Origin of the sequence: Enterobacter sp. E1, assembly GCF_016809815.1 — a bacterium.
Classification (GTDB): domain Bacteria; phylum Pseudomonadota; class Gammaproteobacteria; order Enterobacterales; family Enterobacteriaceae; genus Enterobacter; species Enterobacter adelaidei.
Genome location: NZ_JAFBJM010000005.1, coordinates 111,759 through 169,429, shown reverse-complemented (window position 1 = coordinate 169,429; position 57,671 = coordinate 111,759). Strand labels below are relative to the sequence as shown.

Genomic DNA, 57,671 nt, shown 5'->3' with positions numbered 1-57,671 from the left:
GCGGGCAGAGATTGTCGGGATTGGCGTCGACAGCACCGGTTCTACCCCAGCCCCTGTGGATGCGGAAGGCCGCGTGCTGGCGCTGCGCCCTGAGTTTGCCGACAACCCGAACGCCATGTTCGTGCTGTGGAAAGACCATACCGCCGTGGAAGAGGCCGAAGCCATCACCCGCCTGTGCCATCAAACGGGTAAAACAGACTACTCGCGCTACATCGGCGGCATTTACTCCAGCGAATGGTTCTGGGCCAAGATCCTGCACGTTACCCGTGCAGACGCATCGGTTGCCCAGGCGGCCGTCTCCTGGATTGAACTGTGCGACTGGGTTCCCGCTCTGCTCTCCGGCACCACCCGCCCGCAGGATATCCGTCGTGGTCGCTGCAGCGCCGGGCATAAATCCCTGTGGCACGAAAGCTGGGGCGGCCTGCCTCCGGCTGCGTTCTTCGATGAACTCGACCCGATCATCAACAAGAGCCTGACATATCCGCTGTTTACCGACACCTTCACCGCAGATATTCCCGTCGGCACGCTCTGCGAAGAGTGGGCGAAGCGTCTTGGGCTTCCGCAGAATGTGGCCATCTCCGGCGGCGCGTTTGACTGCCATATGGGCGCAGTCGGCGCAGGTGCACAACCCAATACGCTGGTGAAAGTGATCGGCACCTCGACCTGCGACATTCTGACGGCCGATAAATCCACCGTTGGCAACCGCGCGGTAAAAGGTATCTGCGGCCAGGTTGACGGTAGCGTGGTGCCAGACTTTATCGGCCTTGAAGCCGGTCAGTCTGCGTTTGGTGATATCTACGCCTGGTTTGGCCGCGTGCTGGGCTGGCCGCTGGATCAGCTGGCTGCGGCACATCCTGAACTGAAAACCCAGATAGCCGAGAGCAAAAAACAGCTCCTGCCACAGCTCACCGACGCCTGGGCAAAAAATCCGTCTCTCGATCATCTCCCGGTGGTGCTGGACTGGTTCAACGGCCGCCGTACGCCGTTTGCTAACCAGCGCCTGAAAGGGGTGATTACCGATCTCAACCTGGCAACCGACGCACCTGCGCTGTTTGGCGGTTTGATTGCCGCCACCGCGTTTGGTGCACGCGCCATTATGGAGTGCTTCACCGAACAGGGCATCGACGTGAACAACGTGATGGCGCTGGGCGGTATCGCCCGTAAAAACCCGGTGATCATGCAGGCCTGCTGCGACGTGCTGAACCGTCCGCTGCAGATTGTGGCCTCCGATCAGTGCTGCGCGCTGGGCGCGGCAATTTTCGCCGCCGTCGCCGCGGGTGTTCACGCGGATATTCCGACGGCTCAGCAGCATATGGCGAGCGCCGTCGAAAACACCCTGCAGCCGCGCGCCTCGCAGGCGCAGCGCTTTGAACAGCTTTATCAGCGCTACCAGCAATGGGCAAAAAGCGCCGAACTCCACTATCTCCCTGTCGCCGCCCCGGCCAAAAGCACCGCGGACACTACGGCAACCCTGACCCATTAAGGACACAACGATGACCATTTTTAATAATTATGAAGTGTGGTTTGTGATTGGCAGCCAGCATCTGTACGGACCGGAAGCGCTGCAGCAGGTGACGAAACACGCGGAGCACGTCGTTAACGCGCTGAATGCAGAAGCTAAACTGCCGTGCAAACTGGTGCTGAAACCGCTGGGCACCACGCCGGATGAAATCACTCACATTTGCCGGGACGCCAACTACGACGATAAATGCGCCGGGATGGTGGTGTGGCTGCACACCTTCTCGCCCGCCAAAATGTGGATCAATGGCCTGACGATCCTCAATAAACCTTTACTTCAGTTCCATACCCAGTTCAACGCCTCCCTGCCGTGGGACAGCATCGACATGGACTTTATGAACCTGAACCAGACCGCGCACGGCGGCCGTGAGTTTGGCTTCATCGGCGCGCGTATGCGTCAGCAGCACGCCGTCGTGACTGGCCACTGGCAGGATCAGCACGCGCAAAAACGTATCGGCTCATGGATGCGTCAGGCGGTATCGAAACAGGATACCCGCCACCTGAAAGTGGTGCGTTTTGGCGACAACATGCGTGAAGTCGCTGTGACCGACGGCGACAAAGTGGCCGCGCAGATCAAGTTCGGTTTCTCCGTGAATACCTGGGCCGTGGGCGACCTGGTACAGGTGGTGAATGAAATCAGCGATGGCGACGTGAGCGCGCTGGTGGATGAGTACGAAAGCAGCTATCGCCTGACGCCTGCGGCACAGATCCACGGCGACAAGCGCCAGAACGTGCTGGACGCGGCGCGCATTGAGCTGGGCATGAAGCGTTTCCTGGAACAGGGCGGCTTCCACGCTTTCACCACCACGTTTGAAGATCTCCACGGTCTGAAACAACTGCCAGGCCTGGCAGTACAACGTCTGATGCAGCAGGGCTACGGCTTTGCGGGCGAAGGCGACTGGAAAACTGCCGCTCTGCTTCGCATCATGAAAGTGATGTCGACCGGTCTGCAGGGCGGCACCTCCTTTATGGAGGATTACACCTACCACTTCGAGAACGGCAACGACCTGGTACTCGGCTCGCACATGCTGGAAGTGTGCCCTTCTATCGCCGTCGAAGAGAAACCGATCCTCGACGTGCAATACCTTGGTATCGGCGGCAAAGCCGATCCGGCGCGTCTGATCTTCAACACGCGTACTGGCCCGGCTATCAACGCCAGCCTGATCGATCTGGGCGATCGTTTCCGCCTGCTGGTCAACTGCGTCGACGCGGTTGAAACGCCGCACTCCCTGCCGAAACTGCCGGTCGCCAACGCCCTGTGGAAAGCACAGCCTGACCTGCCAACCGCGTCAGAGGCCTGGATCCTGGCCGGCGGTGCGCACCACACGGTCTTCAGCCACGCACTGGATCTCAATGACATGCGTCAGTTTGCCGAACTGCACGATATCGAGCTGACCGTGATTGATAACGATACCCGCCTGCCAGCCTTCAAAGACGCGCTGCGCTGGAACGAAGTCTATTACGGTTCAAAACGTTAACAGGGGAATCTTTGGCCTGCCGCAGGGCGGGCCTCTTTTCCTGGAGGATTGCATGCTAGAAGAACTCAAACGTCAGGTACTCGAAGCCAACCTGGCGCTGCCGAAACACAATCTCGTCACCCTGACCTGGGGTAACGTTAGCGCCGTTGATCGGGAAAAAGGCGTGTTTGTGATCAAGCCTTCCGGCGTCGATTACAGCGTAATGACGGCGGAAGATATGGTCGTGGTCAGTATCGCCACGGGCGAAGTAGTGGAAGGAACGAAAAAGCCCTCCTCTGATACGCCAACTCACCGTCTGCTGTACCAGTCATTCCCGACGGTCGGCGGCATTGTCCACACCCATTCACGCCATGCGACCATCTGGGCGCAGGCTGGCCAGTCCATCCCGGCCACTGGCACCACGCACGCGGACTACTTTTACGGCACCATTCCCTGTACCCGTTTAATGACCGATGCAGAGATCAACGGTGAATATGAGTGGGAAACCGGCAACGTGATTGTCGAAACCTTTGAAAAGCAGGGAATCGACGCGGCTCAGATGCCGGGGGTTCTGGTGCACTCCCACGGCCCGTTTGCCTGGGGGAAAAACGCGGAAGATGCAGTGCATAACGCGATAGTGCTCGAAGAAATTGCCTATATGGGGATCTTCTGTCGCCAGCTGGCGCCGCAGTTACCGGATATGCAGCAAACCCTGCTGGATAAACATTATCTGCGCAAGCACGGTGCGAAAGCCTATTACGGGCAATAAACTGTATATATACCCAGCATAAACTATTCAACCAGGCTATAATCATGCCTGGTTTTGTTTTATGGGATAACGGCGTGGCGCAGGCGCAAGAAGGCTTTTTACTGACCCGACACTGGCGGGATACCCCTCAAGGTACTGAGGTTGCATTCTGGCTGGCAACGGACAACGGCCCGCTGAATGTTACGCTGCCGCCACAGGAATCCGTGGCCTTTATTCCTGAAGCACACGTCGAAAAAGCGAAGCAGTTGCTGCGCGGCGAAAATAACTGGCGCATCACGCCGCTTGAACTGAAGGATTTTCACCGTCAGCCGGTTTACGGACTTTACTGTCGCGCCCACCGGCAATTAATGCGCTATGAAAAACTGCTGCGTGAAGCAGGTGTCACGCTTTATGAAGCGGATATCCGTCCGCCGGAGCGTTTTCTGATGGAGCGGTTTATTACCGCACCGGTTTGGGTCGATGGCACCGAGCAAAACGGCCGAATTGTCGATGCACGCCTGAAGCCCAACCCGCACTATCGCCCGCCGCTGAAATGGGTGTCGCTGGATATCGAAACCACCCGCCACGGGGAACTGTACTGCATTGGTCTGGAAGGCTGCGGCGATCGGGTTGTCTATATGCTCGGACCGCCGAATGGCGATGCCTCCGCGCTGGATTTCCGGCTGGAGTATGTCAACAGCCGTCCTCATCTGCTGGAAAAACTGAATCAGTGGTTTGCCGAGTACGACCCCGATGTGCTGATTGGCTGGAACGTGGTGCAGTTTGACCTGCGGGTGTTGCAAAAACACGCCGAGCGGTACCGAATTCCGCTGATGCTGGGACGTGGCAACACGGAAATAGAATGGCGCGAACATGGTTTTAAAAACGGCGTATTCTTCGCCCAGGCTAACGGCCGCCTGATTATCGACGGCATTGAGGCACTGAAATCCGCCTTCTGGAACTTCTCTTCGTTCTCTCTGGAAGCCGTCGCGCAGGAGCTGCTTGGCGAAGGCAAATCTATCGACAACCCATGGGACAGAATGGATGAAATAGACCGCCGCTTTAACGAAGATAAACCGGCGCTTGCCACCTATAACCTGAAAGACTGCGAGCTGGTCACGCAGATTTTCCACAAAACCGAGATTATGCCGTTCCTGCTGGAGCGTGCGACGGTAAACGGTCTCGCAGCCGATCGACACGGCGGCTCCGTGGCGGCCTTTAGTCATCTCTACTTCCCCCGTATGCACCGTGCGGGGTATGTCGCCCCGAATCTCGGAGAGGTACCACCGCAGGCCAGCCCCGGCGGTTATGTCATGGATTCCCGGCCAGGGTTGTATGACTCCGTGCTGGTGCTGGACTACAAAAGCCTCTACCCGTCGATAATCCGCACCTTCCTGATCGATCCCGTCGGGCTGGTTGAGGGCATGGCCCAACCGGATGATGAGCACAGCACCGAAGGCTTTCTCGGGGCTCGCTTCTCACGCGAAAAACACTGTCTGCCGGAGATCGTCGGAAGCATCTGGCACGGTCGCGACGAAGCCAAGCGCCACGGCAATAAGCCGCTCTCGCAGGCGCTAAAAATCATCATGAATGCCTTTTATGGCGTGCTGGGTACCAGCGTCTGCCGTTTCTTCGACCCACGGCTGGCCTCCTCGATCACCATGCGCGGTCACGAGATCATGCGACAGACCAAAGCGCTGATTGAATCCAGGGGCTATGACGTCATCTACGGCGACACGGACTCCACCTTTGTGTGGCTTAAGGGTGCACATTCGGAAGACGATGCCGCGCAAATCGGCAAAGCGCTGGTTGCCTACGTAAACGACTGGTGGCGGGTGCATTTGCAAAAAGAGCGGTTAACCAGTGCGTTAGAACTGGAATATGAAACCCATTTTGCCCGCTTTTTAATGCCCACCATTCGCGGTACCGATCAGGGCAGCAAGAAGCGCTACGCCGGGCTGATTCAGGAAGGCGACGCGCAGAGGATGGTCTTTAAAGGGCTGGAAACAGTACGCACCGACTGGACCCCTCTGGCGCAACAGTTCCAGCAAACGCTCTATCTGCGGGTCTTTCGCAATGAGCCTTATCAGGATTACGTGCGCGAAACCATTGCCAGCCTGATGGCCGGTGAGCTGGACGATCAACTGGTATATCGCAAACGCCTGCGCCGCCCGCTGGCTGAATACCAGCGCAACGTACCGCCACACGTGCGCGCCGCCCGTCTGGCGGATGAAGAGAATGTGCGACGGGGTCGCTCGCCGCAGTATCAAAACCGGGGGACAATCAAATATGTCTGGACCACCAGCGGCCCGGAACCTGTTGATTATCAACAGTCGCCACTCGATTACGATCACTACCTGACGCGCCAGCTCCAGCCCGTTGCAGAGGGAATTTTACCCTTCATCGACGATGATTTTGCTACACTAGTGACAGGGCAACTTGGCCTATTTTGACGCGTGACGAAATGGCTGCCATCCAGTACCATAGCGCCCTTTCCATTCCCGGACCCATTTTTCGATGACCGTCTTTTTTGACGGGGTCGAACTATTGCCTGCAATTAAAGATTAGAGCCGAACAACTATGCCTTTTACACTTGGTCAACGCTGGATCAGCGATACAGAAAGCGAACTCGGATTAGGAACTGTCGTTGCCGTCGATGCGCGCATGGTTACCCTCCTCTTCCCTGCCACTGGTGAAAACCGCCTGTACGCTCGCAATGACTCCCCTGTGACCCGCGTGATGTTTAATCCGGGTGACACCGTGACCAGCCATGACGGCTGGCAGCTCAAGGTTGAAGACGTAAAAGAAGAGAATGGACTGCTCGCCTACATTGGCACTCGCCTGGACACTGACGAGACCAATGTCATCCTGCGTGAAGTGCTGCTCGACAGCAAACTGGTTTTCAGTAAGCCGCAGGACCGCCTGTTTGCCGGGCAAATCGACCGCATGGATCGTTTCTCTCTGCGCTATCGCGCCCGTAAGTTCCAGAGTGAACAGTACCGTATGCCGTGGAGCGGCCTGCGTGGTCAACGCACCAGCCTGATCCCTCACCAGTTGAATATCGCCCATGACGTCGGCCGTCGTCATGCACCTCGCGTACTGCTGGCAGACGAAGTGGGTCTGGGTAAGACTATTGAAGCCGGTATGATCCTGCATCAACAGCTGCTTTCTGGCGCAGCCGAGCGCGTGCTGATTGTGGTTCCTGAAACCCTGCAGCACCAGTGGCTGGTCGAAATGCTGCGCCGCTTTAACCTGCGCTTCTCGCTGTTTGACGACGAACGCTACGCAGAAGCCCAGCACGATGCGGACAACCCGTTTGAAACCGAACAGCTGGTGATTTGCTCGCTGGACTTCGTGCGCCGCAGCAAGCAGCGTCTTGAACACCTGTGCGATGCCGAATGGGATCTGATGGTCGTCGATGAAGCGCATCATCTGGTCTGGAGCGAAGATGCGCCGAGCCGCGAATATATGGCGATCGAACAGCTTGCCGAACGTGTACCTGGCGTCCTGCTGCTGACCGCAACGCCGGAACAGCTGGGGCTGGAAAGCCACTTTGCACGTCTTCGCCTGCTCGATCCAAACCGTTTCCATGATTTTGAGCAGTTTGTTGAAGAGCAGAAAAACTACCGCCCGGTTGCCGACGCTGTCGCCCTTTTACTGGCGGGCAAGCGTCTGTCCAATGACGAACTCAATACCCTGAGCGATCTGATTGGCGAGCAGGATATTGAACCGCTGCTGCAGGCAGCCAACAGCGAAGGTGACAACGCGGAATCAGCACGTAAAGAACTGATCGATATGCTGATGGACCGTCACGGCACCAGCCGTGTTCTGTTCCGTAACACCCGTAACGGCGTGAAAGGTTTCCCGAAACGCGAACTGCACACCATCAAACTGCCACTGCCAACGCAGTACCAGACGGCGATTAAAGTGTCCGGCATCATGGGGGCGCGTAAAACCGCCGAAGAACGTGCGCGTGACATGCTCTACCCGGAACAAATTTACCAGGAATTCGAAGGTGATACCGGCACCTGGTGGAACTTTGACCCACGCGTAGAGTGGCTGATGGGCTACCTGACCGCACACCGTTCTCAGAAAGTGCTGGTGATCTGCGCGAAAGCTGCCACTGCACTGCAGCTGGAGCAGGTTCTGCGTGAGCGTGAAGGTATTCGTGCAGCCGTGTTCCACGAAGGCATGTCTATTGTTGAACGTGACCGTGCGGCAGCCTGGTTTGGTGAAGAAGACAGCGGCGCACAAGTTCTGCTGTGTTCTGAGATCGGCTCTGAAGGTCGTAACTTCCAGTTCGCCAGCAATCTCGTGATGTTCGATCTGCCGTTTAACCCGGATCTGCTGGAGCAGCGTATCGGTCGTCTGGATCGTATCGGTCAGGCGCACGATATTCAGATCCACGTTCCGTATCTGGAAAAAACCGCTCAGTCCGTTCTGGTGCGCTGGTTCCATGAAGGTCTGGATGCATTCGAGCATACCTGCCCAACAGGCCGTACCATTTACGATCAGGTTCATAGCGACCTGATCGGTTACCTGGCAGCGCCAGAAACAACCGACGGTTTTGATGAGCTGATCAAATCTTGCCGCGAGAAGCACGACGCGCTGAAAACTCAGCTGGAGCAGGGACGTGACCGTCTGCTGGAGATCCACTCCAACGGTGGCGAAAAGGCACAAGCGCTGGCTGAAAGCATTGAAGAGCAGGATGACGACACCAGCCTGATCAGCTTCTCCATGAACCTGTTCGACATCGTCGGGATCAACCAGGACGATCGCGGTGAGAATATGATCGTTCTGACCCCGTCCGATCACATGCTGGTCCCTGATTTCCCGGGCCTGCCGGAAGATGGCTGCACCATCACCTTCGAGCGCGATGTGGCCCTCTCTCGCGAAGATGCCCAGTTCATTACCTGGGAGCACCCGCTGATCCGCAACGGTCTGGATCTGATCCTCTCTGGTGATACCGGCAGCAGCACCATCTCCCTGTTGAAAAACAAGGCGCTGCCGGTCGGTACCCTGCTGGTCGAGCTGATCTACGTTGTGGAAGCCCAGGCGCCGAAACAGCTGCAGCTCACCCGCTTCCTGCCGCCGACGCCAGTGCGTCTGCTGCTGGACAAAAACGGCACCAACCTGGCCGCACAGGTCGAGTTCGAGAGCTTCAACCGTCAGCTAAGCGCGGTAAACCGTCATACGGGCAGCAAGCTGGTCAACGCAGTTCAGCAGGACGTGCATGCCATTCTGCAACTGGGTGAAACCCAGGTTGAAAAAGCGGCCAGGGCGCTGATTGATGCCGCGCGCAGTGAAGCGGACGAGAAGTTATCTGCTGAACTTTCCCGTCTGGAAGCGCTGAAAGCGGTGAACCCGAACATCCGTGACGACGAGCTGGCGGCGATTGAAAGCAACCGCCAGCAGGTGCTGGAAAGCCTGGACCAGGCGAGCTGGCGTCTGGATGCCCTGCGTCTCATCGTTGTGACGCATCAGTAAACGGAGCGCGAAATGGTAATGGAGCCCTACAATCCACCGACGGATCCCTGGCTGGTCATTCTTTATCAGGATGAGCACATTATGGTCGTTAACAAGCCAAGCGGCTTATTGTCCGTGCCGGGACGTCTGGATGAACACAAAGACAGCGTGATGACGCGCATTCAGCGCGATTATCCGCAGGCCGAGTCCGTCCATCGTCTGGACATGGCAACCAGCGGCGTTATTGTAGTGGCTCTGAATAAAGCGGCGGAGCGGGAGCTTAAACGCCAGTTCCGCGAGCGCGAGCCGAAAAAACAGTACGTGGCGCGCGTATGGGGTCACCCGGCGCAGGAGGAAGGGCTGGTGGATTTACCGCTGATTTGCGACTGGCCGAACCGGCCAAAGCAGAAAGTGTGTTATGAAACCGGCAAGGCGGCGCAAACCGAGTATGAAGTGCTGGAATACGCGCCGGATAACACCGCGCGCGTATTGTTAAAGCCGATTACCGGACGCTCTCACCAGCTGCGCGTACATATGCTCGCTATGGGGCATCCGATTCTGGGCGACCGCTTCTACGCACCGCCTGAAGCGCTGGCCTTAGCGCCACGTCTGCAGCTGCACGCCCAGACGCTAACCATTACCCACCCGGCCTTCGGTAACGCGATGACGTTTAAAGCCCCGGTGGACTTCTAAAAAAAGCCCGACACCGTCGGGCTTTGTTTATTTGAAACCTTTCTTCTCTTTAATGAGCTCATACGCCTTCTGGATTTCCTGCGCTTTTTGCTTCGCCATCTCCATCATTTCTGGTGGCAGGCCTTTCGCGACCAGTTTGTCCGGATGATGCTCGCTCATGAGCTTACGATAGGCACGTTTAATCGTGGTCTGATCGTCAGAGGGCTTTACGCCAAGCACATTGCAGGCATCCTCCAGCGTCGGGCCACGCTGCGCCTGCTGCCAGGCACCGCCAGATGACTGCTGGTGATAGCCGCCGCCAAATTGCGCACCGCCCTGCATCATCCGCAGGAACTGGTCGAACTGCATACGGGAAATCCCCAGTTCCTCCGCAATGACGTATAACACATCACGTTCATTAGGATGAAGCGAGCCGTCGGCGAATGCCGCCTGAATTTGAATCTCCAGAAACATCCGAATTAAATCGAAACGTCCGAAGCAGACGCTGCGGAACTGACGCATTTTGTCGCGCAGTGGATAGTTATCCGATTTACCGATGCGGAACGCATTTTGCGCCTCCAGACGGGAGTCACCATGCAGATTCATACGATCCATAAAGACGCTGGCAATCTGAATATCGGCTTCTGTCACGCGTCCTTTGGATTTGGTTAAGTGCCCCATGACCTCAAAGGTGGTTGAGAAAAAGAGGGACTGGCGCTCGCGCTGGTTGGCAAACCAGGCCATTTTGCGGCTGCGCGCCTTATCAAACATATGGCCGATAATAAGCCCAAGCACAATTCCCCAGAACCCGGCACCCATGATGATGGCGAACGCAACGCCGATTATTTTACCCCAATACTGCATATACTCCCCGGATAGTCATATTCCTGGACGACGCAACGCCATCATCACAGTGTTCAAGCCACGGTCAATTGAAGGACATCGCCTATAATTTGCTTTATCATACTCGTCATTCGATAGCGAGCCTAACACTCTGGCACGCAAACGGCAGGATTAACGCTGGTACTGCGCTGATGAGTAAGATAGTCTCTGAGCGTTTGTAAGCCGTAGCCACTGATGACGGAACAATAAAATACAACGTATGAAAAAACGTATCCCCACCCTCCTGGCCACAATGATTGGCACAGCCCTGTACAGTCAACAGGGGCTGGCGGCCGATCTCGCCTCGCAGTGTATGCTTGGCGTCCCAAGTTATAATCGTCCTCTGGTGAGTGGCGATACAAATAACTTACCGGTAACCATTACTGCCGACAGTTCCAAAGGTACCTATCCTGACAACGCCACGTTTACGGGCAATGTGGATATTAACCAGGGTAACAGCCGCCTGCAGGCAGATGAAGTGCAGTTGCACCAGAAGCAGCCGGAAGGTGCGGCCGAGCCGGTACGAACGGTGGATGCGCTGGGTAATGTGCACTATGACGACAATCAGGTCATCCTGAAAGGTCCGAAAGCCTGGTCAAACCTGAATACTAAAGATACTAACGTCTGGAAAGGTGATTACCAGATGGTGGGTCGCCAGGGGCGCGGTGACGCAGACCTGATGAAACAGCGCGGTGAAAACCGCTATACCATTCTGGAAAATGGTACCTTTACCTCCTGTCTGCCAGGTTCGAATACCTGGAGCGTGGTCGGGAGCGAAGTCATCCATGACCGTGAAGAACAGGTTGCCGAGATCTGGAACGCGCGCTTCAAGCTGGGTCCGGTTCCTGTGTTCTACAGCCCTTACCTGCAACTTCCCGTGGGTGACAAACGTCGCTCCGGCTTCTTGATCCCTAATGCCAAATACAGCACCACGAACTACTTTGAGTTCTACCTGCCGTATTACTGGAACATTGCGCCCAACATGGACGCCACGATCACGCCGCACTATATCCATAAGCGCGGCAACATCATGTGGGAAAACGAGTTCCGTTATCTGACCCAGGCGGGTGCGGGTCTGATGGAGCTGGATTATCTGCCGTCAGATAACGTTTACAAAGACGACGTGAGAAACGTATCTGGTGATAACCGTCACCGTTGGCTGTATTACTGGCAGCATTCCGGGGTCATGGATCAGGTGTGGCGTTTTAATGTTGACTACACCAAAGTTAGCGATTCGTCTTATTTTAATGACTTCTCGTCCAAATACGGCTCGAGTACTGACGGCTATGCCACGCAGAAATTCAGCGTAGGCTATGCGGTGCAGAACTTTGATGCAACCGTCTCGACCAAGCAATTCCAGGTATTTTCTGATCAGTCCACTCCTACCTATGGCGCTGAGCCACAGTTGGACGTCAACTGGTATCAGAATGATGTGGGTCCATTCGACACCCATGTTTACGCTCAGGCGGTGCATTTCGTTAACACAGATTCGAACATGCCTGAAGCCACGCGAGTTCACCTGGAGCCGAAGATCAATTTGCCGTGGTCTAACGACTGGGCAAGCCTGAACACTGAAGCCAAGCTGATGGCGACTCACTATCAGCAAAAAAATGTTGATAATTACAACACAACTAACAATGCGCATCTGGAAGAATCGGTCAACCGAACGCTCCCACAGTTCAAAATGGACGGCAAGCTGATCTTCGAGCGTAATATGGGATTGTTGGCGGATGGTTATACCCAAACGCTTGAGCCTCGTATGCAGTATTTGTACGTGCCGTATCGTGATCAGAGTAACATTCAGAACTACGACTCTGCTTTACTGCAATCTGACTACAGTGGTTTGTTCCGTGACCGTACTTACGGCGGTCTGGACCGTATCGCATCCGCTAACCAGTTAACGACCGGCGTCACATCGCGCGTTTATGATGATGCTGCTGTTGAACGTTTTAACGTTTCTGTTGGTCAAATTTACTATTTCACGGAGTCTCGCACTGGCGATGACAACATTCAGTGGGAGAAAGACAACAAAACGGGATCGATAGTTTGGGCGGGAGATACCTACTGGCGTATGACTGAACGTTGGGGTCTGCGTGGCGGTGTGCAATATGACACTCGTCTCGACAATGTCGCTAACAGCAGTGCGGCCATCGAGTATCGTCGTGATGAAGATCGTATGATTCAGGTAAGTTATCGTTACGCTAGCCCAGAATACATTCAGGCAACGCTACCGAAAAGCAATGACCAGAACAGCATCAACTACTGGAAATTACCGCAATATTCGGATGGTATTTCTCAGGTCGGTGCGGCGGCAAGTTGGCCAATCGCCGATCGTTGGTCAATCGTAGGGGCTTACTACTTTGACACCAACACCAGTAAATCAGCTGACCAGATGGTGGGTCTGCAATATAACTCTTGCTGTTACGCGCTGCGCGTCGGTTACGAACGCAAACTTAACGGCTGGGATACTAAAAACAATCAAAGCGAATACGATAACGTGATTGGCTTTAACTTCGAGTTACGCGGTTTGAGTTCCAATTACGGTCTGGGTACGCAGAAAATGCTTCGTTCGAACATTCTGCCGTACCGTAGCTCCTTGTAATGTGCTTGATTTGCAACGTAATCCGCTTTGCGGTTAATTGAAATGGAAAAAGTATGAAGAACTGGAAAACGCTGCTGCTCGGTGTCGCTATGGTTGCGAATACCAGCTTCGCGGCCCCCCAGGTTGTTGATAAGGTCGCTGCTGTGGTTAACAACGGCGTCGTGCTTGAAAGTGACGTTGACGGTCTGATGAAATCTGTGAAGCTCAATTCGGGCGAAGCAGGCCAGCAACTTCCGGATGATGCAACGTTGCGCCACCAGATCCTGGAGCGTCTGATCATGGATCAGATCGTTCTGCAGATGGGTCAAAAAATGGGTGTGAAGGTCACTGACGAGCAGCTCGATCAGGCGATTGCTAACATCGCGAAACAGAACAATATGTCCATGGATCAGATGCGCAGCCGTCTGGCCTACGACGGTATCAGCTACGCCACCTACCGCAACCAGATCCGTAAAGAGATGCTGATTTCGGAAGTGCGTAACAATGAAGTACGTCGCCGTGTCACGATCCTGCCTCAGGAAGTGGACGCGCTGGCAAAACAGGTCGGTAACCAGAATGATGCCAGCACAGAGCTGAATCTGAGCCACATTCTGATCCCACTGCCAGAGAATCCAACCTCCGATCAGGCTGCTGAAGCAGAAAGCCAGGCACGTTCTATTGTCGAACAAGCGCGTAATGGCGGTGACTTTGGCAAGCTGGCGATCACCTACTCCGCAGACCAACAGGCGCTTAAAGGCGGCCAGATGGGTTGGGGACGTATTCAGGAGCTGCCATCCATCTTTGCCCAGGCTCTGAGCACAGCGAAGAAAGGCGATATCGTCGGACCAATCCGTTCAGGTGTGGGTTTCCACATTCTGAAAGTGAACGATCTCCGTGGGCAGAGCCAGAATATTTCCGTTACGGAAGTCCATGCTCGTCATATCCTGCTGAAAGTCTCTCCGATCATGAATGATGATCAGGCACGTGCGAAACTGGAACAAATTGCTGCTGACATTAAGAGCGGTAAAACATCCTTCGCAAATGCTGCAAAAGAGTTCTCTCAGGATCCAGGCTCTGCTAACCAGGGCGGCGATCTGGGCTGGGCGGCTGCGGATATTTATGATCCTGCATTCCGCGATGCACTGATGAAGCTGAACAAAGGCCAGATCAGTGCTCCGGTTCACTCTTCGTTTGGCTGGCATCTGATCGAGCTGATGGATACCCGTAACGTTGATAAAACGGACGCGGCGCAGAAAGACAGAGCCTACCGGATGCTGTTTAACCGTAAATTCTCTGAAGAAGCGGCAACCTGGATGCAGGAACAACGCGCCAGTGCTTACGTGAAAATTCTGAGTAACTAATGAAACAGCATCGTGTTGTTATCACTCCCGGCGAACCCGCCGGGATTGGGCCTGACCTCGTTGTCCAGCTCGCCCAGCGCAGCTGGCCGGTAGAACTGGTTGTCTGCGCTGATGCAACACTGTTACAAGACCGGGCAACACTGCTCGGTCTGCCTTTAACGCTTATCCCTTACGTTGAAGGTCAACAGCCAGCACCGCAACAAGCCGGTACGCTCACGCTGCTTTCTGTTCCCCTTCGTATGCCTGTTGTCCCAGGCCAGCTCAGCACGGAAAACGGCCACTATGTCGTTGAAACCCTTGCACGCGCCTGCGACGGTTGTCTGAAAGGTGAATTTGCCGCGCTTATCACCGGCCCCGTGCACAAAGGCGTCATCAACGAAGCGGGTATCCCGTTTACCGGCCATACCGAGTTCTTTGAAGAACGCTCGCACAGTCCGAAAGTGGTGATGATGCTGGCGACGGAGGAGATGCGCGTTGCTCTGGTGACAACCCACCTGCCCATTAAGGCCATCCCTGATGCCATCACTCCGGAACTGCTGCGGGAGATCATCGGGATCCTGCATCATGACCTGCAAACCAAATTCGGCATCAAACAGCCACACGTTCTGGTCTGCGGCCTGAATCCACACGCTGGTGAAGGTGGGCACATGGGCACCGAAGAGATCGACACCATTATTCCGGTACTTGAAGAAATGCGTGCAAAAGGGATGAATTTAAGCGGGCCACTGCCTGCTGATACCCTTTTCCAGCCGAAATACCTGGATAATGCCGACGCCGTACTTGCGATGTACCACGATCAGGGCCTGCCCGTGCTAAAATACCAGGGCTTTGGCCGCGGGGTGAATATCACCCTCGGTTTACCTTTTATTCGAACGTCCGTTGACCACGGTACTGCGCTGGATCTGGCAGGCCAGGGGAAAGCGGATGTCGGCAGTTTTATTACGGCGCTTAATCTCGCCATCAAAATGATTGTTAATACTCAATGACTAATCGAGTCCATCAGGGCCACTTAGCCCGAAAACGCTTCGGGCAAAACTTCCTCAACGATCAGTTCGTGATCGACAGCATCGTCTCTGCCATTAATCCGCAGAAAGGTCAGGCTATGGTCGAAATCGGCCCAGGTCTTGCCGCACTGACCGAGCCAGTAGGTGAACGCCTCGACGAACTGACCGTTATCGAACTGGACCGCGATCTGGCCGCACGCCTGCAAACGCACCCGTTCCTGGGGCCAAAGCTGACCATCTATCAGCAGGATGCCATGACCATGAACTTTGGCGAACTGTCAGAAAAAATGGGACAGCCTCTGCGCGTATTCGGCAACCTGCCGTATAACATCTCCACACCGCTAATGTTCCATCTCTTTAGCTATACTGATGCCATTGCTGACATGCACTTCATGTTGCAAAAAGAGGTTGTTAACCGACTGGTTGCAGGGCCGAACAGTAAAGCGTATGGTCGTTTAAGCGTGATGGCGCAATATTTCTGCAACGTGATCCCGGTCCTCGAAGTTCCGCCATCTGCCTTTACGCCGCCACCGAAAGTAGACTCTGCGGTTGTGCGCCTGGTGCCGCATAAAACGATGCCGTACCCGGTCAAGGATCTGCGCGTACTGAGCCGTATCACTACGGAAGCCTTTAACCAGCGCCGTAAAACAATCCGTAATAGCCTGGGTAATCTGTTTACGGTTGACGTGCTGGCTGAGTTGGGTATCGACCCGGCAATGCGTGCAGAGAACATCTCCGTAGAGCAGTACTGCAAGCTGGCTAATTACATCAGTGAAAATGCGCCTCCGAAGGAGAGTTAAGCCATGATTGATTCGCCCCGCGTCTGTGTCCATGTACAAAGCGTCTATGTTGAATCTCAATCCTCACCGGATGAAGAACGCTATGTCTTCGCTTACACCGTGACCATTCGCAATCTGGGGCGGATGCCTGTGCAACTGCGCGGGCGCTACTGGCTTATCACCAACGGTAATGGCCGTGAAATCGAAGTTCAGGGTGAAGGTGTGGTCGGTGAACAACCACATATCGATCCTGGCGAAGAGTATCAGTACACCAGCGGCGCGGTGATTGAAACGCCGCTGGGTACCATGCAAGGCCATTACGAAATGGTCGACGTTGATGGCAATGTGTTCCGCGTTGCTATTCCTGTGTTCCGTCTCGCCGTTACAACACTCATTCATTAATCTAATGTCTACATATCTGATTGGCGACGTTCACGGTTGCTACGATGAACTGATCGCATTATTAAAACAGGTCGACTTTACGCCCGGACAGGACACACTCTGGCTGACGGGAGATTTAGTTGCGCGTGGCCCCGGCTCTCTTGATGTTTTACGTTTCGTCAAATCGCTGGGAGACAACGTGCGCATGGTGCTGGGCAATCACGATCTGCATTTACTGGCTGTCTTCGCCGGGATCAGTCGCAACAAACCCAAAGACCGGCTCACGCCATTACTGGATGCGCCTGACGCGGACGATCTGATCAACTGGCTACGCCGGCAGCCCTTGCTGCAGGTCGACGAAGAGAAAAAGCTGGTCATGGCCCATGCTGGGATCACGCCGCAATGGGATCTTGAAACGGCTAAAACCTGCGCGCGTGATGTTGAAGCGGTTCTGGCAAGCGACTCATATCCTTTCTTCCTCGATGCCATGTACGGCGATATGCCGAACCACTGGAGCGAAGATCTCAGCGGTCTGGCCCGCCTGCGCTTTATCACCAACGCTTTTACCCGAATGCGTTTTTGTTTCCCGAACGGGCAGCTGGACATGTATTCAAAAGAGACACCGGAAAGTGCGCCCGCCCCGCTCAAACCGTGGTTTGCCATTCCGGGGCCTGTGACAAACGAATACAGCGTGGTGTTCGGTCACTGGGCTGCGCTGGAAGGTAAAGGCACGCCTGAAGGGATCTACGGTCTTGATACCGGATGCTGCTGGGGTGGAGAGTTAACCTGCTTGCGCTGGGAAGATAAAGCTTACTTTGTCCAGCCATCCAACCGACAGCTGGACTTAGGTGAAGACGAGGCCGTTGCCTCCTGAGGTTTATTCCCTCTCCCGGACGGGAGAGGGAAAATCACTTAACGACGTTCCAGAATCTCGAAGCAGTAGCTGTGGGAGTTCTGTGCATCCGCATCGTGAAACTCACTGAAGACAGACTCCCACTCATCCGGATCGTAATCCGGGAAATGGGTATCCCCTTCCACTTCTGCATCAATGTGCGTCAGATACAGCTTCTGCGCTTTTGGCAGGAACTGCTCGTACACGCGCCCGCCACCAATCACCATGATCTCTTCGGCGTTACCGCATGCGGCAATCGCCTCGTCCACGGATTTCACCCATTCAACGCGATCGTCAGTGCCAGGCTGGCTACTGATAACGATATTCTTACGGCCCGGCAATGGACGACCAATCGACTCCCAGGTCAGGCGGCCCATCACTACCGGCTTGTTTAACGTCGTACGTTTAAACCATGCGAGATCGGCAGGCAGGTTCCACGGCATGGCATTTTCCATACCGATAACACGGTCCACCGCCAGCGCTGCAATCAGACTGATCATTGAAAATTTCCCGGATGCAAAAAATTGCCGCCACTATACGGAAAGCTTAATCTTTCGTCGACTGGCGGCAGGGTAAAGAAACAGAAATTTTTTATTATTGCTGGCAACACCTCTTCACACTGAGGGTTTACTCTCTGGTTCGTCTTCCGGGTTACCTGTGTGCTTGCCCTCTTCCGTGCCCTGCCAGCCATGACGCTGGATCAGAGACAGATGATTACGATCTTCATTGATGATCTCTGTCAGCATCGCACTGGTACGTTTAAACACTGCAGCACGCTCAGTGGCCGTACTACCCGCCATCGCCGCCATCTCTTCTACCATATCGGTATTGAAGCGGCGGAACAGGTCTGCACGCTCTCGCGCTTCATACGCGCCAAGCCCCAGATTTTCCAGCGCCATACGACCAGATTTCAGCGCACCTTCAAACGTCTCACGCTCAGGTGCGTCGACGCCCGCCTGTCGCAAGCGGATATAATGATCCACATCGCGTGCACGGGAGATAATGGTCAGCTCCGGGAAATGTTCTTTTACCAGTTCCACCATCTGCATGCTGGTCTCTGGATCGTCGATGGCGTTAATCAGCACCTCGGCTTTTGCCGCCCCGGCAGACTCCAGCAGATCAACACGGGTCGCATCCCCGTAAAAGACTTTCATATCAAATTTACGCAGGGTATCGACATGGTCAGGATCGTGATCGAGGATAACCATTTTAACCCCGCTCGACAGCAGTAAACGACCTACAATCTGCCCGTAGCGCCCGAATCCGGCGATGATCACCCGCGGCTGTTCTTCGTCAATTTCATCAGCTTCCCGCTCCTGCTCGCTGCCCGATTTTTCCAGACGCGTCAGCACCACCAGCAGAACAGGCGTCGCCGCCATCGACAGCGCCACGGCAAGCGTCAGCGCTTTCGCCCACTCAGGCTCGAGTACGTTTGCCATCTGCGCCGCGCCAAAGACCACAAACGCAAATTCGCTTCCCTGCCCCAGCAGCACGGCAAACCAGCGACGCTGTTTGCCCGGCACCTTCAGCGGACGGGCAATCAACCACAACATCGCCATTTTAATGACCAGGAAACCGACCAGCAGGATGATGATCCGCAGCGGATGTGTCACCAGCGTGCCGAAGTCGACTGACATCCCCACACCGATGAAAAACAGTCCCAGCAGTAGCCCTTTAAACGGTTCTATATCGCTTTCCAGCGCGTGACGATATTCAGAACTCGCCAGCAGAACGCCTGCGAGGAACGCTCCCATCGCCATCGACAGACCGGCCTCTTCCAGCAGCAGACCAAAACCGAACACCAGGAACAGTGCCACCGCACTGAAGACTTCACGCAGTCCTGAGCGGGCAACAAACCGCAGCAGCGGACGAGTCACGTAACGGCCAAGCAGGACCACCAGAGCCAGCGCCCCTACCACCTTCAATGCCGACAGCGCGAAAGCGCCAAGCGTCGTAGAGGAACCACTTGCCGCCAGCAGCGGGATCATTGCCACCAGCGGAATAGCAGCAATATCCTGGAACAACAGCACCGAAAACGCACTGCGCCCCATCTGAGAGACCGTCAGATTTCGCTCGTTCATGGCCTGCATAGCAATGGCCGTCGAGGAGAGCGCCAGCGTCATGCCGATAAGCTCAGCCACTTTCCAGTCCATTCCCAACAGAATGCAGAACCCAGCCAGCAGCAGGCCGCAGGCCACCATTTGCAGCGCGCCACCGCCAAATACCGAGGCACGAAGTTTCCACAAACGCTGCGGGTCGAGCTCAAGGCCAATCACAAACAACATCAAGACGACGCCAATTTCAGCGAAATGGAGAATCGCCTCTGCATCCGTGACCAGACGAAAGCCCCACGGCCCAATGACGCAACCCGCAATCAGGTAGCCGAGGACAGACCCCAGCCCCAGACGTACTGCCACGGGCACAATCAGCGCCGCCGCGCCGAGGTAAATCAGCGCCTGTATCAGCGTATGGCTATCCATGGTGCGCCTCCTGCCACTCAAGTAAGCGTTGTTTATAATGACGAGCCTGCGCCTGCAACGTTTCATCGTCGCATACAAATGTACAGTGCATCGCAAAAGGCGGAAGCCAGTTCATCCCGCAATAGAGCGCGGTGGCCTGCAGCGGCTGTGCCAGGACGTCAAAACCCGGGAAGGAACCAATATCAAAGTGGCTTTCCCCACCGCCGGTCGTGACCGCCCACATCAGGTTTTTGCCCTTCAGTGCATGGCCGTTATGACCATATGCCCAGCCATGGGAGAAGACTTTATCAATCCACAGTTTCAGAAGCGGAGGGGTGCTGTACCACTGCATAGGGTGCTGCCAGATGATCAGATCAGCGCGCGAAACCGCTTCCTGCTCAGCGGCGATGTCGATATTAAAATCGGGATAAAGTTGATAGAGGGAACGTATCTCTACGTTATCAAGCGTCCTTACCTGCTCAAGCATCCGCTTATTCGCATGCGAGTGGTGCGGATAGGGATGTGCATAAATTATCAGAATCATTGATTAGCCTGTTGTTACTGCTTTCTTTTAACAAAAGAGTGTAGTCAGTAATTCAGCAGGCTAATAGTGAATATTATTGACGGGCTAACGGCAGAATTCTGAATTAGTTATCCAGCTCGCCCATGGATTTTACCTGGTCACGGTTAATCTGCTCGGTTTGACCGGTTTCGGCGTTTTTATACGACACCAGCCCGGTATCGTCATCCACCTGCGGTTTGCCGTCGGTGACAATGGTTTTGCCATCAGTGGTTTTTACGGCCTGATTAGACGAACAGCCCGCAACGGTAAACATTGTCGTGGCAGCCAGAACGGAAGCGATCAGTAATTTATTTTGCATGGTGTTTTCCCCTGCATTCAGTTGGATTTCGTTATCGACCTAACCATTTTAGGCTAACTGACTGAATGTGGATGGAAAACCAGAAGGTTCTGAAGGTGGGGATAATGCCCGGCAACAGAGTGCTGCCGGGCATTTTTACTTACTTGTTAATCTGCGCGTGCATTTCCTGCACCGAAATCACCTTCTCGGTGGCATCCGCGTTCAGCGCCATGGCTGTTGCGAAACCGCCGTTCAGGGTGGTGTCGTAGTGCACTTTGTACTGCAGCGCGCTGCGGCGAATCAGCTTGGAGTCTTCAATCGCCTGACGGCCCGCCGTGGTGTTGATGATGTAGGTGTATTCGCCATTCTTGATACGGTCCTGAATGTGCGGACGGCCTTCATGCACCTTGTTCACCAGACGTGGATTGATACCTGCTTCACCCAGCACAATCGCCGTACCGTGGGTCGCATCCAGCTCGAAGCCCTGTTTCAGCAGCTTGGCAGCCAGGTCAACCACGCGCTCTTTATCGCCTTCGCGAACAGAGAGCAGCGCACGGCCTGATTTTCTCATGGTGGAGCTGCTGCCCAGCTGCGCCTTCGCAAAGGCTTCTGCGAAGGTGCGGCCTACGCCCATCACTTCCCCGGTGGAGCGCATTTCTGGCCCTAACAGTGGGTCAACGCCCGGGAATTTGTTGAACGGCAGTACCACTTCCTTCACCGAGTAGTACGGTGGGATGATCTCTTTAGTTACGCCCTGCTGAGCCAGCGTCTGGCCTGCCATCACGCGCGCCGCCACTTTCGCCAGTGGAACACCGGTCGCTTTGGAGACGAACGGTACGGTACGTGCCGCACGCGGGTTCACTTCAATCAGGTACACTTCGTTGTCTTTAACGGCGAACTGGACGTTCATCAGACCACGAACCTGCAGCTCGAAGGCCAGCTTCTGTACCTGCTGGCGCATCACGTCCTGAATCTCCTGGCTCAGGGTGTACGCAGGCAGAGAACAGGCAGAGTCACCGGAGTGAACGCCCGCCTGCTCGATGTGCTCCATGATGCCGCCAATCAGCACCATTTCGCCGTCGCAGATAGCGTCAACGTCCACTTCTACTGCATCGTCCAGGAAGCGGTCGAGCAGCACTGGCGCATCGTTAGAGACGCTTACCGCAGTCTGGAAGTAGCGACGCAGGTCTGCTTCGTCATAAACGATTTCCATCGCCCGGCCGCCCAGTACGTAAGAAGGACGCACCACCAGTGGGTAGCCAATCTCTTTCGCCTTCTCAACAGCCTGTTCAATCGCAGTTACGGTGGCGTTTGCCGGCTGTTTCAGTTTCAGACGGTCAACCGCCTGCTGGAAACGCTCACGGTCTTCTGCACGGTCAATCGCATCCGGGCTGGTACCGATAACCGGTACGCCAGCCGCTTCCAGCGCGCGCGCCAACTTCAACGGGGTCTGGCCGCCGTACTGCACGATAACGCCTTTTGGCTTCTCGATACGCACGATTTCCAGCACGTCTTCCAGTGTTACCGGCTCAAAGTACAGACGGTCAGAGGTGTCGTAGTCAGTGGATACGGTTTCCGGGTTACAGTTAACCATAATGGTTTCGTAACCGTCTTCACGCAGCGCCAGAGAGGCGTGAACGCAGCAGTAATCGAACTCAATGCCCTGGCCGATACGGTTTGGACCACCGCCCAGTACCATAATTTTGTCGCGGTCGACTGACGGGTTCGCTTCGCACTCATCTTCATACGTGGAGTACATGTACGCGGTATCGGTCGAGAATTCTGCCGCACAGGTGTCCACACGCTTGTAGACAGGGTGCAGGTTGAACTGGTCACGCAGCTTGCGGATTTCCGCTTCGCGCACGCCTGCCAGCTTAGCCAGACGCGCATCGGCGAAGCCTTTACGCTTCAGCACGCGCAGGAAGTCAGCGTCCAGACCGTTGATGCCCAGATCCGCCACTTTCTCTTCCAGACGCACCAGCTCTTCAATCTGCACCAGGAACCAGCGGTCAATGTTGGTCAGGTTGAAGACGCCGTCCACAGACAGGCCTGCGCGGAAGGCATCGGCGATATACCAGATACGCTCTGCGCCCGCGTCTTTCAGCTCGCGGCGAATTTTTGTCAGTGCTTCCGGGTCGTCCAGGCTCACTTTCGGGTCAAAACCGGTCGCGCCTACTTCCAGGCCACGCAGCGCTTTCTGCAGGGATTCCTGCTGGGTGCGGCCAATTGCCATCACTTCGCCGACAGATTTCATCTGGGTAGTCAGACGGTCGTTCGCGCCAGCGAATTTCTCGAAGTTGAAGCGAGGTATTTTCGTCACAACGTAGTCGATAGACGGTTCGAAGGACGCAGGGGTGCGGCCGCCGGTGATGTCGTTCATCAGCTCGTCGAGGGTGTAACCCACCGCCAGTTTCGCTGCTACTTTGGCAATCGGGAAGCCGGTGGCTTTAGAGGCCAGCGCCGAGGAACGGGATACACGCGGGTTCATTTCGATAACAATCAGGCGTCCGGTTTTCGGGTTCACCGAGAACTGTACGTTAGAACCGCCGGTTTCCACGCCGATTTCACGCAGTACCGCCATCGAGGCGTTACGCATGATTTGATACTCTTTGTCGGTCAGGGTCTGGGCAGGTGCCACGGTGATGGAGTCACCGGTGTGGATCCCCATCGCATCGAAGTTTTCGATGGAACAGACGATGATGCAGTTGTCGTTTTTATCACGCACCACTTCCATCTCGTACTCTTTCCAGCCAATCAGCGATTCATCAATCAGCAGCTCTTTGGTTGGGGAGAGATCCAGACCGCGTTCGCAAATCTCTTCGAACTCTTCGCGGTTGTAAGCGATACCGCCACCGGTGCCGCCCATGGTGAAGGAAGGACGGATGATACATGGATAACCCACGTCAGCCGCGACGGCCAGCGCTTCTTCCATGTTGTGTGCAATACCGGAACGCGCGGTGTCGAGGCCGATTTTTTTCATCGCCACGTCGAAGCGACGACGGTCTTCTGCTTTATCAATCGCGTCGGCGGTCGCACCAATCATGGTTACGCCGAATTCGGCAAGCACGCCCTGACGCTCCAGCTCCAGCGCACAGTTCAGCGCCGTCTGGCCGCCCATCGTTGGCAGTACCGCATCCGGGCGCTCTTTTTCGATGATTTTGCGCAATACTTCCCAGTGAATTGGCTCGATGTAGGTTGCATCAGCCATTTCCGGGTCGGTCATGATGGTTGCCGGGTTAGAGTTCACCAGAATGACGCGGTAGCCCTCTTCACGCAGAGCTTTACACGCCTGCGCACCGGAGTAGTCAAATTCACAGGCCTGGCCGATAACAATCGGGCCAGCGCCAAGGATCAGGATGCTTTTTATGTCTGTACGTTTTGGCATTGTCTTCTCAGCTCCTGATTATTTAGCGGTCTTACGGTATTGCTCGATAAGTTCGATGAAGTGATCGAACAGCGGTGCGGCATCGTGCGGGCCCGGGCTGGCTTCAGGGTGACCCTGGAAGCTGAACGCTGGCTTGTCGGTACGGTGGATACCCTGCAGGGTGCCATCGAACAGTGATTTATGCGTCACGCGCAGGTTAGCCGGCATTGAGGCTTCATCGACAGCAAAACCGTGGTTCTGCGCGGTGATCATCACCGTGTTGTTGTCGATATCTTTCACCGGGTGGTTACCACCGTGGTGACCGAATTTCATCTTAACGGTGTTCGCACCGCTCGCCAGTGCCAGCAGCTGATGGCCGAGACAGATGCCGAAGACCGGGATATCGGTTTCCAGGAAAGATTTAATGGCGTTGATAGCGTAATCGCACGGAGCCGGGTCACCCGGACCGTTAGAGAGGAAGATACCGTCCGGGTTCATCTTCAGGACTTCTTCCGCAGAGGTTTGTGCAGGCACAACGGTCAGACGGCAACCGCGGTCAACCAGCATGCGCAGGATATTGCGCTTGGCACCGAAATCGTAGGCCACCACGTGGAATGGCAGTTCGCTCTCTTTTTTCGCTTCTGGCAGGTCGCCTTCCAGCGTCCAGCTACCCTGCGTCCAGTTGTAGGCTTCAGCGGTAGTCACCTCTTTCGCCAGGTCCATGCCGTTCAGACCCGGGAAGGCTTTCGCTTTTTCCAGCGCCAGGGCCGCATCCAGGTTATCACCCGCAATGATGCAGCCGTTTTGTGCACCTTTCTCGCGCAGCAGACGCGTTAACTTACGGGTATCAATATCGGCAATCGCCACAATGTTATGGCGCTTCAGGTAAGAAGAGAGGTCTTCGGTGTTGCGGAAGTTGCTGGCAATCAGCGGCAGGTCGCGAATGACCAGACCTTGCGCATGTACCTGAGAGGATTCTTCGTCAGCCGCATTGGTGCCGACATTGCCAATATGAGGATAAGTAAGAGTAACGATTTGGCGAGAATAGGAAGGATCAGTGAGGATTTCTTGATAACCGGTCATTGAAGTATTGAAAACGACTTCCCCAACCGCCGAACCTGTTGCCCCTATGGCCCGACCGATAAACTGGGTTCCGTCTTCCAGAACCAATAGCGCTGACTTAATCAAAACACCCTCCAGAGAATATTCACTCACTTTATTTGCATATTAATTCATAACCATGTCATGAATCAATGCAAATGTGTTGCCAGCGGATTTTTGGCAAACGGCGGCATTCTGGAGATTTGGTGGGTAAAAGTCAACTTAAAACGGATATTTTGTTTGTTCTTTTGCAAGCCTGGCGTACCGAATTCCGCTTAACCGACAAAAAGATCAGGTAAATCACCACGGAAAACGCTTGCGCGACAAGTTTAATGAGAAATCTGGCAAGAGAGCAATAAAAAGTAGACCAGATGGTCAAAATTTACATTTCAGCAACGAAAAAATAGGATGATAAGCTTACTTTTGAAAGCAAAATCGCAAATAAAGCTCGAAATAATAAAAATAAAAGGGCAATAAATTATTGCCCTATGCAATCAAGTAATTACGACTGCAATAACCACATCACGATGGGTAATAAACCTTACAAATTGTTAAGATCCAACACATCTCGCATATCAAAAAGACCATTTTCTTTGTCTTTTAACCACAAAGCAGAGCGTACGGCACCGTTTGCAAATGTCATACGGCTGGAGGCTTTATGCGTAATTTCAACACGTTCGCCAATATCGGCGAACATCGCGGTATGTTCGCCGACGATGTCACCCGCTCGTACGGTTGCGAAGCCAATGGTACCCGGCACGCGTTCGCCGGTGTAACCTTCGCGGGTATAGACCGCGCAGTCTTTTAAATCTTTATCAAGTGCATGAGCAATCGCTTCGCCCATTGCCAGCGCCGTACCTGATGGTGCATCAACTTTGTAACGGTGGTGCGCTTCAACAATCTCAATGTCGGTATAGTTACCCATCACCTTCGCCGCTTTCTCCAGCAGCTTGAGCATGACGTTTACGCCCACACTAAAGTTCGCAGCAAAGACAATCGCAATTTCTTTTGATGCGTCCTGAATAGCCTGCTTACCTGCGTCGTCAAAACCGGTAGTACCGATGACCATTCCTTTGCCGTGCTGGCGGCAAAACGCCAGATGCGTCAGCGTTCCTTCCGGGCGGGTAAAGTCGATGAATACATCGAAGTCATCTTTAACCGCGTCAAGGCTACTCTGAACGGTAACGCCCGTCTTTCCTGCACCCGCCAGCTCACCTGCGTCGGCGCCAAGAAGTGAGGAACCTTCACGCTCCAGGGCCGCACCCAGCGCCACGCCATCCATCTGTAGTGCCGCCTGAATCAGTTGGCGACCCATACGTCCACCCGCGCCCGCAATCGCGACACGGATCTGTGCATCATGCATAGTTATTCTCTTACGTTAAAATGATGTAAACCGTTTTCAGATTAACCAGCCTTCACGGAGGCTGCCAACTGAAAACACCAATAATTAGAATTTAATGATAAACAGGAAGAAATATCAGTAAAAAGCATAACGATCAGCGAAAACCGCAGGATTCCCGCACCACGAGGGCGGGGGGAAGGATAATCCGTTTTGCCGGTTCATCATTTCCTTGCATGCGGCTATACAGCAACTCTCCTGCCTTGCGCCCAATCTCTTTCGCGGCGACAGATACCGTCGTTAGTGCAGGCTGAACCAGCGCCGCTTCGGTGATGTCATCGAATCCCACCAGGGCAAAATCACGTCCGGGTTCCCGGTTCAATTTGCGTAAACACTGCATAACCCCGAGGGCCACAATATCCTGATAACAAATCGCGGCGGTGATTTCCGGATTATCGGTCAGCAAACTCTCTGCCACCCGTGCACCATCGCTTTGGCTGGCCTGTGAAGTCACAATCCAGGCCGGATTCGGCGTAATACCGTATTCCAGAAGTTTACTGGTAAATCCGCCAATACGCTGCGCCCGTGACCCCGAATTCTGGCTACCGCCGATAAATGCGATCCGCCGGTGTCCCATTTTTAAAAGATGTTCGGTCGCCATTTGGGTGCCAAGAAAGTTATCTGTTCCAACAAAATCGAACCCCGGATCGCTAAGCGGTCGTACAACCATAATCGCCGGAATATTGCGTCGCTTCAGGCTATCAAAAAATGATTGGGGCGTTTCGCGGGCGGCACAGAGCACCATGCCACCCACGTTGTTACGCATCAGCGAATCAACAAACTTTTGCTGTCGCTCGGCGGATTCTTCGCTATTTGCCAGAAACAGCATCAGCTCATGGCGCTCCATCTCATGGCTTAAGCCGGCGGTCATCTCGCCGTAGAAAGGGTTGGTGATGTCATGCAAAAGCAACCCCACCTGGTTACTGCTGCGGTTTCGCAGGTTAGCCGCCGTCTGGTTATAGACATAGCCCGATTCATCCAGCGCCTTCAGTACCCTTTCGCGTGTACTCTGCGAAATGCGCCCTTTATTGCACAGCACCATTGATACCGTTGCCGTAGATACCCCTGCGTACTTCGCAACATCTGCCAGCGTGATTCCTGTCATGTTGTCTCCTTAGTCTTCACTACAGATTAATCGAATAACCTATTTTTTGCATTTTTCCCTGTGAGTCTCTTCACATTACGGCTACCAATCAGGATCCCATTCGTATTTATGGCGGGTTAATCGCGTTAACCACTCTTCTCAAACGCGGTTAATCGAATAACCTTAAATAACGATTACGGAGGATAAGATGACAACTTACGACAAATTCCCCACGGTGACGATTCAGGGTTATGACGACAGCGCCTGGCAAGGTTGGGAGGCGATTATCAGCAGCCTTGATGCAAAAAACCGACAGTGCAGCCGCACCGTACTGGTGATTGATTGCTATCCCGGCGTGCGCATGACCGAACTTGAGAACGCTTTGCTGCCGCAATTGCGTCCGACACTCACAATCAATGTCGAACAAGCGCGACAGGATGAGCGCACCATTCATGAAATGCTGGCACGCAACCTCACGGACGATCGCGTCTTTGGCGTACTCTCCTGCCACCAACTTGTTGAGTTTTTCGATCCCACTCCTCTGGAAACATTGCAGGCTCAGGTGAGCCAATGCTCTGAAGGGCTGATTGTGATTTATGGCCCCGGTGCGGCGCTCGTCCATCCGGGTGATGTGCTGGTGTATGCCGATCTTCCTCGATGGGAGATCCAGCAGCGTATGCGCAGCGGTGAGATGGGGAACTGGGGCGTAGAGAATCAGCATGAAGATATCCTTCGTCGCTACAAACGCGCCTTTTTTATCGAATGGAGAGTCTTCGATCGCCACAAAACGCCGCTTCTCAAACGCGCCGATTTTTTACTGGATACAACCCGGGCAAACCAGCCCGCGATGGTCAGCGGCGAAGCCCTGCGTGCCGGGCTTGAACAAACGACCTCGCAGCCTTTCCGCGTAGTCCCCTTTTTCGACCCCGGAATCTGGGGCGGCCAGTGGATGAAACAACAATTCGATCTCGATCCCTCTGCACCCAATTACGCATGGTGTTTTGACTGTGTGCCCGAGGAAAACAGCCTGTTACTGCGTTTTGGCGCAGTGCGGATCGAGATCCCCTCTCAGGATCTGGTTCTGCTTGAGCCTCGCGCTCTGCTGGGTGAGAAAGTTCACGCACGTTTCGGCGCGGAGTTCCCGATTCGCTTTGACTTTCTCGATACCGTTGGCGGCCAAAACCTAAGCTTCCAGGTCCACCCCGTTACCGAGTACATCCAGCAACAGTTCGGGATGCATTACACCCAGGATGAGAGCTATTACATCCTGGACGCCAGGCCAGATGCCGTTGTTTATCTGGGCACCAAAACCGGTATAGATCCTAAGGACATGATGGACGATCTCAGGCGTGCGGGGCGCGGTGAAAAACCGTTTGATGATGCCCGTTTCGTTAATCAAATCCCGGCCAAAAAACACGACCATTTCCTGATCCCTGCAGGCACAGTGCACTGCTCCGGCGCCGGGACCATGGTACTGGAGATCAGCGCTACGCCGTATATCTTCACCTTCAAACTATGGGACTGGGGCCGCCTTGGGCTGGACGGTCTGCCGCGCCCGGTACACCTGGACCACGGTGAAAAGGTGATCGACTGGCAGCGCGACACGCAGTGGGTGCATCAGCATCTGGTGAATCAGTTTGAACCTATCGCAGAAGGAAATTACTGGCGCGAAGAACGAACGGGGCTGCACGAGCGAGAATTTATCGAAACCCGTCGTCACTGGTTTAGCGAACCCGTGTTGCATCATACCGGTGGCGGTGTGAATGTGCTGAATCTCGTGGAGGGAGACGAAGCCATTGTCGATAGCCCAACCGGTGCGTTTGCACCTTTCACCGTCCATTACGCCGAAACCTTCATCATTCCGGCAAGCGTCGGTGAATATCGCATTTCACCGCCCGCCAATTCCTCCAGCCAACCACTGGCGACTATCAAAGCCTGGGTAAGGAGTTAACGATGATTCATTTTATTGTCGCCACCCACGGTCCGCTTGCCAGCGCTCTGCTGGAGAGCGGCCGGATGGTTTATGGCGATCTGCCCGGCGTGCACGCCGTTTGTCTGACCGAACAGGCAGGGATAGAGGGCTTCCGCCGTGACTTTTGCGCCACTCTGGAAGCAGCAAGCATAAATGCTGATGGCGTGCTGGTGCTGTGTGATATGCAAAGCGGCACGCCCTGGAATGTGGCTTGCGAGGTCGCGTTTAACCAGCATACACATCCACCTGTCGCCGTGGTCGCGGGGGTCAACTTCCCGATGCTGCTGCAAACCGACGAGGTGATGATGGCACGCGATGTTCATCATGCTGCCGCGCAAATAATCCAACTCACTCTGCCGACGCTGGTACAGGCGAAACAGATAGATTCTGAACCGACAGACGATTTTTAAGGAGCTGCATATGAGTATTTCTTTTGTTCGCATCGACGATCGCGTGATCCATGGGCAGCTCATCACACGCTGGGCCAAAGAGCTGCCCTGTGACGGCATCGTTGCCATTGATGATGCCGTTGCGGCCGATCCGCTGCTGTCGTCGGTCATGAAAGGCGCCGTCTCTGACACCAAAGTGTGGCTGTTCGATACCGCAACGGCGATTGAAAAACTGCCCAAAGTGATTGCCAGCGAGAAGCGGTATTTTGTGATAGGCAAATCGCCGCTTACGCTGCAGCGAATTGAACAGGCAGGCATTAGCCTGAAAAACAGCAACGGGAAAATCAACGTGGGGCCGATGAGCGCTCGCGCTAACACGATCACCATCGGCCCGAATCAATCGGTCACGAAAGATGAAGCGGCGGCGTTCGAGTGGCTCACCGTCCAGGGACACGCGATTGAATTCCGCCTGGTTCCCGATGCCAGTTTTTATACCTGGCAGGACGCCAGACAAAAGCTGAAATAAGGAGCGGATCATGTTTATCGAAGCGTCATTAATTGGCCTGCTGTGTTATCTGGGTGCACTCAGCAGTCCGTGGCTTTTAGGGTTGACTGGCGGTTGGTATCTCATCTCCCGACCGCTTATTTCCGGGATGCTGGTTGGCCTGATCCTGGGCGATATCAAAACCGGAATTATGATTGGCGTAGCGGTGCAGGCAGTGTATATCGCGATGGTGACCCCCGGCGGCTCGATGCCAGCAGATTTAAACTTTGTGGCTTATCCAGCCATTGCGCTGGGGATCCTTTCCGGCAAAGGACCTGAGGTTGCCGTCGCACTGGCAGCAACTATCGGTATCGCCGGAACCATTCTCTTCAATGCGATGATGGTGCTCAATTCATTCTGGAATCATCGGGCGGATGTCGCGCTGGAAAATGGCGATGAGCGAGGAATCTACCTCAACAGCGCCATATGGCCACAGGTGATGAATTTTGTGCTGCGCTTTGTCCCCACGTTTATCGCCGTCTTTTTTGGCGCGCAATACATTAGCGGCTTTATGGACAGCCTGCCGCAGATCGTACTCTCGACCATGAACGTGCTGGGCGGTATTTTGCCCGCCGTCGGTATTGCCATCCTGCTTAAGCAGATCATCAAAAGCTACACCATGCTCATCTATTTCCTGGTGGGCTTCGTCTGCATCGTTTTCCTGAAACTCAATATGGTTGCGCTGGTGATCGTGGGCGCCCTGCTGGCGCTGATTCATTACAACTACAAACCTGAGACGCCGCAGGCCGTGGCCTCTGCACCAGTCCCTGACGACGAGGATGAATTCTGATGGAAGAACGTAAACTGACCCGCAAAGATCTGCGCCGCTGCTGGCGGGCGTGGATGATGCACAACCTCTCTTCAATGAGCTTTGAACGGCTGGAATCTTTCGGCTTCTGCCTGAGCATGCTGCCGGTGGCAAAAAAACTCTATCCCGATGCAGCACAACGCACCGAGATGCTGCGTCGTCACGCGTCGTTCTACAACACAGAGCCGCAAATTGGCGCGATTGTTAACGGTATGGCGCTGGGTCTGGAAGAGAAGAAAGCCAACGGCGAGCCGATTGATGGTGAAACCATCAACACTCTGAAGGTGGGCCTGATGGGGCCGATAGCAGGGATCGGCGATTCGATGATCCCCGGAATGCTAATCCCCATCCTCCTCAGCATCGGGATGGCGCTGGCGGCAGGAGGGAACATACTTGGCCCGCTGTTTTATACCGTTGCCTGGCTGGCCATTATTATCCCGGGCTCATGGTTCCTGTTTCTTAAAGGCTACCAGATGGGATCAGGCTCTGTGGAGATGCTGGTCAGCAGCAAATCCACCCGCCTACGGGAAGCGCTCTCCCTGCTGGGCGTATTCGTCATGGGCGGCGTGGCGGCCAGCTATGTGAAGCTCGGTACCGGGCTGGAGTTCATCACCCGCGACGGCGTTAACATTCACGTGCAGCAGATGCTGGACGGTATTTTCCCGCAACTGCTTCCGCTGGTGGTGGTGCTGGGTACCTGGTACCTGATGGCAAAACGCGGCGTGTCGCCAGTCAAAGCCATGGTTCTACTGCTGGTACTCGCAGCGCTTGGCGTGGCAACCGGGGTGTTTGCAGGATAAAAAAGCCGGGGCTCTGCCCCGGCTTTTTTTATGGATGGAAATGGTGCCACAGCTCTGCCGTTCTGTCCGGGCGCGAGATAAACTGAAACCGAGCCGGATCGTCAATAAACTGCTGATAAATAGGCTCGTCCGTAATACCAAACTCACTGTAACGACGCGGTGTGATCATCTGTAACCGCCCTGCCATATAGTGGCTATTATGCTGCCATATAATATTTTTTCCCTGAACCAGCGGATACCAGGCCAGCCCCTTGCGCGCGCGAACCGCGTCATATTCAAAGCCGTACTCACGATCGCACCAGGCACCAAAAGTCAGCGGAGTATCAGGCGAGGCCGAAATGGTCGCATGACCCCAGCCAGGTGGCACCAGCACCTTTTCTCCAGGCCCCGCTAAAACGGCAAAACAGCGTCCGGGATCGTCCTCGACGTACTCCTGCATGTAAATAATCGCTTTACCTTGCCAGATCTCATAAAGCTCCGGCGGTGACCATCCGCTATGCTGGCTGATGCGGTGGACATGCCCCTGGCTGCGAATTGGCTCATCGCCGAGCGTACCTGCAGCGTAGGTAACCACACCAAAGAGCAACATCCGTTTTTCCAGCTCCGGTCTGTCCATCAGTCGCGCGACATCCATGGCGATGGCATACACCTGATCCGGCCCCTGACAGTCAGGATCGCGCAGTGACGGGCGGATCTGATCCAGAGTACGGATTTCCGGCATCGGCCCTGTGACATCATCACCATAGCTAAAACCCAGCGGTTGATGGGTAATGGTCATATCAAGGCCATAGTCAGACATGACGCACCTCGACACCTTGCCCGGCGGCAAAGACTCGCAGAGCGAAACCCTCTGCCAGCGCCGCGTAGTCGTGCCCCGCGACGCTTGGCCAAACGGCCAGCGAGGAGAGCGTCTCATTACCGGTGTTGATCAAACGGTGCGCCGTAAAAGGAGGAATAATGTGTACCGACCCTGTTGCTACCTGCTCAATACGCGCATCGCCCGCCTCCGTTTGCAACAACAGTAAGCCGCTGCCACGCAGGCCAAAATAGACTTCCCCCTGTTCACGGCGCTCATGAAAATGACCGCGCGTCATAAAGAACTCATCACCAACTTTACCTGCATGAAGGTGCGTGACACCAACGTAGAGCGCCCCCTCAGCCATGGGGGATTCCAGTACCTCAACGTCGTATACGCTTTGTTGGGGGTCGCGACACCTCCACTCCTCGCGGTTAGCGAAGATGCAGGGAAGATCGGCAAGGCGGGTTGTCTTGCGAACAAGCGGGCCTCTGGCTAGCGCCCCAGTAGCCCATGCCACCTGAGGTGGCAGAATAATTTCTGGTTCCATAGTCATCTCCGGCCCAAGGAGAACAGCAACATCAGCCTATCAGATTAAACGATTAACCTGCCGATGAAGGCACCAATGTTGATGGTGAATCACAGTTAACCAGAAACAAAAATGCCGGTAGCTTTCGCCCCCGGCATTTTCCAGACAGAGAGTAAACTATTCCACTTCACGGGCGTCGATACGCAGTTCTTTCGGGACTTCGAAGACGATATTCTCTTCGCGTCCTTCCAGTGGAACTGCTTCGCCACCGCCCAACTCCTGCAGACGGACAATCACGTTCTGCACCAGAATATCCGGCGCGGAAGCGCCTGCGGTAACGCCGACGCAGGCCGCATTTTTCACCCACGCTTCCTGAATGTCCGTTGCATCGTCAATCAGGAATGCTGCTTTCCCCATACGCTGCGCAAGCTCGGCCAGGCGGTTGGAGTTAGAGGAGTTCTTCGAGCCAACAACCAGCACCACATCCGCCTGTTCAGCCAGTGCACGCACCGCTTCCTGACGATTAGTGGTCGCGTAGCAGATGTCATCTTTACGCGGCCCGACGATTTTCGGGAAACGCTGACGCAGGGCGTCAATCACGTCAGAGGTATCGTCCACGGAGAGCGTCGTCTGGGTCATAAACGACAGACGGGCTTCGTTTTTCACATTCAGCGTCAGGACATCTTCCGGTGACTCAACCAGATACATGCCCCCTTCCGGGTTGCTGTACTGGCCCATGGTGCCTTCAACTTCCGGATGACCCGCGTGGCCAATCAGAATCGACTCTTCACCACGACGGCTGGCACGCGCCACTTCCATATGCACCTTTGTCACTAAAGGACAGGTGGCATCAAACACCGTCAAATCGCGGCTTTTCGCTTCGTTACGCACTGCCTGAGAAACGCCATGCGCGGAGAAAATCAGGATCGCACCATCCGGCACTTCGCTAATCTGCTCGATAAAGATGGCACCGCGCTCGCGCAGGCTGTCGACCACATAGCGGTTATGCACTACTTCGTGACGCACATAAATCGGCGCGCCGTAGATCTCCAGCGCGTTTTCAACAATGCTGATAGCGCGGTCTACACCGGCGCAGAAGCCGCGCGGGTTAGCCAACAGGATCTGCATTTCAGGCCTCCAGTACTGGGTCAATCTCCAGCACTTCAATATCAAAATGGACGGTGCGCCCGGCAAGTGGATGGTTGAAGTCAACGGTGATGGAGTCGCCGTTGATTTCGCGGATCACGCCAGGCATTTCGCTGCCATCCATAGCGGTAAAGAGCATAATCGCCCCGATTTCCGGCTCGCCCGCATCCATAAACTCGCGGCGCGAGAAATACTGGATCAGATCCGGGCTTGGCACGCCAAACGCGGCATCCGGCTCCAGTGAAAACGCCTTTTTCTCACCCTCTTTCAAACCAAGAAGCTGTTGTTCAAGACCTTCAGACAGGGAGGTATCGCCAAGACGAAACAGGGCTGGTTTGCCGTTATTGCGGGTGGATTCAGCGGTAGAGCCATCATCCAGTTTCAGCGTGAAGTGAACGAGAACCGCGCTGTTGCTCTGTACGGATTTAGACATGCAAATTGCTCGCTTGTTTTGCCCGGTGGCACTACACCACCGGGCGAGTGTGTTACGCCTGCTCTTTCGCGGCCGAGTTAGGCAAGAAGCCTTCCAGCACGATTAACGCCGCACCGATGCAAATTGCGCTATCGGCGAGGTTAAAGGTCGCGAAGTGCCAGTCGCCGACGTAGAAGTCGATCATATCGACCACAAAGCCGTGCCACAGGCGGTCAAACAGGTTGCCCAGTGCGCCGCCAATGATCAGTGCGTAGGCAATGTTATTCAGCTTTTGCGTTGCCTTCGAACGGTACATCAGCACCGCCAGCACCACGCAGATACCGATCGCGATACCTGCAAAGAACCAGCGCTGCCAGCCACCGCTGTCAGCAAGGAAACTAAACGCCGCACCGTAGTTGCGTGCATAGTGCAGGTTAAGCGACGGGAACAGTGAAACCGTCTCCCCCAGAGCAAAATTCTGGAGGATCAGGAACTTGCTGCCCAGATCAATAATCAGCACCACCACAACCAGCCACAGCCAGCGCAGTCCTGTTGAACAGAGAGTTTTACTCATCAGGCAAACTTACGTTTTTCGCCGTCTCCGGCGACGTTGCTTACACAGCGTCCGCAGATATCTGCGTGTTCCGCCACCTTGCCGACATCAGTGGTGTAGTGCCAGCAGCGCGGGCATTTCTCACCGTCGGCTTTGCTCAGCGCGACTTTCAGTCCTTTGAGCAGTTCGCTCTGCTGAGCATCAGCAGAAGCGTCGGCATAATCCGCAACTTTCGCACCAGAGGTCAACAGGACAAATCGCAATTCATCGCCCAGCGCCGTCAGTTTTGCCGCCAGCTCAGGTTCTGCGTACAGAGTCACTGTCGCTTCCAGAGAGCCACCGACTTTCTTATCCGCACGTGCCTGCTCGATAACCTTGTTCACTTCGCCACGCACTTTCAGCAGCTCGTCCCAGAAGGCATCGTTCATCGCTTCGGTGCTGGAGAGATCGAACAGACCTTCGTACCACTCGCCGGTGAAGACATACTTCTCACGGTTGCCTGGCAGGTAGCCCCAGATTTCATCTGCGGTGAAGGACATGATCGGCGCCATCCAGCGCACCAGCGCTTCTGCGATGTGGAACAGCGCGGTCTGGCAGCTACGACGCGCCACGCTGTCCGCTTTCGCGGTGTACTGGCGGTCTTTGATGATGTCGAGGTAGAACGAGCCCATCTCGATGGAGCAGAAACGCATCAGGCGCTGCACCACTTCGTGGAAGTCGTAAGACTCATAGGCTTTCAGGATATCTTCCTGTGCCGCTTTCGCACAGCCTACCGCCCAGCGATCCAGAACCACCATCTCTTCCGGTTTCACCATGTCTTTCACTGGATCAAAACCGTTCAGGTTCGCCAGCAGGAAGCGCGCGGTGTTACGGATACGACGATAGCTGTCGGCAGCACGTTTCAGGATCTCATCAGACACCGCCATTTCGCCGGTGTAGTCGGTCGAAGCCACCCACAGACGCAGGATATCCGCGCCCAGTTTATTCATCACGTCCTGCGGAGAAACGGTGTTACCGATAGACTTGGACATCTTACGGCCCTGACCATCCACGGTGAAACCGTGGGTCAGTACCTGGCGGTAAGGGGCTTTGCCTTTCATAGCGGTAGAGATCATCAGAGATGACATGAACCAGCCACGGTGTTGGTCAGAACCTTCCAGATACATGTCGGCAGCGTGACCGGCAAATTCCGGGCGTACGTCAACGACTGAGGAGTGGGTAGACCCGGAGTCGAACCACACGTCCAGGGTATCCGGCACTTTCTCGTAGTTGTCTGCGTCAGCGCCCAGGATGTCGCGGGAATCGAGATCCCACCACGCCTGAATACCGTCAACTTCGACGCGCTTCGCCACTTCTTCCATCAGTTCCAGGGTGTTCGGGTGCAGTTCCTGCGTCTCTTTATGCACGAACAGAGACATTGGCACGCCCCAGGTACGCTGGCGGGAGATACACCAGTCAGGGCGGTTAGCGACCATGGATTCGATACGCGCCTGGCCCCAGTCCGGGATCCACTGCACGCCTTTGATCTCTTTCAGAGACTGCGCGCGCAGGCCTTTCTGATCCATGCTCACGAACCACTGCGGGGTCGCACGGAAGATGATCGGCGACTTGTGACGCCAGCAGCACGGATAGCTGTGCTGCATTTTTTCAACGTGCAGCAGCGCGCCGCTGGTGCGCAGCATATCGACGATGATGTCGTTCGCCTTAAAGACGTTGATACCGTCCAGCGCCGGGTAGGTGCCAGGCAGGTATGAGCCGTCCGGACCAACCGGGTTGGCGATTTCCAGGCCGTATTTCAGGCTGATGTTGTAGTCGTCAGGACCGTGACCACCGGCGGTATGCACCGCACCGGTACCCGCGTCCAGCGTGACGTGGTCGCCCAGGATCGCCGGAACATCGAAGTCCAGGAACGGGTGTTTGAAGCGCATCAGCTCCAGCGCGTCGCCTTTCACGGTGCCCAGCACGGTATAGTTGGCGATATTCGCGCGTTTCAGCACGCTTTCAACCAGGTCTTTCGCCAGGATAACCGCCTGACCGTCAATCTGCACCAGTGCGTATTCGAACTCACCTGACAGGGAGATCGCGCGGTTGGCAGGCAGCGTCCACGGCGTGGTGGTCCAGATAACCAGAGAGACCGGACCGTTAACGGACGACACGCCAAATTTAGCTTTCACCGCATCCTGATCTACCGCGTGGAACGCCACGTCGATAGACGGAGAGGTTTTGTCGTAATACTCAACTTCCGCTTCTGCCAGCGCAGAACGGCAGTCCACGCACCAGTGCACCGGCTTCGCGCCTTTGTGCAGGTGGCCGTTACCGATGATTTTGCCCAGCGCACGGATGATGTTGGCTTCAGTTTTGAAGTCCATGGTCAGGTATGGGTGTGACCAGTCGCCCAGCACGCCCAGACGGATAAAGTCAGCACGCTGACCGTCAACCTGAGTGGCTGCATATTCGCGGCATTTCGCGCGGAACTCTGCGGCGGTGAACTTCTCACCTGGCTTGCCAAACTCTTGCTCAACTTTCAGCTCGATTGGCAGACCGTGGCAGTCCCAGCCCGGAACGTAAGGCGAGTCATATCCCGCGAGTCCTTTGGACTTCACGATAATGTCTTTCAGAATCTTGTTTACAGAGTGACCAATATGAATGCTGCCATTCGCATATGGAGGGCCATCATGCAGAATGAAGGTTTTTTTGCCTTTTTTGGCTGCACGAATGATGCCGTACAGGTCATCATCAGTCCAACGCGCCAGCATTCCCGGTTCACGCTTGGCGAGATCGCCGCGCATCGGGAACCCTGTTTCCGGCAAATTCAGGGTTGATTTATAGTCACTCATCAGATTCTCGGTTCCGTATTTATCACGTAGGCATTTAAGCCGGGTTCAAAGCCCAAAAAACTCGCGGGCCGTCAATTCATCTCGCGCAATCTGCGCTTTTAGTTCATCCAGCGAAGCAAATCGCTGCTCGTTGCGTATTTTTTTACGCAGTATCACATCTATATGGCGACCATAAAGGTCCATTACAACATCCAGCAGGTGCACTTCTAACTGTTGACGCACACCCGCGACAGTTGGACGCGTGCCAATGTTAGCGACGCCGTAAAACGGCTTATCGCCCAGTCCAGCCACTTCCACCGCATAGACCCCTTTAACCGGGGAAACCTGACGACGCAGCGGTATATTCGCCGTCGGGAAACCAATAGTGCGGCCGAGCGCATCACCATGAACGACACGACCTGAGATGGTGAACGGATGTCCCAGCAGGGTTTCTGCCGTATCCAGTTCATCATCTGCCAGTGCCTGGCGTACCGCCGTGCTGCTGACGCGAATGCCACCTTCACAGAAGGTCATCGCGCTCGTGACGTCAAAACCGTACTCCAGACCAGCCTTCTGTAATAGCAAGAAATCGCCCTGACGACCAGCGCCAAAGCGGAAATCATCCCCCACAGCAAGAAACTGCACGCCAAGACGCTCAACCAGCAGGTCACTGACGAAACTTTGTGCTGTCAGTGCGGCAAAGCGACGATCGAAACGTACACACAATACGTAGTCCACACCGGACTCTGCCAGGTAGCGCAACTTCTCGCGCAGGCGAGTGAGACGGGCGGGAGATTTATCGCCCGCAAACAGCTCCAGCGGCTGCGGTTCGAAAATCATCACTACGACAGGTAGGCCACGGGCCTCCCCTTCTTTACGCAATCCCTGCAACAGCGCCTGATGACCACGATGCACGCCGTCGAAATTACCAATGGTCAGCACGCACCCGTGCGGTGCTCTGCTGAGATTATGTATGCCGCGTATCAGCTTCATGTCTGGCTCAAAACAGTGAAAATCGCCAAAGTATACCTTGTACGGCGGTTAAGGTTAACCGGCGATTGTTCGCGCAAAACAGAAAGCCGTAATGATTTCATCAGGCTGACCTTTCGCAGCGAAAAAATCTGCTCGTGAACTGCGATTTTTATGCCGAAAGGCTGTATTCAGGGAACACAAGCTGGTAGAATCCTGCGCCATCACTACGTAACGTAGCGTCGCTAATTAACGGCGCTTATTTGCACAAATCCATTGACAAAAGAAGGCAAAGAGGGCATATTCCTCGGCCTTTGAATTGTCCACATAGATCATATTTGGGAGTTGGACTTGGCTAATATCAAATCAGCTAAGAAACGTGCCGTTCAGTCTGAAAAGGCTCGTAAGCACAACGCAAGCCGTCGCTCTATGATGCGTACTTTCATCAAGAAAGTATACGCAGCAATCGAAGCAGGCGACAAAGCTGCAGCGCAGAACGCATTTAACGAAATGCAACCAATCGTGGATCGTCAGGCTGCTAAAGGTCTGATCCACAAAAACAAAGCAGCGCGTCATAAAGCAAACCTGACCGCGCAGATCAACAAACTGGCTTAATCGCTACTTGTTGTTGCTTGTTTAAAGAACCCGCTTAACGCGGGTTTTTTTATGCCTTCAGATTGCCGGTGGCGTAAACAGCGCCGAGTAGTCGCGGTTACAGATTCGCTGTACCGCCGGGTGCTGAATCATCCTTTCGGCAAATATGGCGTGATACTCCTCCATCACGTTATCCACTCTGCCTATCTCCGTAATCTTGTCGTCCGAATAGAGATCGTGCGCGTACAGCGTCGGCGCAACGAAGATCGCATTGTGGGCTTCGCCAAAGGCTTTCATCAGAGCCGCATCATCGAACTCACCGAGGATTTCTACCTTTAGCCCCTGCGAGTTAAACCAGTTCAGCAGCTTGCGCCCGAGCATTGAGCGCCTTCCCGGCACCAGCAGGTGGCGCTCTTCAAGGCACGCGGGGAACGGTTTTTCCGGCGGCGGGTTAATGCACCAGAAGCTGACGCCGCATTCGCCAATTTTCACTGAGAACAGCCCTTCCTGCTGCGTGGAGTCAATCGGGCAATCCGAGATAATCATGTCCAGCTTATGCTGACTTAACTGCTCCAGCAGCATCTCGTGAGTAGATTCAAAGCAGCGCAGGTGGATTTGCTCATCTTGAACCACAGCCGCATCCAGCACGCCGCTCACCAGCCGTTTTGACAGCGCATCGGCCACACCGACATCAAAGAGCAGGTTAGACTCTTTGCGGTAGTTAACGATATCCAGCATCTCCTGGCTCAGGGTAAACATTTTGTCTGCGTAACGGAACACCAGCTCGCCCAGTTCGCTGGGCTCAATCCCACGGCCCTTACGCTTGAACAGCTTGCCCTGCAGTCGTTCTTCCAGCGCCTTGATTTGCCCGGTGATGGTTTGTGGTGTCAGGTAGAGCGCCTCTGCGGCCCCCACGACCGAGCCCTGTTTGTAGACGTGCCAGAAGTAGTAAAGATGGTTGTAATTCAAATGAGACATTGCGTTTTCGCTCCCTGATAGCGTGTCGGGAGAAGGCTCCCCTCCTCCCGGTTTTCCGTTATGCCTGGACGACCTGTCCGGACAACTTCACCTTCAACAAGGTATAACCGATCACTGCGGCCAGCAATGACCCGATAAGAATGCCCAGTTTAGCCCAGACGATAAGCTCCGGCGCATGCGTACCAAATGCCAGCGTCGAGATAAAAATCGACATCGTAAACCCGATTCCACACAGCACACCTACGGCCATTATCTGCTTAAACGTGGTGCCGTGTGGCAATGATGCCATCTTCAGCTTTAGCGCCAGCCAGCAGAAGAGGCTAATCCCCAGCGGCTTACCGATAAACAGCCCGGCAATAATGCCCAGAGGCAGCACGGACGTCAGCCCGTCAAGCGTCACACCGCCCAGGGAAACGCCCGCGTTGGCAAATGCGAACAGTGGCAGGATCATAAAGGCTACCCACGGGTGCAGTACATGTTCCAGCTGTTTGGCAGGCGACTTGCCGTCCTGCGGTTTAAGCGGCACGAAGAAGCCGACGATCACACCTGCCAGCGTGGCGTGCACGCCCGATTTCAGCACCGCCGTCCACAGCACCATCCCCACGAGGATGTAGATACCAATGCGACGCACATTGAAGATGTTCAACAGCGCCAGCACTGCAATTGCCCCAGCCGCCACGCTCAGCGACAGGATCGACAGCTCGCTGGTATAGAACAGCGCGATAATCACAATAGCGCCCAAATCATCAATAATTGCCAGCGCCATCAGGAAGATCTTCAGTGCCACCGGCACACGACTTCCCAACAAGGCCAGCACCCCGAGCGCAAACGCGATATCCGTTGCCGCCGGGATCGCCCAGCCATGACGCGCAAGGGGGTCCTGCCAGGTAAATGCCAGGAAGAGCAACGCCGGAACCACCATCCCACCGATGGCGGCAATCACCGGAAACGCTGCACGCTGGCGGCTGGCAAGTGAACCCAGCACCAGCTCGCGTTTAACTTCAAGCCCCACCAGGAGGAAGAACACAGCCATCAGTGCATCGTTGATCCACAGCAACATGTTCTTGTTAATTTCCAGCGCCCCGACCTTCAGCTCGACGGGCGTTTCCAGAAATGCGTGGTATAGATCGCGGGTAACCCCCAGGTTAGCCAGCACCATCGCAGCCGCAGCGGCAATAATCAGGATCACGCCACCGGACGCTTCACTGCTAAAGAAACGGTGTAGTAATTTCACTTTAATTCTCTCTTTTACAACAATACCTCGATAAAACCATAATACCAAGCCATATAGCTCGGCAAAAACAGATTAATATTGAGTATAGATTCAGTTTTACCGAGCAATCTCTACAAAAAGAAAAAGCCCGGAATTGCTTCCAGGCTTTTGCAGATGAAGGCCAGCTAACGAATTAGCGAGTCAAATCATCGAAGAATTTTTTGACGCCATCAAAGAAGCTTTTGGAACGCGGGCTGTTCTTCTCACCCGTTGGGCCGCCAAAGCTCTCCTGAAGCTCTTTCAGCAGCTGCTTCTGCTTGTCGTTCAGGCCAACCGGCGTTTCCACGACGACGCGGCACAGCAGGTCGCCCTGAGCACCACCACGAACGGATTTAACGCCTTTCCCGCGCATGCGGAACAGCTTACCGGTCTGGGTTTCACCTGGGATCTTCAGATTGACGCGACCATCCAGCGTCGGGACTTCGATTTCACCACCGAGTGCCGCCATCGCGAAGTTGATCGGCACTTCGCAATACAGGTTGTTACCTTCACGCTCGAAGATGGCGTGCTGTTTAACCTGCACCTGAACATACAGATCGCCTGCCGGTGCGCCGTGTTCCCCAGCTTCACCTTCACCCGCCAGACGGATGCGGTCGCCCGTATCGACGCCAGCCGGAATTTTAACGGACAGGGTCTTGGTTTTCTCAACGCGACCGTGGCCGTGGCATTTGGTGCACGGATCTTTAATCAGCGTACCGCGACCGTGACAGTGAGGACAGGCCTGCTGTACTGCGAAGAAACCCTGTCGCATCTGTACCTGGCCTGAACCGTGACAGGTTGGACAGGTCTGCGGTTGGGTCCCCGCTTTTGCGCCACTGCCGTGGCAAACGTCACACTCTTCCAGCGTCGGGATACGGATCTCTTTGGTGACACCGCGAACGGCCTCTTCCAGCGTCAGTTCCATGTTGTAGCGCAGGTCCGCGCCGCGCGTTGCGCGCTGACGACCACGGCCACCGCCGAAGATGTCGCCGAATACATCACCAAAGATATCGCTGAAGTCAGCACTGCCGCCAAAGCCGCCGCCACCGAATCCACCGCCGCCCATGCCGCCCTGTTCAAAGGCTGCGTGACCATACTGGTCATAGGCTGCACGTTTTTGTGCATCGGTCAGGACTTCGTAGGCTTCTTTGATCTCTTTAAATTTGGCTTCAGCCTCTTTGTCACCCTGGTTACGGTCCGGGTGGAATTTCATGGCCAGGCGCTTATACGCCTTTTTGATTTCACGCTCTTCCGCAGTTTTCGGAACGCCTAAAATCTCGTAATAGTCTTGCTTTGCCATTGGTTTTTTTAAGCCCCTTAACATGCGAGCACGGGCGTGGAGAGTTCTCCTACGCCCGTGCCGATTAATTACCCTGCATCAGGGCGATTATTTTTTATCTTTAACTTCTTCGAACTCAGCGTCGACAACGTCGTCGTCTTTCGCGTTGTTCGCCGAAGCGTCAGCGCCCGCCTGCTGTTGAGCGTGCTGCTGCTGAGCGATTTCCATCAGCTTTTGAGAAGCCTGCGCCAGTTCCTGCATCTTCGCTTCGATGTCCGCTTTATCTTCACCTTTCAGTGAGGATTCCAGCGCGCTCAGTGCAGCTTCGATAGCAGTCTTGTCTTCCGCTGGCAGTTTATCGCCTGCTTCTTCAACCTGCTTACGGGTGCTGTGCAGCAGATGGTCACCCTGGTTACGGGTCTGAACCAGCTCTTCGAACTTACGGTCGGACTCAGCGTTAGCTTCTGCATCGCGAACCATTTTTTCGATTTCCGCTTCGTTCAGGCCAGAAGATGCCTTGATGGTGATCTTCTGCTCTTTACCGCTGTTTTTGTCTTTCGCAGACACGTGCAGGATACCGTCAGCATCAATATCGAAGGTGACTTCGATCTGTGGCATGCCACGTGGTGCCGGGTTGATACCATCCAGGTTGAACTGACCCAGAGACTTGTTATCCGCCGCACGTTTACGCTCACCCTGAATCACATGGATGGTTACCGCAGACTGGTTGTCTTCAGCGGTAGAGAACACCTGGCTGTGTTTCGTCGGGATGGTGGTGTTTTTGTTGATGAGCGCAGTCATCACACCGCCCATGGTTTCGATACCCAGAGACAGCGGGGTAACGTCCAGCAGCAGTACGTCTTTCACTTCACCAGTCAGTACACCACCCTGAACCGCTGCACCGATAGCAACAGCTTCGTCCGGGTTCACGTCTTTACGTGGCTCTTTACCAAAGAACTCAGCCACTTTCTTCTGAACCATTGGCATACGTGTCTGACCACCCACCAGGATAACGTCCTGGATGTCAGATACAGACAGGCCAGCGTCCTGCAGAGCAACTTTCAGTGGCTCAATGGAACGGTTCACCAGGTCTTCTACCAGGCTTTCCAGTTTCGCACGGGTCACTTTGATGTTCATGTGTTTAGGACCGGTCGCGTCTGCAGTGATGTACGGCAGGTTCACGTCGGTCTGCTGAGCGGAAGACAGTTCAATCTTCGCTTTCTCAGCGGCTTCTTTCAGGCGCTGCATGGCCAGCGGGTCGTTACGCAGGTCAATGCCCTGATCTTTCTTGAACTCGTCAACGAGGTAGTTGATCAGACGGGTATCGAAGTCTTCACCACCCAGGTGGGTATCACCGTTGGTTGCCAGAACTTCGAAGGTTTTTTCGCCGTCAACTTCGTCGATTTCGATAATAGAGATATCGAAGGTACCACCACCCAGGTCGTAAACCGCGATAGTGCGGTTGCCAACTTCTTTATCCAGACCGTAAGCCAGTGCAGCCGCGGTTGGTTCGTTGATGATACGTTTTACTTCCAGACCTGCGATACGGCCAGCATCTTTGGTTGCCTGACGCTGAGCATCGTTGAAGTATGCAGGAACGGTGATAACAGCTTCAGTTACCGGCTCACCCAGGTAATCTTCCGCGGTTTTCTTCATTTTTTTCAGCACTTCAGCAGAGATCTGCGGCGGTGCCGTTTTGGTGCCTTTCACATCAAGCCATGCATCGCCGTTATCTGCTGCGATGATTTTGTAAGGCATGATAGAGACGTCACGCTGAACTTCTTCGTCCTGGAAGCGGCGGCCAATCAGGCGTTTAATCGCAAACAGGGTGTTTTGCGGGTTTGTCACTGCCTGACGTTTAGCCGGCTGACCAACCAGAGTTTCACCATCCTGGGTATAAGCAATGATAGAAGGCGTGGTGCGATCGCCCTCGGCGTTCTCCAGCACGCGTGCAGTAGTGCCATCCATAATCGCTACACAAGAGTTGGTAGTACCCAGGTCGATACCAATAATTTTACCCATCTAAACGTCTCCACTAAAAATTCAGTCAACATGTGGTTGTGTACCTGTAATAAGGGCAGAACGTGCTTTTTCAACTGCCCAGATTTGATTTTTTTCAGGTCCACACACTGCGGTTGACTACAAGATGGGGTCGCCACAGCATCCATCAAGGGGGAAGGATAAAAAAAATTTTAATTTCACCCTGATGAGATCATAGACGCCATCGATTGCGCCCATTATGATGCCGCGCCCCGTCAGGGAGTATTGACGCGGGATTCACCATTTCACCATATTAATGATGATTTTTTTGAGGACTTATGGGCAACACTAAGTTGGCTAATCCGGCTCCGCTGGGCCTGATGGGTTTTGGCATGACCACTATCCTGCTGAACCTTCACAATATCGGGATGTTCCCGATGGATGGCATCATCCTGGCGATGGGCATTTTTTACGGCGGCATCGCGCAAATTTTCGCGGGCCTGCTGGAATATAAGAAAGGTAATACCTTCGGCTTAACCGCCTTCACCTCTTACGGCTCTTTCTGGCTGACCCTGGTTGCCATTCTGCTGATGCCTAAAATGGGTCTGGCAGATGCGGCAAACGCCCACTTCCTGGGCGTTTACCTGGGTCTGTGGGGTGTCTTCACCCTGTTCATGTTCTTCGGTACCCTGAAAGGTAACCGCGCGCTGCAGTTCGTCTTCCTGAGCCTGACCGTACTGTTCGCTCTGCTGGCGATCGGTCACCTGGTGGATAACGAAGGCATCGTTCACGTTGCCGGCTGGATTGGCCTGGTATGTGGCGCGAGCGCTATCTACCTGGCAATGGGCGAAGTGCTGAACGAGCAGTTTGACCGCACCATTCTACCGATTGGTGAAAAACACTGATCCCTCTGTCGTGCCTGCCTCGCGGGCACGACACTCCCACCCTTTGCGAAGCCAGACCCCTAACACCAGCCCCATCAGCGAGAGCGCGAGAACGTACCAGGCTGGAGCCATCGGCGATATCCCCATCAGCATGGTGACGGCAATCGGTGTTAGCCCACCAAAAATGGCATACGACACGTTGTAAGAAAAAGAGATACCGGTGAAACGAACCTCTGGCGGGAACGCACGCACCATCACATACGGCACCGCCCCCACAACACCGACGCACAGCCCGACTACGCCGTACAGCAGGAACAGTTGCTCCGGGTGGCTGCCCGCCAGATGGTAGAACGCCCAGCTTGATGCTGCCAGCAGCAGACTGCCGACGATAAAGGTCCGGCTCGCGCCAAAACGATCAACAGCAAGGCCAGCCGCCAGACAGCCAAAACAGAGCATAATGGTCGCAATACTGTTTGCCTGCAGGGTGACTGCTGGGGCGAAACCGTACTGTTTTTGCAGCCAGACCGGCGACATCAGGATCACGACGACGATACCCGCCGACAGCAGCCAGGTCAGCAGCATCGACACCACCACCGCACTTCTGTGACGGACCACCACCGCCTTCACCGGTAACTCCTGGGCCAGTGCCTTACGCTGCTGCATCTCAAGGAAAATCGGCGTCTCCTGCAACCAGCGGCGCAGGTACATCGCCACCAGACCAAAGGCCCCGCCCAGCAGGAACGGAAGACGCCAGCCCCAGTCGTGCACGGCCTGTTGCGTCATATGGGTATTCACGAGAGTTGCAACGACCGAGCCCAGCAGGATGCCGATGGTCAGGCCCGCCGTTAAGGTTCCACAGGCGATACCAATGCGACGCGCCGGAACATGCTCCGCCACAAACACCCACGCGCCTGGCACTTCACCGCCAATTGCAGCCCCCTGAAGAACGCGCATAAGCAACAGCAATAGCGGGGCAACAAGGCCCATTGAGGCATAGGTAGGCAGCAGGCCTATGGCAAGCGTAGGTACAGCCATCAGCAAAATACTGAGGGTAAACATCTTCTTACGCCCAACCAGATCGCCAAAGTGCGCCATAACAATGCCACCCAACGGACGAGCCAGATACCCTGCGGCAAAAATGCCGAAGGTTTGTACCTGGCGCAGCCATTCCGGGATATCTGCCGGGAAGAAGAGCTCCCCCACCACGGCGGCGAAGAAGACGAAGATGATGAAGTCGTAAAACTCCAGCGCGCCTCCCAGAGCAGCGAGCGTGAGGGTTTTGTAGTCCTGTCGATTCAGAGGTCGGGTGTTATGTGACATAGCGAACCATTATGCGTGTGTTGTGGATTTATTTTTACAGCAAACGTAAAGAAAAAATTACTATACCGTAAAACCTTTACCACGCCATCGCCGCTTCAGCTAATGTCACATAATCATTATTTTCAGGATATTGTCTCGCGGCGCGCGCTTTTAGGCCGAAAAGCTGCTACGACTTTCTCATCGGTTTCCACATACGGACCGTCCAGCAGCTGTATACAATACGGTACACTTGCAAAGATCCCGTGTACGATCACGCTGCCATCGTCGGCTTTAAGCCCTTCCAGCGTCTCTTTGATCGACTTCGGCTGGCCCGGCAGGTTCAGGATCAACGCCTGTTTGCGGATCACGCCCACCTGGCGAGAGAGGATGGCGGTTGGAACAAAGTGTAGGCTGATCTGACGCATTTGCTCACCGAAGCCCGGCATTTCACGGTCGGCGACTGCCAGCGTCGCATCTGGCGTGACATCGCGACGTGCAGGCCCTGTTCCACCCGTGGTCAACACCAGATGGCAGCTCATCTCATCCACCAGCTCGCACAACGTCTGCTCAATGATCGGCTGTTCGTCTGGGATCAGGCGGGTCTGGATTTCAAAAGGGGTAGTCAGCGCGCTGCCCAGCCACTCTTCCAGAGCCGGGATGCCTTTATCCTGGTAAACACCGCTGGAGGCGCGGTCAGAAATCGACACTAAGCCGATGCGTAAGGTATTCATAGCCATTCCATCTAAAAAGTACTGATTAAAGGGAATGATACACGCAGAGAGGAAATTCAGACAGGGTACGAAAGAAGTCGCGTGACCGGGAACCCGGTCACGCAGAAATGATTACAGCAGGTCGCCGATCATTTTTTCCAGTTTGCCCTGGTCAACAGCAAACTTACGGATACCGTCCGCCAGTTTGTCTACTGCCATTGGATCCTGGTTGTGCTGCCACAGGAACTCGGACTCAGTGATGCGTTCTGGGCGCGCTTTCACTTCACCGGTGTAAGACAGCTTACGCTCGATCGCGCCTTCGCTTTCTGCCAGCTCTTTCAGCAGTGCAGGGGCGATGGTCAGGCGGTCACAGCCAGCCAGCTCGATGATTTCACCGACGTTACGGAAGCTTGCGCCCATAACAACAGTCTCATAACCGTGCTGTTTGTAGTATTCGTAGATTTCAGTAACGGAAACCACGCCTGGATCTTCAGCAGGTGCGTACTCTTTCTTATCGGTGTTGGCTTTGTACCAGTCCAGAATACGGCCTACGAACGGAGAAATCAGGTATACACCGGCTTCAGCACAAGCACGCGCCTGCGCGAAGGAGAACAGCAGAGTCAGGTTACAGTTGATGCCGTCTTTTTCCAGCTGCTCAGCCGCGCGAATGCCCTGCCAGGTAGAGGCCAGTTTGATCAGGATGCGGTCGTTGCTGATACCCGCATCGTTGTACATTTTGATCAGGCGTTTTGCTTTGGCGATTGACGCTTCGGTGTCGTAGGAGAGGCGTGCATCCACTTCGGTAGAGATGCGGCCAGGAACCAGTTTCAGGATTTCCAGACCGATGTTCACTGCCAGTTTGTCAGTGGCATCAACGATCTGCTGCGCGCGGTCATTGCTCTGCGCTTTCGCCCAGGTCACAGCGTCGTCAATCAGTTTGCGATACTCAGGGATCTGTGCAGCGTTCAGGATCAGAGAAGGGTTAGTTGTGGCATCCTGCGGCTGGTACAACTTCATTGCCGCGATATCTCCGGTGTCAGCTACGACAGTGGTGAACTGACGAAGGGAGGTCAATTTATCCGTCATGATAGTGTTTCTCTTTTAACGTGCCCTGGATAATTCACGCTACCGACAGCATGCCTGCAGCGGAAAAATGACAGGTTTACTTGTTAGGGGGATGTAACCGGTCTGCCCAGATGATAACACGAGTGAGAGGTAGCGCAACCGCAGACAGTGCGCTTAGACAGAGTATGATAAACTCAGAATATTAACAGGCTGCTAAGTAACAGCATGCTCAATCAGTGGTAGCGCTTACATATTCATATTGGCATCAACAAGAGGGACGTTAATGCCTGATTTCCTTTTCTTTATCAACGAAATCCTCTGGGGTTCGATAATGATATATCTGCTATTAGGGGCAGGTATATGGTTCACACTGCGCAGTGGTTTTATCCAGTTTAGATATATACGCAAGTTTGGCAGAAGTCTGAAAAACAGCATTACGCCGCAGCCAGGCGGACTCACCTCGTTTCAGGCGCTTTGTACCAGTCTCGCCGCACGCGTCGGTAGCGGTAACCTGGCGGGTGTAGCGCTGGCCATCAGTGCCGGTGGTCCTGGCGCCGTCTTCTGGATGTGGGTCACCGCGATCGTTGGCATGGCCACCTCGTTTGCCGAATGCTCTCTCGCACAGCTGTACAAGGAGAAGGACAAACACGGTCAGTTTCGCGGCGGTCCGGCCTGGTATATGGCGCGTGGGTTAGGGATGCGCTGGATGGGCGTTCTGTTCTCGCTTTTTTTACTGCTCGCTTATGGCCTTATTTTTAATACGGTTCAGGCTAATTCTGTCGCCAATGCTCTGCGCTATGCCTTCGCCTGCCCGGAGTGGATCACAGGCATCGTTTTATCCCTCTTCGTTCTGTTCACCATTTCTGCTGGTCTCAAAGGCATCGCCCGCCTGATGCAGTGGATGGTTCCCGTGATGGCGCTGCTCTGGGTTGGCGCGAGCCTGTTTGTCGCCGCACTGCATGCCGACCAGGTTCCAGGAATCATTACCACTATCTTCAAAAGCGCTTTTGGCTGGCGTGAGGCGGCATCAGGTGCGCTGGGCTACACCTTCAGCCAGGCGCTGATGGCGGGTTTTCAGCGAGGAATGTTTTCCAATGAAGCGGGTATGGGGTCAACCCCCAACGCGGCGGCAGCCGCCTCTTCCTGGCCGCCACACCCTGCCGCACAAGGCATTGTGCAAATGATTGGCGTCTTTACCGATACCATTATTATCTGCTCCGCCAGCGCCATGATTTTGCTACTGGCAGGCCCCGTACCGCATTCGTCGGGAAACGCCGGGATACAGCTTCTTCAGCAGGCTCTGGTGAACCTTACTGGCAGCTGGGGGGCCGGTTTTGTCGCGATCATACTGATATTGTTCGCCTTCAGCTCAATTGTGGTGAATTACCTTTACGCCGAAAATAACCTTATCTTCCTGAAACTCGACTCCCGCGCCGCAATCAGTGCATTGCGCCTGGGAGTGATACTGATGGTCATTGCAGGCTCCCTGCTCAGCATGCCATTGGTCTGGCAACTGGCTGACGTCATCATGGCACTGATGGCCATCACCAACCTCACGGCGATCCTGCTGCTCTCCCCCATTGTTAGCCTGATTGCCCGGGACTATCTTCGTCAACGCAAACTGGGTGTTCCACCGGTATTTGATCCCACACGCTATCCTGAAGTTGACGCGCAACTGGCCCCCGGCACATGGGATGATTTGCCCCGGCGATAACAGCTATCGATCAATTCAGGGCGATTTTTTGCTAAAGTCGCTCTAAATTTCCTGCAAGGACTGGATATGCTGATTCTTATTTCACCTGCAAAAACGCTCGACTACCAGAGCCCGCTCGCCACCGAGCGCTATACGCAACCTGAACTGCTGGACTATTCGCAACAGCTGATCCGCGAAGCGCGTAAACTCTCTGCACCACAAATCGCCTCGCTGATGAGCATCAGCGATAAGCTCGCAGATCTTAACGCCACCCGCTTCCACGAGTGGCACCCGGATTTCACGCCAGCCAACGCTCGCCAGGCGCTGCTGGCGTTTAAAGGTGATGTGTATACCGGCCTGCAGGCGGAAGAGTTCAGCGAAGCCGATTTCGATTTTGCCCAGCAGCACCTGCGCATGCTCTCAGGCCTGTACGGCGTTCTGCGTCCGCTGGATTTGATGCAACCTTACCGTCTTGAGATGGGTATCCGATTAGAGAATGCAAAAGGCAAAGATCTGTACCATTTCTGGGGTGACATCATTACCGACAAGCTAAACGCAGCGCTACATGCCCAGGGCGATAACGTGGTGATTAACCTGGCCTCTGACGAATACTACAAGTCCGTGAAGCCAAAGAAACTGGATGCGGAAATCATCAAGCCGGTCTTCCTTGATGAGAAAAACGGTAAGTTCAAAGTGATCAGTTTCTACGCCAAAAAAGCGCGTGGTCTGATGAGCCGCTACATCATTCAGAATCGACTGACGAAGCCGGAGCAGTTGACCGGATTTAACAGCGAAGGGTATTTCTTTGACGAAGCGTCGTCAGGGAAAGGTGAACTGGTGTTTAAGCGCCACGAGCAGTAAAACAAAACCCCGCCAGCTGGCGGGGTTTGCATTAATGGTGCTTCCAGTCCGGACCTGGACGATGATCGTCGTGACGGTGGTCTGGATGGTCGTCACGATCGCGATGTTCGTCATGAGGACGCCAGTGATTATCGCGCCAGTCATAATGGGCCTTCCACCAGTCATGGTCACGCCAGCGACCGCCATCCCAGTAGTGTCCGTGGTTATCCTGGTCACCAATCTGCAGTTTTACCGCAGGCACGAGTGTGATTTCAGATGCCTGTACCGCCATAGGAGCGACCAGCATCAGTGAAAGTGCGATGAGGACAGGTTTCAACGTAGACATAGGTGACTCCTTATTCTTCTTGCCCAACGTGGGCCGATGTAAGGAGGTTACGTGAGGGGAACCGGGGTTGTTATTCTCTGCAATCCTAATCTCTAAGTTACCGCATTTATTGGGAATTTCTGCATTTTCCCTTCTTTTTTTCTCCTTAATTTCTCCATAAAAAAGCCGGGTGGCGCCGTCGCCTTCCCCGGCAGTAAAATTATGCTCGGCTCATCATCAACTTACGCAGCCGTTGTAGGTCGGGTAAGGCGTAGCCGTCACCCGACAAAAATCACGCTCGAGCCATCATCAGCTTACGCAGCGCGGCAAAATCCGCAGGTAGTTCATGAGACAGCAGCGGCAGGTCGGCACGTTCGGCCAGCTCTTTCGGCAGCGGCAGCGTTTCACCCAGAATCTCTTCCACGCTCTCTTTGAATTTTGCCGGATGCGCCGTCCCCAGGAACAGGCCATATTCACCAGGATTAAGCTGATCGCGCAAAGCACGGTAAGCAATTGCGGCGTGCGGTTCGGAGGTGTACCCCACCGCTTTCAGCTCACGCATGGTCTCTTTGGTGGTTTCATCCGTCACCGCTGCGTAACCCAGATCGCCAAGACGCCAGATTTTGCGGCGGAACAGTTCTTCCACTCGCGGCCAGTTATTCGGCTGCGACACATCCATCGCATTGGAGAGCGTTGCCTGCGTCGCGTTCGGCGCCCATTTGCCGTCTTTCAGGAAACGCGGCACGGTGTCGTTAGCGTTGGTGGCAGCGATAAAGCGTTTCACCGGCAGACCCAGGGATTTTGCCAGCAGGCCAGCCGTCAGGTCACCAAAGTTACCGCTTGGCACAGAGACAACAAGCTGATTACGCGCTTCCTGCGGGAGCTGTGCAACCGCTTCGAAATAGTAGCAAATCTGCGCCAGCAGACGGCTGATGTTGATGGAGTTCGCCGAGTTCAGACCCAGCGCCGCCTTCAGCTCTTCATCATCGAAGGCCTGTTTGACCAGTGCCTGGCAGGCGTCGAAATCACCGTCGATAGCCACGGTCTCAATGTTGCCGCCGAGGGTACAGAACAGTTTTTCCTGCAGCGGGCTGATTTTGCCTTTCGGGTAGAGGATCACCACACGAACGTTTTTCAGGCCGTAGAACGCATGCGCAACCGCCGCACCGGTATCACCGGAGGTAGCCGTCAGGATAGTTACCGGTTTGTCGCCGCTGATGTGGGTCAGCATCTGAGCCATAAAGCGGCCACCGAAATCTTTGAACGCCAGGGTCGGGCCATGGAACAGTTCCAGACAGCCAACGTCAGGCTCCACCTGCTGAACCGGAGCCGGGAAAGCGAACGCCGACCGCACGCGCTCTTCCAGCAGTTCCTGCGGGATTTCGTCGCCGATAAACGCAGACAGAATTTTGGCACTGCGGGTGACAAAATCCAGCTTCAGCAGTTCATCAATCTCGGTCAGCTGAAATTCCGGCAGGTCATGCGGGAAGAATAACCCCTGATTTTTGCCCAGTCCCTGAGTCACCGCCTGCGCGAAGCTGACCTGCTCGTTATGATCTTTAAGATTGTAGAGTTTCATTCGTTATCCCAGTACTCGTGCGCCAGCCGTGTCCAGACGGCAAATATGAACAAAGCCTTCCTGATTTTGCAGGTAGTGTTTAGAGAGCCAGTCCGCCACGCGTTGCGCAGTGTCTGGTTTATCGCATAAGGCGAACAGCGTCGGGCCGGAGCCGGAGATGCCGCATGCCTGCGCGCCAATATCCAAAGATGCCTGTCGTGCCTCGTTAAAACCAGGCAGCAGTTTTGTGCGGTATGGCTCGGCAATGACATCTTTCATCAATTTCGCCGCCAGCTGCGGCTGACGGGTATAGCAGGCGTGAATAAAGCCGGCCAGATGACGTCCGTGCGCGATACAGTCCTGGCGACGATACTGCGCAGGCAGGATCGCACGCGCTTCAGCGGTGGAAACCTTAATACCCGGATAGGCCAGCACCCACAGCCACTCATCAAACCCTGGCACCTGCTGGCTGATGATGCCATTTTCTTCGATCATCAACTGCATGCCGCCAAGGAAGCACGGCGCGACGTTGTCATAATGAATGCTGCCAGAGATTCGCCCTTCCAGCTCGCCCATTAACCCCAGCAGGCGGTTATTGTTGAGCGGTTTGCCGCAGTGTTCATTCATGGCCACCAGCGCAGCGACCACCGAGCAGGCGCTGGAGCCCAGCCCTGAGCCAATCGGCATACTTTTTTCCAGCGTCATGATGACCGGCACATTTTTGCCAATCTCCTGACAGAAGCGCTCCCAGCACTGATAGACGATATTCTCGCGCGGGTCCGACGGCAGTTTGCTGGCAAAGCGGCCCACGTTATTCAGGCTGAAGCTATTTGCCGCTTCAACCGTGACCGTATCGCCCAGCAGAGAACCATCAACCGGCGTGACCGCCGCACCCAGCACATCAAATCCGACGCTCATATTGGCGCTGGAAGCCGGGGCATAAACTTTGACCATGTTAAACTCCTAACTTCCATGACAGGGTACGCAGCAGATCGGCAAACACACCCGCCGCTGTAACATCGTTCCCTGCGCCATAACCGCGAAGCACCAGCGGCAATGGCTGATAATAGTGGCTGTAAAACGCAAGGGCGTTTTCGCCGTTTTTGACTTTGTACAGCGGGTCGTTGCCATCCACTTCGGCAATCTTCACCCGGCACACACCATCTTCTTCAATATTGCCAACATAGCGCAATACCTTACCTTCATCACGGGCTTTCGCAACGCGTGCGGCAAACGCATCGTCAAGCTGCGGCAAATTAGCCATAAAGGCACCGACATCACCGGAGCTATCAAATTCTGCTGGCAGGACCGGTTCAATCACGATATCGGACAGCTCCAGCTCACGACCTGTTTCACGCGCCAGGATCAGCAGCTTACGCGCCACATCCATCCCGGAGAGATCGTCACGCGGATCCGGCTCGGTATAGCCCAGTTCACGCGCAGCGCGGGTCGCTTCTGAGAGGCTCATGCCTTCATCCAGTTTGCCGAAAATAAACGACAGCGATCCGGAGAGGATACCGGAGAAACGCTGCAGTTCATCCCCCGCGTTCAGCAGGTTTTGCAGGTTCTCGATAACCGGCAAACCAGCACCCACGTTGGTGTCATACAGGAATTTGCGACGCGATTTGCTCGCCGCCAGGCGCAACTGGTGGTAGTAGTTCATCGACGAGGTGTTGGCCTTTTTGTTCGGCGTCACCACGTGGAAGCCTTCACGCAGGAAGTCAGCGTACTGATCGGCAACCGCCTGGTTCGACGTACAGTCGACAATCACCGGGTTGAGCAGGTGATACTCTTTCACCAGTCGGATCAGGCGTCCCAGATTAAACGGCTCTTTCGCCTCGTTCATTTCCGCCTGCCAGTTTTCCAGATTCAGGCCATGCACGTTGGTCAGCAACGCTTTTGAGTTGGCGATCCCGCAGACGCGCAGATCAATATGTTTCTTCTTCAGCCACGCCTGCTGGCGCTTCACCTGCTCCAGCAGCGCGCCGCCAACGCCTCCCACGCCAATCAGGAACAGTTCGATGACCTGATCGGTGTTGAACAGCATCTGGTGAACCACGCGAACGCCGGTGGTGGCGTCATCGTTGTCCACAACAACAGAGATTGAACGCTCTGACGAGCCCTGGGCAATCGCCACGATATTGATATTGGCGCGTGCCAGCGCAGCGAAGAACTTGGCGGAGATACCGCGTAGCGTGCGCATGCCATCGCCCACCACCGAGATGATCGCCAGACGTTCCTGAATGTACAGCGGCTCAAGCAGTTCTTCTTTCAGCTCAAGATAGAATTCTTCTTCCAGCGCGCGGCGGGCGCGCAGGCAGTCGGCCTGCGGCACGCAGAAGCTGATGCTGTATTCGGAAGAAGACTGGGTGATCAACACCACGGAGATGCCGTTGCGGGACATGGCTGCAAACACGCGCGCCGCCATACCGACCATCCCTTTCATCCCCGGACCTGAGACGCTGAACATCGCCATGTTGTTGAGGTTAGAGATCCCTTTCACCGGCAGGCCGTCTTCATCGTTACTCGCGCCAATCAGCGTACCGGGTGCCTGCGGATTACCGGTGTTTTTAATCAGGCAAGGGATCTGGAACTGGGCAATCGGAGAGATGGTACGCGGGTGAAGGACTTTAGCGCCGAAGTAGGAAAGCTCCATCGCTTCCTGATACGACATCGACTTCAACAGCCTGGCGTCCGGTACCTGGCGCGGGTCGCAGGTATAAACACCATCGACGTCAGTCCAGATCTCACAGCAGTCCGCGCGTAAACAGGCGGCCAGCACGGCGGCGGAATAGTCGGAGCCGTTACGGCCCAGCACCACCAGCTCCCCCTTCTCGTTACCGGCGGTGAAGCCTGCCATCAGGATCATGTGGTCAGACGGAATTTTGCTTGCAGCGATGCGGCGGGTTGATTCGGCAATATCAACAGTGGATTCGAGGTAGTGGCCCACCGCCAGCAGTTTTTCAACCGGATCGATCACAGTCACGTGATGACCGCGCGCTTCAAGCACGCCCGCCATGATAGCGATAGAGAGTTTTTCGCCTCGACAGATCAGTGCCGCGTTGATGCTGTCCGGACACTGGCCGAGAAGGCTGATGCCGTGCAGAACATGTTTAATTTGCGCGAATTCCTGCTCAACGAAGGACTTCAGTTGAGCGTGCGGAAAGCCTGGCTGCGCCTCTGCCAGCCCTTGCAGTAAGTCAGCGAAGATACGCTCTGCGTCGCTGATGTTCGGGAGTGCATCCTGACCACCGATGGTTTTTTCAATCATCGCCACCAGATGGTTCGTGATTTTTGCCGGGGCAGAGAGCACGGTCGCAACCTGCCCCTGCCTGGCGTTGCTTTCCAGGATATCGGCAACGCGCAGAAAACGTTCTGCATTTGCCACTGATGTACCGCCGAACTTCAACACTCGCATGGTTCTACCTCGTTTCCTTTAGCCGAAAAAAAAGCCCGCACTGTTCAGGTGCGG

General features: G+C 54.8%; 48 protein-coding genes, 1 pseudogene and 1 other annotated feature (2 of these 50 cut by a window edge). Of the genes and pseudogenes, 21 read left to right on the top strand and 28 right to left on the bottom strand.

Annotation, left to right across the window (positions count from 1 at the left end; all coding sequences use genetic code 11):
• The 6 genes from araB to rluA form a co-directional block, all read left to right on the top strand.
• Window positions 1-1,483, top strand: partial view of a ribulokinase gene (araB, locus tag JGF26_RS15025; RefSeq protein WP_028016659.1) — the 3' portion only. It extends 227 nt beyond the left edge of the window; only the last 1,483 of its 1,710 coding nucleotides appear in the window; its start codon lies off the left edge, out of view; its stop codon occupies window positions 1,481-1,483.
• Between the two features lie 10 nt (window positions 1,484-1,493).
• Entirely contained in the window at window positions 1,494-2,996 is a 1,503-nt protein-coding gene (araA, locus tag JGF26_RS15020; RefSeq protein WP_134708284.1) for an L-arabinose isomerase, read from the top strand.
• Between the two features lie 52 nt (window positions 2,997-3,048).
• Window positions 3,049-3,744 carry an L-ribulose-5-phosphate 4-epimerase gene (araD, locus tag JGF26_RS15015; protein ID WP_028016657.1) on the top strand — a complete coding sequence of 232 codons (696 nt, stop codon included), beginning with the start codon at window positions 3,049-3,051 and terminating at the stop codon, window positions 3,742-3,744.
• 44 nt (window positions 3,745-3,788) lie between these two features.
• Window positions 3,789-6,176 (top strand): DNA polymerase II, encoded by a 2,388-nt coding sequence (gene polB, locus JGF26_RS15010; protein WP_134708283.1) that lies wholly within the window; start codon window positions 3,789-3,791, stop codon window positions 6,174-6,176.
• 127 nt (window positions 6,177-6,303) lie between these two features.
• The gene (rapA, locus tag JGF26_RS15005; protein ID WP_134708282.1) at window positions 6,304-9,210 is read left to right on the top strand and encodes an RNA polymerase-associated protein RapA; all 2,907 of its coding nucleotides are present in this window, start codon (window positions 6,304-6,306) and stop codon (window positions 9,208-9,210) included.
• Window positions 9,211-9,222: 12 nt separating this feature from the next.
• Entirely contained in the window at window positions 9,223-9,882 is a 660-nt protein-coding gene (gene rluA / locus JGF26_RS15000; protein WP_134708281.1) for a bifunctional tRNA pseudouridine(32) synthase/23S rRNA pseudouridine(746) synthase RluA, read from the top strand.
• A gap of 27 nt (window positions 9,883-9,909) precedes the next feature.
• Here rluA and djlA read toward each other — a convergent pair whose 3' ends face one another.
• On the bottom strand, window positions 9,910-10,725 hold the full coding sequence (gene djlA / locus JGF26_RS14995) for a co-chaperone DjlA (protein WP_028016653.1): 816 nt from the start codon (window positions 10,723-10,725) through the stop codon (window positions 9,910-9,912).
• 238 nt (window positions 10,726-10,963) lie between these two features.
• Between djlA and lptD the strand changes: the two genes are divergently transcribed.
• Genes lptD through apaH form a run of 6 tightly spaced genes read left to right on the top strand, consistent with a single transcriptional unit; the run spans window position 10,964 to window position 17,723 of the window.
• Entirely contained in the window at window positions 10,964-13,345 is a 2,382-nt protein-coding gene (gene lptD / locus JGF26_RS14990) for an LPS assembly protein LptD (RefSeq protein ID WP_049005248.1), read from the top strand.
• A 53-nt stretch (window positions 13,346-13,398) separates the two neighbouring features.
• Window positions 13,399-14,685 carry a peptidylprolyl isomerase SurA gene (gene surA, locus JGF26_RS14985; protein WP_049005247.1) on the top strand — a complete coding sequence of 429 codons (1,287 nt, stop codon included), beginning with the start codon at window positions 13,399-13,401 and terminating at the stop codon, window positions 14,683-14,685.
• Window positions 14,685-15,671, top strand: a complete 987-nt coding sequence (pdxA, locus tag JGF26_RS14980) for a 4-hydroxythreonine-4-phosphate dehydrogenase PdxA (protein ID WP_134708280.1) — start codon at window positions 14,685-14,687, stop codon at window positions 15,669-15,671. The genes surA and pdxA overlap by 1 nt, the downstream gene beginning before the upstream one ends.
• Window positions 15,668-16,489 carry a 16S rRNA (adenine(1518)-N(6)/adenine(1519)-N(6))-dimethyltransferase RsmA gene (rsmA, locus tag JGF26_RS14975; protein WP_013095540.1) on the top strand — a complete coding sequence of 274 codons (822 nt, stop codon included), beginning with the start codon at window positions 15,668-15,670 and terminating at the stop codon, window positions 16,487-16,489. The genes pdxA and rsmA overlap by 4 nt, the downstream gene beginning before the upstream one ends.
• 3 nt (window positions 16,490-16,492) lie before the next feature.
• Entirely contained in the window at window positions 16,493-16,870 is a 378-nt protein-coding gene (apaG, locus tag JGF26_RS14970) for a Co2+/Mg2+ efflux protein ApaG (RefSeq protein WP_028016649.1), read from the top strand.
• Window positions 16,871-16,874: 4 nt separating this feature from the next.
• Window positions 16,875-17,723: a bis(5'-nucleosyl)-tetraphosphatase (symmetrical) ApaH gene (gene apaH, locus JGF26_RS14965; protein WP_028016648.1), complete on the top strand. Its 849-nt coding sequence runs from the start codon at window positions 16,875-16,877 to the stop codon at window positions 17,721-17,723.
• A gap of 38 nt (window positions 17,724-17,761) precedes the next feature.
• On the opposite strand, the gene folA is transcribed toward apaH, so the two are convergent.
• The 8 genes from folA to JGF26_RS14925 form a co-directional block, all read right to left on the bottom strand.
• Window positions 17,762-18,241: a type 3 dihydrofolate reductase gene (folA, locus tag JGF26_RS14960; RefSeq protein WP_008502023.1), complete on the bottom strand. Its 480-nt coding sequence runs from the start codon at window positions 18,239-18,241 to the stop codon at window positions 17,762-17,764.
• 114 nt (window positions 18,242-18,355) lie between these two features.
• Window positions 18,356-20,221, bottom strand: coding sequence for a glutathione-regulated potassium-efflux system protein KefC (gene kefC, locus JGF26_RS14955; RefSeq protein ID WP_108089549.1), 1,866 nt, complete (start codon window positions 20,219-20,221; stop codon window positions 18,356-18,358).
• Window positions 20,214-20,744, bottom strand: a complete 531-nt coding sequence (kefF, locus tag JGF26_RS14950; RefSeq protein WP_028016646.1) for a glutathione-regulated potassium-efflux system oxidoreductase KefF — start codon at window positions 20,742-20,744, stop codon at window positions 20,214-20,216. The genes kefC and kefF overlap by 8 nt, the downstream gene beginning before the upstream one ends.
• Before the next feature lie 103 nt (window positions 20,745-20,847).
• Complete coding sequence (locus JGF26_RS14945) at window positions 20,848-21,081, bottom strand: YgdI/YgdR family lipoprotein (RefSeq protein ID WP_023310357.1); 234 nt, start codon at window positions 21,079-21,081, stop codon at window positions 20,848-20,850.
• Between the two features lie 139 nt (window positions 21,082-21,220).
• On the bottom strand, window positions 21,221-24,445 hold the full coding sequence (gene carB / locus JGF26_RS14940) for a carbamoyl-phosphate synthase large subunit (protein ID WP_134708279.1): 3,225 nt from the start codon (window positions 24,443-24,445) through the stop codon (window positions 21,221-21,223).
• 18 nt (window positions 24,446-24,463) lie between these two features.
• Window positions 24,464-25,612: a glutamine-hydrolyzing carbamoyl-phosphate synthase small subunit gene (gene carA / locus JGF26_RS14935; protein WP_028016644.1), complete on the bottom strand. Its 1,149-nt coding sequence runs from the start codon at window positions 25,610-25,612 to the stop codon at window positions 24,464-24,466.
• 454 nt (window positions 25,613-26,066) lie between these two features.
• Entirely contained in the window at window positions 26,067-26,888 is an 822-nt protein-coding gene (gene dapB / locus JGF26_RS14930; protein WP_134708278.1) for a 4-hydroxy-tetrahydrodipicolinate reductase, read from the bottom strand.
• Window positions 26,889-27,021: 133 nt separating this feature from the next.
• A complete protein-coding gene (locus tag JGF26_RS14925) occupies window positions 27,022-28,029 on the bottom strand; it encodes a LacI family DNA-binding transcriptional regulator (protein ID WP_129323952.1) in 1,008 nt (335 codons plus the stop codon).
• Window positions 28,030-28,216: 187 nt separating this feature from the next.
• Here JGF26_RS14925 and JGF26_RS14920 point away from each other — a divergent pair, with 187 nt between their 5' ends.
• Genes JGF26_RS14920 through JGF26_RS14900 form a run of 5 tightly spaced genes read left to right on the top strand, consistent with a single transcriptional unit; the run spans window position 28,217 to window position 32,521 of the window.
• Entirely contained in the window at window positions 28,217-29,959 is a 1,743-nt protein-coding gene (locus JGF26_RS14920) for a class I mannose-6-phosphate isomerase (RefSeq protein ID WP_049005241.1), read from the top strand.
• Between the two features lie 2 nt (window positions 29,960-29,961).
• Window positions 29,962-30,390 (top strand): PTS sugar transporter subunit IIA, encoded by a 429-nt coding sequence (locus JGF26_RS14915; RefSeq protein WP_049005240.1) that lies wholly within the window; start codon window positions 29,962-29,964, stop codon window positions 30,388-30,390.
• 10 nt (window positions 30,391-30,400) lie between these two features.
• Window positions 30,401-30,895, top strand: coding sequence for a PTS sugar transporter subunit IIB (locus JGF26_RS14910; RefSeq protein WP_028016639.1), 495 nt, complete (start codon window positions 30,401-30,403; stop codon window positions 30,893-30,895).
• Window positions 30,896-30,905: 10 nt separating this feature from the next.
• The gene (locus tag JGF26_RS14905) at window positions 30,906-31,703 is read left to right on the top strand and encodes a PTS sugar transporter subunit IIC (protein ID WP_049005239.1); all 798 of its coding nucleotides are present in this window, start codon (window positions 30,906-30,908) and stop codon (window positions 31,701-31,703) included.
• Complete coding sequence (locus JGF26_RS14900; RefSeq protein WP_028016637.1) at window positions 31,703-32,521, top strand: PTS system mannose/fructose/sorbose family transporter subunit IID; 819 nt, start codon at window positions 31,703-31,705, stop codon at window positions 32,519-32,521. Before JGF26_RS14905 ends, JGF26_RS14900 begins: the two co-directional genes overlap by 1 nt.
• A 28-nt stretch (window positions 32,522-32,549) precedes the next feature.
• On the opposite strand, the gene JGF26_RS14895 is transcribed toward JGF26_RS14900, so the two are convergent.
• From JGF26_RS14895 to JGF26_RS22435, 8 genes and pseudogenes are all read right to left on the bottom strand, one after another.
• Entirely contained in the window at window positions 32,550-33,320 is a 771-nt protein-coding gene (locus JGF26_RS14895) for a glucose-6-phosphate isomerase family protein (RefSeq protein WP_134708277.1), read from the bottom strand.
• Window positions 33,313-33,867 carry a glucose-6-phosphate isomerase family protein gene (locus JGF26_RS14890; RefSeq protein ID WP_049005236.1) on the bottom strand — a complete coding sequence of 185 codons (555 nt, stop codon included), beginning with the start codon at window positions 33,865-33,867 and terminating at the stop codon, window positions 33,313-33,315. Before JGF26_RS14890 ends, JGF26_RS14895 begins: the two co-directional genes overlap by 8 nt.
• A gap of 156 nt (window positions 33,868-34,023) precedes the next feature.
• On the bottom strand, window positions 34,024-34,974 hold the full coding sequence (gene ispH / locus JGF26_RS14885; RefSeq protein ID WP_014882496.1) for a 4-hydroxy-3-methylbut-2-enyl diphosphate reductase: 951 nt from the start codon (window positions 34,972-34,974) through the stop codon (window positions 34,024-34,026).
• A gap of 1 nt (window position 34,975) precedes the next feature.
• The gene (gene fkpB, locus JGF26_RS14880) at window positions 34,976-35,425 is read right to left on the bottom strand and encodes an FKBP-type peptidyl-prolyl cis-trans isomerase (protein ID WP_013095528.1); all 450 of its coding nucleotides are present in this window, start codon (window positions 35,423-35,425) and stop codon (window positions 34,976-34,978) included.
• A gap of 52 nt (window positions 35,426-35,477) precedes the next feature.
• Window positions 35,478-35,978 (bottom strand): signal peptidase II, encoded by a 501-nt coding sequence (gene lspA / locus JGF26_RS14875; protein WP_028016633.1) that lies wholly within the window; start codon window positions 35,976-35,978, stop codon window positions 35,478-35,480.
• Window positions 35,978-38,794, bottom strand: a complete 2,817-nt coding sequence (gene ileS, locus JGF26_RS14870) for an isoleucine--tRNA ligase (protein WP_134708276.1) — start codon at window positions 38,792-38,794, stop codon at window positions 35,978-35,980. The genes lspA and ileS overlap by 1 nt, the downstream gene beginning before the upstream one ends.
• A gap of 45 nt (window positions 38,795-38,839) precedes the next feature.
• Complete coding sequence (ribF, locus tag JGF26_RS14865; protein ID WP_028016631.1) at window positions 38,840-39,766, bottom strand: bifunctional riboflavin kinase/FAD synthetase; 927 nt, start codon at window positions 39,764-39,766, stop codon at window positions 38,840-38,842.
• 7 nt (window positions 39,767-39,773) lie between these two features.
• Window positions 39,774-39,992 (bottom strand): annotated as a pseudogene (locus JGF26_RS22435) (DUF2575 domain-containing protein).
• A 101-nt stretch (window positions 39,993-40,093) separates the two neighbouring features.
• On the opposite strand from JGF26_RS22435, the gene rpsT reads away from it, so the two are divergent.
• Entirely contained in the window at window positions 40,094-40,357 is a 264-nt protein-coding gene (gene rpsT / locus JGF26_RS14860; protein WP_003856458.1) for a 30S ribosomal protein S20, read from the top strand.
• Window positions 40,358-40,414: 57 nt separating this feature from the next.
• Here the strand turns inward: rpsT and nhaR are convergent, their stop codons facing one another.
• The 4 genes from nhaR to dnaK form a co-directional block, all read right to left on the bottom strand.
• Window positions 40,415-41,314 (bottom strand): transcriptional activator NhaR, encoded by a 900-nt coding sequence (gene nhaR, locus JGF26_RS14855; protein WP_134708275.1) that lies wholly within the window; start codon window positions 41,312-41,314, stop codon window positions 40,415-40,417.
• Between the two features lie 58 nt (window positions 41,315-41,372).
• Complete coding sequence (gene nhaA / locus JGF26_RS14850) at window positions 41,373-42,548, bottom strand: Na+/H+ antiporter NhaA (RefSeq protein WP_134708274.1); 1,176 nt, start codon at window positions 42,546-42,548, stop codon at window positions 41,373-41,375.
• Window positions 42,549-42,720: 172 nt separating this feature from the next.
• Entirely contained in the window at window positions 42,721-43,866 is a 1,146-nt protein-coding gene (dnaJ, locus tag JGF26_RS14845; RefSeq protein WP_134708273.1) for a molecular chaperone DnaJ, read from the bottom strand.
• 87 nt (window positions 43,867-43,953) lie between these two features.
• Complete coding sequence (gene dnaK, locus JGF26_RS14840) at window positions 43,954-45,867, bottom strand: molecular chaperone DnaK (protein ID WP_023310346.1); 1,914 nt, start codon at window positions 45,865-45,867, stop codon at window positions 43,954-43,956.
• 296 nt (window positions 45,868-46,163) lie between these two features.
• On the opposite strand from dnaK, the gene satP reads away from it, so the two are divergent.
• A complete protein-coding gene (gene satP / locus JGF26_RS14835; protein WP_028016626.1) occupies window positions 46,164-46,730 on the top strand; it encodes an acetate uptake transporter in 567 nt (188 codons plus the stop codon).
• On the opposite strand, the gene JGF26_RS14830 is transcribed toward satP, so the two are convergent.
• The 3 genes from JGF26_RS14830 to tal all read right to left on the bottom strand — a co-directional run bounded on the left by JGF26_RS14830 (window position 46,707) and on the right by tal (window position 49,804).
• Window positions 46,707-48,029, bottom strand: a complete 1,323-nt coding sequence (locus JGF26_RS14830) for an MFS transporter (protein ID WP_028016625.1) — start codon at window positions 48,027-48,029, stop codon at window positions 46,707-46,709. The genes satP and JGF26_RS14830 overlap by 24 nt on opposite strands.
• Before the next feature lie 122 nt (window positions 48,030-48,151).
• Window positions 48,152-48,739, bottom strand: coding sequence for a molybdopterin adenylyltransferase (gene mog, locus JGF26_RS14825; RefSeq protein WP_049005231.1), 588 nt, complete (start codon window positions 48,737-48,739; stop codon window positions 48,152-48,154).
• Between the two features lie 111 nt (window positions 48,740-48,850).
• Window positions 48,851-49,804: a transaldolase gene (gene tal / locus JGF26_RS14820; RefSeq protein WP_028016623.1), complete on the bottom strand. Its 954-nt coding sequence runs from the start codon at window positions 49,802-49,804 to the stop codon at window positions 48,851-48,853.
• A gap of 262 nt (window positions 49,805-50,066) precedes the next feature.
• On the opposite strand from tal, the gene JGF26_RS14815 reads away from it, so the two are divergent.
• The gene (locus tag JGF26_RS14815; protein ID WP_049005230.1) at window positions 50,067-51,497 is read left to right on the top strand and encodes a sodium:alanine symporter family protein; all 1,431 of its coding nucleotides are present in this window, start codon (window positions 50,067-50,069) and stop codon (window positions 51,495-51,497) included.
• A gap of 66 nt (window positions 51,498-51,563) precedes the next feature.
• On the top strand, window positions 51,564-52,337 hold the full coding sequence (yaaA, locus tag JGF26_RS14810) for a peroxide stress protein YaaA (RefSeq protein ID WP_028016621.1): 774 nt from the start codon (window positions 51,564-51,566) through the stop codon (window positions 52,335-52,337).
• 31 nt (window positions 52,338-52,368) lie between these two features.
• Here the strand turns inward: yaaA and JGF26_RS14805 are convergent, their stop codons facing one another.
• The 4 genes from JGF26_RS14805 to thrA form a co-directional block, all read right to left on the bottom strand.
• Complete coding sequence (locus JGF26_RS14805) at window positions 52,369-52,662, bottom strand: DUF2502 domain-containing protein (RefSeq protein ID WP_129323958.1); 294 nt, start codon at window positions 52,660-52,662, stop codon at window positions 52,369-52,371.
• A gap of 271 nt (window positions 52,663-52,933) precedes the next feature.
• Window positions 52,934-54,220, bottom strand: a complete 1,287-nt coding sequence (gene thrC, locus JGF26_RS14800; protein ID WP_134708272.1) for a threonine synthase — start codon at window positions 54,218-54,220, stop codon at window positions 52,934-52,936.
• A 3-nt stretch (window positions 54,221-54,223) separates the two neighbouring features.
• Window positions 54,224-55,153 carry a homoserine kinase gene (gene thrB, locus JGF26_RS14795; protein ID WP_134708271.1) on the bottom strand — a complete coding sequence of 310 codons (930 nt, stop codon included), beginning with the start codon at window positions 55,151-55,153 and terminating at the stop codon, window positions 54,224-54,226.
• 1 nt (window position 55,154) lies between these two features.
• Entirely contained in the window at window positions 55,155-57,617 is a 2,463-nt protein-coding gene (gene thrA, locus JGF26_RS14790; RefSeq protein ID WP_049005227.1) for a bifunctional aspartate kinase/homoserine dehydrogenase I, read from the bottom strand.
• A 24-nt stretch (window positions 57,618-57,641) separates the two neighbouring features.
• Window positions 57,642-57,671 (bottom strand) — a sequence feature (Thr leader region) (it continues 88 nt past the right edge of the window).

What these genes read in the sequence shown, in the direction of transcription:
- araA (WP_134708284.1), top strand. Translation starts at nt 1,494, where the DNA reads ATGACCATTTTTAATAATTATGAAGTGTGGTTTGTGATTGGCAGCCAG.
- araD (WP_028016657.1), top strand. Translation starts at nt 3,049, where the DNA reads ATGCTAGAAGAACTCAAACGTCAGGTACTCGAAGCCAACCTGGCGCTG.
- polB (WP_134708283.1), top strand. Translation starts at nt 3,789, where the DNA reads ATGCCTGGTTTTGTTTTATGGGATAACGGCGTGGCGCAGGCGCAAGAA.
- rapA (WP_134708282.1), top strand. Translation starts at nt 6,304, where the DNA reads ATGCCTTTTACACTTGGTCAACGCTGGATCAGCGATACAGAAAGCGAA.
- rluA (WP_134708281.1), top strand. Translation starts at nt 9,223, where the DNA reads ATGGTAATGGAGCCCTACAATCCACCGACGGATCCCTGGCTGGTCATT.
- djlA (WP_028016653.1), bottom strand. Translation starts at nt 10,725, where the DNA reads ATGCAGTATTGGGGTAAAATAATCGGCGTTGCGTTCGCCATCATCATG.
- lptD (WP_049005248.1), top strand. Translation starts at nt 10,964, where the DNA reads ATGAAAAAACGTATCCCCACCCTCCTGGCCACAATGATTGGCACAGCC.
- surA (WP_049005247.1), top strand. Translation starts at nt 13,399, where the DNA reads ATGAAGAACTGGAAAACGCTGCTGCTCGGTGTCGCTATGGTTGCGAAT.
- pdxA (WP_134708280.1), top strand. Translation starts at nt 14,685, where the DNA reads ATGAAACAGCATCGTGTTGTTATCACTCCCGGCGAACCCGCCGGGATT.
- rsmA (WP_013095540.1), top strand. Translation starts at nt 15,668, where the DNA reads ATGACTAATCGAGTCCATCAGGGCCACTTAGCCCGAAAACGCTTCGGG.
- apaG (WP_028016649.1), top strand. Translation starts at nt 16,493, where the DNA reads ATGATTGATTCGCCCCGCGTCTGTGTCCATGTACAAAGCGTCTATGTT.
- apaH (WP_028016648.1), top strand. Translation starts at nt 16,875, where the DNA reads ATGTCTACATATCTGATTGGCGACGTTCACGGTTGCTACGATGAACTG.
- folA (WP_008502023.1), bottom strand. Translation starts at nt 18,241, where the DNA reads ATGATCAGTCTGATTGCAGCGCTGGCGGTGGACCGTGTTATCGGTATG.
- kefC (WP_108089549.1), bottom strand. Translation starts at nt 20,221, where the DNA reads ATGGATAGCCATACGCTGATACAGGCGCTGATTTACCTCGGCGCGGCG.
- kefF (WP_028016646.1), bottom strand. Translation starts at nt 20,744, where the DNA reads ATGATTCTGATAATTTATGCACATCCCTATCCGCACCACTCGCATGCG.
- JGF26_RS14945 (WP_023310357.1), bottom strand. Translation starts at nt 21,081, where the DNA reads ATGCAAAATAAATTACTGATCGCTTCCGTTCTGGCTGCCACGACAATG.
- carB (WP_134708279.1), bottom strand. Translation starts at nt 24,445, where the DNA reads ATGCCAAAACGTACAGACATAAAAAGCATCCTGATCCTTGGCGCTGGC.
- dapB (WP_134708278.1), bottom strand. Translation starts at nt 26,888, where the DNA reads ATGCATGATGCACAGATCCGTGTCGCGATTGCGGGCGCGGGTGGACGT.
- JGF26_RS14925 (WP_129323952.1), bottom strand. Translation starts at nt 28,029, where the DNA reads ATGACAGGAATCACGCTGGCAGATGTTGCGAAGTACGCAGGGGTATCT.
- JGF26_RS14920 (WP_049005241.1), top strand. Translation starts at nt 28,217, where the DNA reads ATGACAACTTACGACAAATTCCCCACGGTGACGATTCAGGGTTATGAC.
- JGF26_RS14915 (WP_049005240.1), top strand. Translation starts at nt 29,962, where the DNA reads ATGATTCATTTTATTGTCGCCACCCACGGTCCGCTTGCCAGCGCTCTG.
- JGF26_RS14910 (WP_028016639.1), top strand. Translation starts at nt 30,401, where the DNA reads ATGAGTATTTCTTTTGTTCGCATCGACGATCGCGTGATCCATGGGCAG.
- JGF26_RS14905 (WP_049005239.1), top strand. Translation starts at nt 30,906, where the DNA reads ATGTTTATCGAAGCGTCATTAATTGGCCTGCTGTGTTATCTGGGTGCA.
- JGF26_RS14900 (WP_028016637.1), top strand. Translation starts at nt 31,703, where the DNA reads ATGGAAGAACGTAAACTGACCCGCAAAGATCTGCGCCGCTGCTGGCGG.
- JGF26_RS14895 (WP_134708277.1), bottom strand. Translation starts at nt 33,320, where the DNA reads ATGTCTGACTATGGCCTTGATATGACCATTACCCATCAACCGCTGGGT.
- JGF26_RS14890 (WP_049005236.1), bottom strand. Translation starts at nt 33,867, where the DNA reads ATGGAACCAGAAATTATTCTGCCACCTCAGGTGGCATGGGCTACTGGG.
- ispH (WP_014882496.1), bottom strand. Translation starts at nt 34,974, where the DNA reads ATGCAGATCCTGTTGGCTAACCCGCGCGGCTTCTGCGCCGGTGTAGAC.
- fkpB (WP_013095528.1), bottom strand. Translation starts at nt 35,425, where the DNA reads ATGTCTAAATCCGTACAGAGCAACAGCGCGGTTCTCGTTCACTTCACG.
- lspA (WP_028016633.1), bottom strand. Translation starts at nt 35,978, where the DNA reads ATGAGTAAAACTCTCTGTTCAACAGGACTGCGCTGGCTGTGGCTGGTT.
- ileS (WP_134708276.1), bottom strand. Translation starts at nt 38,794, where the DNA reads ATGAGTGACTATAAATCAACCCTGAATTTGCCGGAAACAGGGTTCCCG.
- ribF (WP_028016631.1), bottom strand. Translation starts at nt 39,766, where the DNA reads ATGAAGCTGATACGCGGCATACATAATCTCAGCAGAGCACCGCACGGG.
- nhaR (WP_134708275.1), bottom strand. Translation starts at nt 41,314, where the DNA reads ATGTCTCATTTGAATTACAACCATCTTTACTACTTCTGGCACGTCTAC.
- dnaJ (WP_134708273.1), bottom strand. Translation starts at nt 43,866, where the DNA reads ATGGCAAAGCAAGACTATTACGAGATTTTAGGCGTTCCGAAAACTGCG.
- dnaK (WP_023310346.1), bottom strand. Translation starts at nt 45,867, where the DNA reads ATGGGTAAAATTATTGGTATCGACCTGGGTACTACCAACTCTTGTGTA.
- satP (WP_028016626.1), top strand. Translation starts at nt 46,164, where the DNA reads ATGGGCAACACTAAGTTGGCTAATCCGGCTCCGCTGGGCCTGATGGGT.
- JGF26_RS14830 (WP_028016625.1), bottom strand. Translation starts at nt 48,029, where the DNA reads ATGTCACATAACACCCGACCTCTGAATCGACAGGACTACAAAACCCTC.
- mog (WP_049005231.1), bottom strand. Translation starts at nt 48,739, where the DNA reads ATGAATACCTTACGCATCGGCTTAGTGTCGATTTCTGACCGCGCCTCC.
- tal (WP_028016623.1), bottom strand. Translation starts at nt 49,804, where the DNA reads ATGACGGATAAATTGACCTCCCTTCGTCAGTTCACCACTGTCGTAGCT.
- JGF26_RS14815 (WP_049005230.1), top strand. Translation starts at nt 50,067, where the DNA reads ATGCCTGATTTCCTTTTCTTTATCAACGAAATCCTCTGGGGTTCGATA.
- yaaA (WP_028016621.1), top strand. Translation starts at nt 51,564, where the DNA reads ATGCTGATTCTTATTTCACCTGCAAAAACGCTCGACTACCAGAGCCCG.
- JGF26_RS14805 (WP_129323958.1), bottom strand. Translation starts at nt 52,662, where the DNA reads ATGTCTACGTTGAAACCTGTCCTCATCGCACTTTCACTGATGCTGGTC.
- thrC (WP_134708272.1), bottom strand. Translation starts at nt 54,220, where the DNA reads ATGAAACTCTACAATCTTAAAGATCATAACGAGCAGGTCAGCTTCGCG.
- thrB (WP_134708271.1), bottom strand. Translation starts at nt 55,153, where the DNA reads ATGGTCAAAGTTTATGCCCCGGCTTCCAGCGCCAATATGAGCGTCGGA.
- thrA (WP_049005227.1), bottom strand. Translation starts at nt 57,617, where the DNA reads ATGCGAGTGTTGAAGTTCGGCGGTACATCAGTGGCAAATGCAGAACGT.